A 55296-nucleotide genomic window follows, 5' to 3' on the forward strand; every position below is an offset into this window, starting at 1 on the left:
TGAACTGCGATCCGTCGTTGCTGTTGAACGTGTAGGACGTGGTCGACAGGTAGGATATGTCGAAAAGATAGAGGGTTTGCTGTGTCATCTTCCGCCGCGCCCGCCGAACGGGACGGAGGATCGCGCCTCAGGATTGCGGATCCGTTAACCGGCGCTGGCGAATGCGGGTCCAGGACAGGGAGACATGGGCGCGGTGCAGCAGGGCCGCGGCCTGCAGGTCGCCTGCCTCCAGAGCGGCGGTGACCTGGGCGACCTCGCGTGCGAAAAGCGTCATCTCCTCCGTCAGGTCCAGGGCAGAGGCCTGCAGCGAATGCAGCCAGATCCGCGCGGTCTGGAAATAGAGATGCGTGGCGAAATCCATCAGCGGCACATTGGCCGACAGCGCCTTCTGGGCCAGCACGAAATCCATGATCAGACGGGCAAAGGCACGCTGGCAGGCGGGATCGGGCGTCAGCGCGCCGGCCCGGGCGCCGATGTCACGGAAGCGCGCCAGAAGCGCCGCGTCGGGGGGGACCGGGTCCAGGGTCGCGGCCAGCTGCGCCAGCTCCAGGCGCAGCCGGTAGATCTGGTCCAGCTCCTCGTCGCGCAGGTCGGTGACGAAGGTGCCGACCCCATGGACCGACACCAGCAGACCCGCCGCCTCGAGCCGGGCCAGGACGCGGCGCAGCGGCGTGCGGGAGATGCCGAATTCCTCGGCCAGTTCGGTTTCGGCCAGTCGCATCCCCGGCGGATAGTCGAGCAGGCAGATGCGGTCGCGCAGCTCTTCCTCCAGCGCATCCGCGCGGTCGCGGGCACTGGGCGGGGCGTCTTCGGTCAGGGGCATGTCTCAGGTCCGGCCATGGGCATCGGCCAGCTTGTGCAGCAGCGCCAGCCCCTGTGCAAGCTGATCGAGAGAGATGTATTCATCTGGCTTGTGCGCCTGCTCGATGGAGCCCGGACCGCAGACGATGGCCTGCATCCCGAGCGCCTGGAACAGCCCCGCCTCGGTGCCGAAGGGCACGCAGGCGGCGGTATTGGCGCCGCTCAGCCGCATCACCAGGTCGCGGATGGCGTTTTCGGGCATCGGCTCCAGCCCAGCGACCTCTCCGATTACCGTGGTTTCGATGGCGGCCTGCGGCGCGACGGCCCGCATCCCGGGCAGCAGGTCCGCGACCAGCCGGGCGACCTCGGCCTTGACGTAGTGCTGGTCGGCGGCATTGACCGGGCGCATCTCCCACTCCAGCGTGGCGCGGCCGGGGATGACGTTGTGGGCGACACCGCCATGCAGGGCGCCGATGTTGATCGTCGTGTGCGGCGGATCGAAGGGGCTGTCGGCGGGGGCGCGGGTCTCCAGCTCCTGGCGCAGCTCCAGCAGGCGGGCGATGTAGCGCGCCGCCATCTCTACCGCGTTGACGCCGCGCCCGGGCGCGGATCCGTGCCCCTCGGCGCCGGTGAAGCGCACGGTGTATTCGCAGCAGCCCTTATGCCCCTCGATCACCTGCATCAGCGTGGGCTCTCCGATCAGCGCAAGCGCGGGCCGGATGTCGCGTTTCGCCAGTTCCTCGACCAGGGCGCGGGCGCCAAGGCAGCCGGTCTCCTCGTCATGGGTGAAGGCGAAATGCACGGGCACCTCGGTCGCGACCTCAGCCAGGCGCGGGGCCATGGCCAGGCAGATCGCGATGAACCCCTTCATGTCGCAGGTGCCGCGCCCGTAAAGCAGGCCCTCCGCCTCGATCATCTGGAAAGGGTCGGTGGCCCAGACCTGATCGGTCACCGGCACAACGTCGCTGTGCCCCGACAGCACCAGCCCGCCCGAGACCTCCGGACCCAGCGTCGCCCAGAGGTTGGCCTTGCGACCGCTGGAGTCGCGCAGGATCTCGACCCGGGCGCCGGCCTCTTCCAGAACCCCGGCGATGTAGCCGATGGCATCAAGGTTGCTTTCCGTCGACACGCTCGGGCAGGCGATCAGCTGCCCGAGATGCCGTTTCACCGTCTCCAGATCCACGCTTCAGTCCTTCACGAAAAGCTTTCGTTCCACGTTGCAAAGGGTTTCCGCAGCACCATTTTCCTTGATCAGGATGGTCTCGGTCGTCTCCAGCCCCCAGTCATCCATCCAGAGGCCCGGCATGAAGTGGAAGGTCATGCCCGGTTGCAGCACCGTCTCGTCCAGCGCCCGGATCGAGACGGTGTGTTCGCCCCAGTCCGGCGGATAGGACAGGCCCACCGCATAGCCCGCGCGGTTGGGCCGTTCGATCCCCACTTTCAGCAGCGCGGTGTCCAGAGCCCGGGCGATATCGCAGGCGCGGTTGCCGGCGCGCGCCACCTCGATGCCGTTGTTCAGACCTTCGGTCAGCGCCTCGGCGGCATCGGCCATGAACTGCGGCGGCTTGCCGAAGAAGATCGAACGGCACAGCGGCGCGTGGTAGCGCCGATAGCAGCCCGACTGTTCGATGAAGGTGCATTCGCCGCGCTTCAGCGCCTCTCCGTTCCAGGTCAGATGCGGGGCGCTCGCGTCCTCTCCCGAGGGCAGCAGCGGCACGATGGCGGGGTAGTCGCCCCAGCTGTCATCCTCGCCCTGGACCGAGGTCTTGAACAGCTCGCCCACCAGGTCGTGCTTGCGCATCCCCGGTTCCGCCAGCTCGATCGCGCGGTGGATCACCAGCTCCGAGATCCGCGCGGCGCGGCGCATGAAGGCCAGCTCCTCCTCGGACTTGATCAGGCGCTGCCAGTTCACCAGCGTCGAGGCGTCGCGGATCGTCGCATCGGGCAACCCGTCGACCAGCACCGCATGGGCCTTGGCGGTGTAGAAATAGGTCTCCATCTCGACCCCGATGCGGGCATTGCCATAGCCCATGATCCGCAGGTGGCTGGCCAGGTCCTCCATCGGGTGGTTGTCGGGGTTCTGGATGTAGCGGTCGGCGTAGAACAGGATCTTGTCGTGATCCATCCAGACCGTGCGCTTGGCGCCGTTGGCATCCTGAAGCCGGCCCCACCAGAAGGGCTCTCCGTCCATCGGCAGGATCACCCCCTGGTGGACATAGAAGGACCAGCCGTCATAGCCGGTCAGCCAGTACTGGTTCGACGGGTTGGTGACGAACAGGACGTCGATCCCGGCTTCGGCCATGGCCTGCCGGGTGATACGGATCCGCCGGTCATATTCGGCGGCAGAGAAGGGAGCCTTGCTGGCGGACATCCGGGAGGGCCTTTCCATATGTGTACATCATGAGCGGCGATGCATCCACCTGTCGTCGAAAACCCCCATATTCGATAAGATTGGCGGATTTCATTTTGTCAATTGCGACGACTCGGTGAACGTTGTGTACATCATTGAAGATCGTGCCCCCCAACCGTCAATCGGGATTCACAGGAGCCGCCATGGAATTTTCAGCCAGCCCCGTGCCGACCCTGGCCACCGCCCGCCCTTTGGGCAGGTGTGCCCGATGAGGGCGCCGGACCTGTCGGATGTCCTGGCGGCGGCCCGGGTGATCCGGGGCCAGGCCGATGCCACGCCGATGGTGCCCTCGGCGCTTTCGGCGCGGCTGGGCTGCGACCTGTGGCTGAAGCTTGAGACCTGCCAACCCACCGGAGCCTTCAAGCTGCGCGGGGCGCTGAATGCCGTGGCCGGGCTGGGCGCGGTGCCGGGGGTGATCTGCTGTTCCACCGGCAACCATGGCCGGGCGCTGGCCCATGCCGCCCGGGCGCGCGGGCTGCGGGCGGTGGTCTGCATGTCGTCGCTGGTGCCGCAGGCCAAGGTCGACGGCATCCGCGCGCTTGGCGCCGAGGTGGTGATCCACGGCCACAGCCAGGATGAGGCCCAGGCCGAAAGTGCCCGCCGTGCGCGCGTCGAGGGGCTGGTCGAGGTCCCGCCCTTCGACGATCCGCGGGTGATTGCCGGGCAGGGCACCATCGCCCTTGAAATGCTGGCACAGCAGCCCGACCTCGACACGCTTCTGGTGCCCTTGTCCGGGGGCGGACTGGCCGCCGGCATGGCTCTGGCTGCCCGGGCGATCCGCCCCGATATCCGGGTGATCGGGCTGACCATGGCACGCGGGGCGGCGATGCAGGCCTCTCTTGTGGCGGGCCATCCGGTCGAACTGCCGGAGGTGGAGAGCCTGGCGGACAGCCTGGGCGGCGGGATCGGCCTGGACAACCGGCTGACCCTGGCGCTGTGCCGGCGCCACCTGGACGAGGTGATCCTGCTGTCCGAGGAGGAGATCCGCGACGCCATGCAGGCACTGTTCCACGAGGACCGGCTGGTGGCCGAGGGCGCTTCGGTCGTGGGGATCGCGGCGCTGCTGTCGGGCAGGGTGCCGGCGCGCGGGCGCATCGGCACGGTGATCACCGGGCGCAATGTCGACATGGATCAGTTCCTGCGGGTGATCACCGGGCAGGATCTTCAGTTGGGAGAGGTGATCGTGAAGGGGAAACGCTATGGCGCATGACATCCGCATCCTGACCGAGTCCGAGCTGCGCGGTGCGGTGACGCTGGACCTGCCGCTGATCGACGCGATCGAGGCCGGGTTTGCCGCGCTTGCGGGCGGCGCGGTGGTGATGCCGCCGGTCCTGTCGATGGCCCTGCCGCAGGTCCATGGCGAGGTTGATGTGAAGACCGCCTACGTGCCGGGGCTGGAGGGCTTTGCCATAAAGGTCTCTCCGGGGTTTTTCGACAATCCGAAGCGGGGCCTGCCCAGCCTGAACGGCTTGATGGTGCTGCTTTCGGCGACCACGGGCCAGGTGCGGGCGGTGTTTCTGGACAATGGCTACCTGACCGACCTGCGCACCGCTGCCGCAGGGGCGGTTGCGGCCCGCCATCTTGCGCCTCCGGTGGTCGAGACGCTTGGCATCCTGGGGACGGGCGTGCAGGCCCGGCTGCAGGCCCGGGCGGCGCATCTGGTCCGACCATTTGCAAACTGTATCCTCTGGGGGCGTGACTTTGCAAAGGCGTCCCGCTGCGCGGAGGATATTGCAAAGAGCACAGGTGCAATTTGCAGAGTGGCTGCAAATCCAGCGGAGGTCCTGGCGGCCAGCCAGCTGGTTGTGACGACGACGCCGGCCACCGTTCCATTGATCACCCCGGAGATGCTGCACCCCGGGCTGCACATCACCGCCATGGGGTCGGATCAGGCCGGCAAGGCCGAGGTCGCGGGCGCCGCCTTCGCGGCCATGGATATGGCGGTCTGCGATGACGTGGCACAATGCGAGGCCTTCGGAGAGCTGCGCGGCGCCCGGGCGGCAGGCTATGCCGGTCAGCCCGCCAGTCTTGGGCAGGTGGTGACGGGCACGGCGCCGGGGCGGATCTCGGACGGCCAGGTGACGCTGTGCGACCTGACCGGCACCGGCGTCCAGGACACGGCCATCGCCAGTTTCGTCATCGGGTGCCTGGGTGATGCGGGCACGGTGATCCGCAACTAGGCCGGGCCCGGCACCCTCCGGAAAGGAAAACCCGCGTCCCTGACGGGCGCGGGTTCTTCGGATCCGGCGGTGCGGAACGGGCAGGGGCGATCCCCCGGCCTCAGGCGCCCCAGGTGCGGACGGGACCGCAGTCCATGTGCACGAAATCGGAGTGGGAGTAGCGCCCGACGCCCCCGGCATGGCAGCTGAGGGCCGCCTTGGCCATCTGGTTCACCGAGCGTGAGCCGAGACGCAGGTCGGCGGCCTGGGCCTGCATGTGCAGGGAGTGCTTGGCGACACCGCTGGAGCGCGAGCGCAGCATGGCGTTGGTCTTGGGCGTGCGGTAGCCCGACAGCAGCAGGTAGGGTTCGTTGACATCCAGCAGCTTGTGCGTGGCGGCGATGATGTCAATGGTGCGCGGATCGATCGACTTGGTCTCGTTCTGGCGCCAGTCGCGCATGAAGCCCGAGATCTCGGTCAGCGCGTCCTTGATGTACTGGCCCTCGACCCAGTAGATCATGTCGATCTTCTCACCGGTCCGGGCCGAGTACATCTTGACCCTGCGGATGTCGCCGCTACCGCGAAGAAAGCCTGCTGCGTTGGAATAGGTGGGGGTCGCGACCACAGCTGTTGCCATGAACGCACCCAGAAGCGAACGGCGCGAAATGCCCGCGATCTTCTGCTCTGCCATTGGTTGTCTGTCCCGTCGTGTCTGCCGTCAGTCTTTTTTTGTATGGAACTGCGCGGGGTCCGCGCACGTTCCTCTTCATCCCCAAGTGTGCGGGTTTTATGGCACAGGGGTAAATTTTCTCAAACCGTGCAAATTCCCGGCCCCTACGGAACCTCTGGATTTCGGCGGGATCTCGCGCAATTTGCACGCGGATGGGACCGTAAATCCGCTCATGACCGTTCAGACAGCAGCACTGTCGCAACGGGTTGACAGGAATATTGCCGCGCTAGCTTTTCACGGTGGACGCGGTTCGCGCCTTCCGGGAAACTGGCGAACGCGGCGCACCTCCCCGTCCCGAATGCGCCGAATCCCGTTTGGAAGGAGCCCCTTATGGATCTCTGGACCTCGTTGTCGTCCGTTTCTGCCGCCCTGCGGCCGGCCCGCGCCGGGCTGATTGCCGCCGCCCTGGGGCTGGCCGCACCCGGCCTGCCGGCCTTTGCACAGGAATCGACCTTGCCGCCACCCGCGGCCTCCGAGATGCAGGGCATGTCCTTCCGTCAGGGCGTCGCGATGGCGCTGGCCGATGTCGACAGCGGTATTGCCGATTACTACCGCTCGCGCGATTTCGCCCCGGTCTGGACCGGCGAGGGGCCGGCCTACGATGCCCGCCGCAGCGCGCTGCTGGAAGCCGTGCGCATGATGCCGGAGAACGGTCTGCCGGCCTCCCTCTACACGGTGGAGGGGCTGGTGTCGCAGATGCGCGCGGCGACCTCGGGCCAGGCGCGCGGGCGCCTCGACGTGGAGCTGAGCGCGACGTTCATCCGCATCGCCCGCGATCTGCAGACCGGCATCCTGACCCCGCACGACGTGGTGCCGGAAATCCTGCGCAAGGTGCCGCTGCGCGATTCCTCGCAGTATCTCGACCTGGTGCAGGGCAACGACCCGCTCGGCTATGTGCACAGCCTGCCGCCACAGACCGCGCAATATGCCTATCTGATGAAGGCCCGCTACCAGCTGCAGCAGGTGGTGGAGGCCGGCGGCTACGGCCCCGTCGTCAGCGCCGGCGTGCTTAAACCCGGCAATGCGGGGGCCGAGGTCGGCACGCTGCGCAACCGCCTGGCGGTGCTCGGCTACGACAGCGGATCGCTTTCGACCAGCTACGATGCCTCGCTGATTTCGGCCGTGAAGGCCTTCCAGAAGGATGCCGGCCTGACCGAAGACGGCGTGGCCGGCCCCGCGACCCTGTCACTGGTCAACCGCACCGCGACCGAGAACCTTGAGGCGGTGATCGTCGCGATGGAGCGGGAGCGCTGGATCAACCGCCCCCTGGGCGAGCGGCACATCTGGGTCAACCTGGCCGATTTCAGCGCCAAGATCGTCGATGACGGCGTCACCACGTTCCGCACCCGCGCGGTGATCGGCGCACGTCAGGAAAACCGCCAGAGCCCCGAATTCTCGGATGTGATGGAATACATGTCCATCAACCCGAGCTGGAACGTGCCGCGTTCCATCGTGGTGAACGAATACCTGCCGCAGATGCAGCAGGATCCGAGCGCCGCCAGCCAGCTTGAGCTGATCGACGCCCGCGGGCAGGTGGTGCCGCGCCAGGCGGTGGATTTCACCCAGTACACGGCCTCGAATTTCCCGTTCGACCTGCGCGAACCCCCGTCCGAGCGCAATGCGCTTGGCCTGGTGAAGTTCATGTTCCCGAACCCGAACAACATCTACCTGCATGACACTCCGTCGAAATACCTTTTCGCCAAGGACATGCGGGCCTATTCCCATGGCTGCATCCGGCTGGCCCAGCCCTTCGACTTCGCCTATGCGCTGCTGGCCCGCCAGGTGTCGGATCCCCAGCAGTACTTCCAGTCGAAGCTGGACACCGGCAAGCAGGTTCAGGTGAACCTCAAACAGCCGATCCAGGTGCATCTGGTCTACCGCACCGCCTTTGCCGATGGCTATGGACGCATCCATTACCGCAACGACATCTACAACCGCGATGCGCGGATCTGGCAGGCGCTCTCTGCGCAGGGGGTGGCCCTGACCCAGGTTCGGAGTTAAGACTTTCCCCGAACTGACATGGAACGGGGGCCGACATGGCACATGCAATCAGCGAGATCGCTCAGGCACTTGGCGCCGAGGTCCTGGGGGACGGCTCGATCCTGATCGAGAGCCTCAAGGAACCGGCGGATGCCGGGGAAAACGATCTGGCGCTGGCCATGAAGCCCGAATTCGCCGAGGCGCTGCCCAAGGGCGCGGCGCGTGCGGCAATGCTCTGGGAAGGGGCCGACTGGAAGGCGATGGGGCTGAAAGCAGCCATCGTCGCGCCCCGCCCGCGCATGGCGCTGGCCGGCCTGACCCGGATGTACGACAAGGGGCACGGCTATCCGACCGGGATCCACCCGACCGCCATCATCGACCCTACCGCCGAGATCGGCGAGGGCGTCTCGATCGGGCCCTTCAGCATCATTTCTGCCGGCGCGAAGATCGGTGCCGGTTCGCTTCTGGCGCCGCAGGTCTTTGTCGGCCCCGACAGCGTGATCGGTGAGGGGTCCTACCTGCATGTGGGCGCCCGGATCGGGCCACGCGTCACCATCGGTGCCCGCTTCATCGGCCACCAGAACTGCGTTGTCGGCAGCGACGGTTTCAGCTTCGTGACCCCCGAGGCCGGCAGCGTCGAACAGGCGCGCTCGACCCTGGGTGGCCAGGTGGAACTGCGGCCGCAGTCCTGGGTGCGCATCCAGTCCCTGGGCGCCGTGGTCATCGGCGATGACGTGGAGCTGGGCGCGCAGACCTGCGTCGATGCCGGCACCATCCGGCCCACCCGGATCGGCAACGGCACCAAGATCGACAACCTGGGCCATGTCGGCCACAACGTCGTGATCGGCCATGATTGCCTGTTCGCGGCCTTCGTCGGCATCGCGGGATCGACCACCATCGGTAACAACGTGGTGTTCGGCGGTCGCGTCGGGCTTTCGGACAACATCACCATCGGCGATGGCGTGGTCTGCGGCGGCGGCTCTGCGGTGCTGACTTCGGTGCCGGCGGGCCGTGTGATGCTGGGTTATCCGGCGGTGAAGATGGATACGCACCTCGAAACCTACAAGCTGTCGCGGCGTCTGCCCCGTCTGTTCAAGCAGGTTGCGGAGTTGCAGAAAGCGGTTTTCAAGTCGGAAAAGAACGACTAAATCGGCAGCAGTCCGGGGAAGCGGGCGCGTATCAGAAGGGGACGATGCATGTCTGAGGTCAAGGATAAGGTGATCGCGATCATCGCCGAACAGGCGGTGCTTGAGCCGACCGACGTGTCCATGGAAAGCACGCTGGAAGACCTGGGCATCGACAGCCTGGGCCTGGTGGAAAGCATTTTCGCGATCGAGGAAGCCTTTGACATCAACGTGCCCTTCAATGCCAACGAACCCGAGGCGAGCGATTTCGACATCACCGATGTGGCTTCGATCATCGCGGGGGTCGAGAAATTGGTCGCGGAACAGAATTCGTGAAGCGCGTCGTCATTACCGGGGCGGGCACGATCAACGCCCTGGGTCATAATGTCTCTGAAACCCTGGAAGCTTTCCGGGAGGGGCGCTGCGGCATCGACCAGCTGGATGTGCGCGATGCCGACCGCCTGTCGGTGACCATCGGTGCACAGGTCAAGAACTTCTCCTCCGAAGGGCTGTTCAACCGCCAGCAGATGGCGCTGTATGACCGCTTCACCCAGTTTGCCCTTGTTGCCGCCCGCGAGGCGATTGCCCAGTCCGGCCTGACCTTCGCCGGAGACCTGGCGAACCGCACCGGCGCGATCCTCGGGAATTCCGGTGGCGGCATGACCACCATCGACGACAATTACCGCTCGGTCTACGAGGAGGGGAAGAACCGTGTTCACCCCTTCGTCGTGCCCAAGCTGATGAACAACGCCGCCGCCAGCCATGTCTCGATGGAGTTCAACCTGAAGGGTCCGACCTTCACGGTGTCCTCGGCCTGTGCCAGTTCCAACCATGCGATGGCCCAGGCCTTCCAGATGGTGCATACCGGCATGGCACCGGCAATGGTCACGGGCGGATCGGAATCCATGCTCTGCTTTGGCGGCGTGAAGGCCTGGGAAGGTATGCGTGTGATGTCGAAATCCGCCTGCCGCCCGTTCAGCGCCAACCGCAACGGCATGGTCCAGGGCGAGGGCGCCGGCATCTTCGTCTTCGAGGAATACGAGCACGCGCGCGACCGTGGTGCGGAGATCCTGGCCGAGGTGGTGGGCTATGCGCTGACCTCGGATGCCTCGGACATCGTGATGCCCTCCAAGCAGGGGGCGGCGCGGGCGATTTCGGGGGCGATGCACTTTGCCGGGATCAATCCCGACCAGGTGGGCTATATCAATGCCCATGGCACCGGGACGGCGGCCAACGACAAGACCGAAAGCGCCGCAGTGGCGGATGTCTTCGGACCCCATGCGGATACGGTGATGATCTCTTCCACCAAGTCGATGCACGGCCACCTGATCGGTGCCACCGGCGCGGTTGAGCTGCTGGCCTGCATCATGGCGGTGCGCGACGGGATCATCGCGCCGACCATCGGCTACGAAGAGCCCGACCCGGAATGCGCCCTCGACGTGGTGCCCAATGCCGCGCGCGAGGCGAAGGTGGAATACGCCCTGTCGAACGCCTTTGCCTTCGGTGGGCTGAACGCGGTGCTGGCACTGCGCCGGATCTGATCTTCGGATCTGGGTTCCGGGCCGCTCCGTCCCATCGCAGCAGCTGAAACGAAAACGCCGCGCTCCGGAAGGGGCGCGGCGTTTCCTTTTGCGCGACGTTGCGGGCTCAGTTGCCGGCGGGTTCCACGGTGGTCTGGTCGAAGGCGGCGGTGAAGCCCGACAGCGACATCTTCAGCGGCACGGTGACATCGGGACGGCTGAAGGGACGGATCGTGACATTGGCCACCTTGCCCTTCTTCAGCGCGTTCAGATCGTCCTGTGCCAGACCCACGCGGGCCACGCAGCCGACCTGGGTGCAGGTGGCGAAGGGATATTTCTTGTCGGCCGAGCCATCGACATTCACCAGCACGCCGGCGGGCAGCAGGGTTTCCAGCGGCACGATGACATTGGCGCCGGCAATTGCGGGGCCGTTGCCGGCGGGCACGCGGAAGATGGTGATCTCGGCGACGGAATTGCCTTCCTCACCCTTGAGGACCTGCACCATGTGGCAGGGATCCTTTTCCTTGTCGGTCTTGACGCACTGGATGGTCCAGTCGCCTTCCTTGCCCTTGGTGTAGTTCTGGCCGACCTGGGGATCCTTGTTGGGGTCCTCTCCCATCGACAGCTCGCCGTTCTGGGCCGGGGCCTGGGTGCCTTCGGCCGCCGGGGCCTTGGACGCATCGCCGGACGCCGCGTCCTGCGCCGAGGCTGCCCCGGCCATCAGCGCGATCACGGCAAGAGCTGCGGAGGTTTTCAAGACAATAGACATGAACATTCCGTTTCTGGTTCGCTTGGCCCGGATTACCACGCGGGCGGGGCCCTGTCAGGCCAAAACCGGAGCCTAAGGCAAGTGGTCTCGGGGCTGTGAACGCGTTGATCGGCAAGGATTTGCCGGCGCCGGACACGCTTTGCAAGGTCTCTGGCGGGGCAGGCGGCAGCGACAGAAAAAGGGACCGGAACCGGCCCCTTTCCCCAATTCTTGCTCCCTGTCGGACTGGCCGACTTGTGTTTGATCGTGACGCTAAGATTTTTGTGACACTCCGTCAACAGGGAAAAGCCCGCCTGAGGCCGCGGGCTGAACAGCGATTGGGCAGTGCCGTATTTTCGGGCAGCCCCCGAAATGCGGGGCGGCAACACCCTTCAAAACAGGGGGCTGCGGCGGCAAAAGGCAAGGGGCCGGGGCGTGGAAAACACGGGAAAAGAGGCCCGAAACGGGCATCCGGTCCGGAAAAGCGCCGCGCCCCGAGGGACGCGGCCAGTCTGACAGGGAGGAAGTTGTCCGGCACCAAGCGCACCCTTCGCCGGACCTCCGAAGGCTCGCACGAAATGGTTAAGCAAGTGTTGGGTGCGTTGCCCGGCAAAATGGCAGCGCCCGGGCCTGCCCGCCTGCGCGGCGTGCGGCCCGGGAACGCTGGCATACGCTCAGAGCACCTCTCGGGTGCCCTGGCTGCCACGTTCGCGATAGGGGGTGGTCTGGTACTGCGCCCGGTAGCATTTCGAGAAATGCGACGGGCTGGCAAAGCCGCAGGACAGCGCCACGTTGATCACGCTCATGTCGGTCTGCATCAGTAGGTTGCGGGCCTTCTGCAGACGCAGCTCCATGTAATAGCGCTTGGGGCTGCGGTTCAAGTAGCGGCGGAACAGGCGCTCCAGCTGGCGGGTCGACATGCCGACATCGCGGGCCAGGATCGCCGGGCTGATCGGCTCCTCGATATTGGCCTCCATCATCTGGATGACCTGGCTCAGCTTGGGGTGGCGCACACCGATCCGGGTCGGGATCGACAGCCGCTGGGTGTCCTGGTCGGTGCGGATCGAGGAATAGATCAGCTGGTCGGCCACCGCATTGGCCAGGTCCTCGCCGTGGTGATCGGCGACCAGCTTCAGCAGCAGGTCGATGGAGGAGGTGCCCCCGGCGGTGGTCAGCCGGTTGCCATCGGCCACGAAGACCGACTTCGTTAGGCCCACTTCCTCGAATTCCTCGGCGAAACTGTCGTGGTTTTCCCAGTGGATGGTGGCGCGCTTTCCGTCCAGCAGCCCGGCCTTGGCCAGCACGTAGGCCCCGGTGCACAGGCCGCCCATGGCGATTCCCTTGCGGGCCTCACGGCGCAGCCAGTTCAGCAGCCGCCGCGTGGTTTCGGCCTGCACGTCCAGGCCGCCGCAGACCAGGACGATGTCGTCGCGCGACAGGTCCTCAAGCTCTCCATCGGTGGCGAAGGCCGCCTTGGCCGAGCATTGCACCAGCCCACCTTCCTCGCTGCGCAGCTCCCAGGAATAGAGTTTCTGGCCCGACATGCGGTTGGCGATCCGCAGGCATTCCAGCGCGCTGGAGAAGGAGAGAAGGGAAAAATTGTTGAGAAGCACGAAGATAAAGCGTCGTGTCCGCGCGGGGGCGACGGAGACCGTCTGCACCGAATGAGAGCTATCCGGCATTTCAGAGCCTGTGGCAGGAGGGATATGCGACGGCGGGCCGTCCGATTCATCGCCGCATGTGGGCATTGCACGACAGCGACGTCAAGTGTCGCAAAAGAACTGTGGTTCCAAAGATCAACTTTCGGTATAGGCTTGACGCCTCAATAAGCGATTGTCCCAGTGGAGGAAGAGATGGGTGCATGGCAGAAATCCGATTGGCGCAACAAGCCGCGGGTGCAGATGCCTGACTATCAGGATCACGAAGCGCTTGCGGCCGCCGAGGCGCAGCTTTCGAAGTATCCGCCACTGGTCTTTGCGGGCGAAGCCCGGCGCCTGAAACAGGCCCTGGCTGCCGCGGGCCGTGGCGAGGCATTCCTGCTGCAGGGCGGCGATTGTGCCGAGAGCTTCGAACAGTTCAGCGCCGACGGCATCCGCGACACCTTCAAGGTGATGCTGCAGATGGCGATGGTGCTGACCTTCGGCGCCAAGGTCCCGGTGGTGAAGGTGGGGCGCATGGCCGGCCAGTTCGCCAAGCCGCGCTCGGCCCCGACCGAGGTGGTGAATGGCGTCGAGCTGCCCAGCTACCGCGGCGACATCATCAATGACCTGGCCTTCACGCCGGAGGCGCGGATTCCCAATCCCGCCAAGATGCTGCAGGCCTATACCCAGGCCGCTGCCACGCTGAACCTGTTGCGCGCCTTCTCGACCGGGGGCTATGCCGACGTGAACCAGGTGCACCGCTGGACCCTGGGTTTCACCGCCGGCGACAAGGCCGAACGGTTCCGCGACATGGCAAACCGGATCTCGGATACGCTGGACTTCATGAAGGCCGCCGGCATCGATTCCGCCTCGACCCAGACGCTGAAGACGGTGGACTTCTACGTCAGCCACGAGGCGCTGCTGCTGGAATACGAAGAGGCGCTGTGCCGCAACGACTCGACCTCGGGCAAGTGGCTGGCGGGTTCGGGTCACATGATCTGGATCGGCGACCGGACCCGGCAGCCGGACGGTGCCCATGTGGAGTTCTGCAAGGGCGTGCTGAACCCGATCGGCCTGAAATGCGGCCCCTCGATGACGCCCGAGGATCTGAAGGTCCTGATGGCTCAGCTCAATCCGAACAACGAGGAAGGGCGCTTGACCCTGATCGCGCGTTTCGGTGCCGGCAAGGTGGCCGAGCATCTGCCGCGCCTGATCGACACGGTGCGCAAGGAGGGCGCCAACGTGGTCTGGGTCTGCGACGCCATGCACGGCAACACGATCAAGTCTTCGACCGGCTACAAGACCCGGCCTTTCGACAACGTGCTGCGCGAGGTGCAGGACTTCTTCCGCGTGCACCGCAGCGAGGGCACGGTGCCCGCCGGCGTGCATTTCGAGATGACCGGCCTGGACGTGACCGAATGCACCGGTGGCGTGCAACCGGTGACCGAGGAGGACCTCTCGGATCGCTACCACACGGCCTGCGATCCCCGCCTGAACGCCTCGCAATCGCTGGAGCTGGCCTTCCTCGTCGCCGAGGAGCTGACGGCGCTGCGCGAAGAGCGGATGGCCGAAGCCGGCTGATCCCGTCGCAATCCGCACAACAGGAAAGGGCCGTCCCGGTGGGGCGGCCCTTTTCCTGTCGCGGCGGCGGTGGCGTCACTCGGCGCCGGTATCCACCACCTGCAGGTAGGGGCGCGGGCCCGGGCGCAGCCGGATCCCGTCATCGGCGGGGCGCAGCGTCGAAGGCACCGGGGCGACGAAGGGCGTGCGGGGCTCTTCCGGGGCCGGGGCAGGCCGGGCCTCGGGCTCCGGGCGCGGCTCTGCGGGCTTCAGGAAATCGCCCAGAAGCGGGGTGACATGGCTGTCGGTGATTTCGAACCGGCGCGGCGTGCGCCCGATCTCTCCGGTGGTGACGAAGCAGCCCAGCATCCGGGTGATATCGCCCAGGTCGCTTTTCATCGGCAGCATGATCATGCGGGCCTCGATATGGGGCTTGCCGATCGCGCGTTCGGACTCGAGTTCGACCACCGCCTTGGCGGGGCTGTCGAAGACCTCTTCCAGGATCTCTCCCAGAAGGTTGCGCGAGGTGGCGGTCATGAAGGCCGAAAGCGGCATCCCGCGCACCTCCATCCCCATCAGGTCCGACAGGTGGGACCCGGCGATGCGCATCCGCGCGATGCCGGGGGCGACACGCTCCAGGATGAAGGCATATTCCAGCGCGCGTTCGATCCCGCGCGGGTCGATATCCGAGCGGCGCGGCACAAGGCGCCCGGCCCGGATCGCTTCCCAGTAGGCCTCGACCTCGCTGATCGCGCCGAACCGCGCCGCGCTCACGAAGCTGGACATGTCGATGACGGTCTTGCCGTCGCGACCATCCTGTCGCATCTCATCTCTCCTGCTGTGATCATGCTGGCCCCTGCGCTATGGTCACGTTGGCACCGGCTTCGCGGCGGCGCACAAGGTTAATGGTAGCTTCACAGAGGTTACCGGACTTTTAATATCACAGGGTTTAGGCAAATTTCGCTCAAATTCCCGTCCAATGGTTAACGCCAGCGCGACGGGCCGGGGGAAATGAGGCCGGGAAGGCAGGAAATGACGCAATCCATGACCGCGTTCGCGGCCGGGCAGGGCAGCGGGGAAGGCTATGGCTGGACCTGGGAGCTGCGCTCGGTCAACGGCAAGGGGCTGGACCTGAGGCTGCGGGTGCCCGACTGGGTGCCGGGGCTGGAGGCAGCGCTGCGCGCCCGGCTGACCGAGGCGATGGCGCGCGGCAATGTCACCCTGTCGCTGCGTCTGAGCCGGGACGAGGGCATCACCAGCCTGCGCGTCAACGAGGGTCAGCTGGCGGCGGTGCTGGCGGCGCTGGTGCGGGTCGAGCAGGCGGCGGCGCGGTCCGGCGTGCCGCTGGCGCCTTCGCGCGCGGCCGATCTGCTGGGCCAGCGCGGGGTGCTTGAGATGGCGGCGGCGGACGAGGACGCCTCGGGGCTGAAGCCGGAGCTGCTGGCGGATCTGGAGCCGGTGCTGGCGCAGTTCCTGGCGATGCGCGCGGCCGAGGGCGCGGCCCTGCGCGCCGTCATGACCGAGCAGTTGGCGCAGATCGAAGCGCTGGTGACGCGCGCCGATGCCGCCGCGGAGGCCCGCCTGCCGCGCCAGCGCGCCGCGATGGAGGCCGCCCTGACCCGCGTTCTGTCGGAGGCCGCCGGAACCGATCCGCAGCGCCTGACGCAGGAGCTGGCGCTGATCGCCATCAAGGCCGATGTGACCGAGGAGCTGGACCGGCTGCGCGCCCATGTCGGCGCCGCGCGGGATCTTCTGGCCCAGGCCCAGCCGGTGGGCCGGCGGCTCGACTTCCTGATGCAGGAGTTCAACCGCGAGGCCAACACCCTGTGTTCCAAGGCCCAGGACCCCGATCTGACTGCCGTGGGGCTGGAATTGAAGACCATCATCGACCAGCTGCGCGAGCAGGTGCAGAACGTCGAATAGCCACGCTTATTGCCCCGGCCCGGAAAACCTGCATAACCGGCCAAAATTTCGCTTTTCACGGAGGCAGCCAATGGGCCAGCGGCGCGGGCTTCTGATCATCATCTCTTCTCCCTCGGGTGCGGGCAAGTCGACGCTGTCGAAACGGCTGCTGGCCTGGGATCCGGATATCCGCTTCTCGGTCTCGGCGACGACGCGCGCGCCGCGTCCCGGAGAGGACCACGGGGTGCACTACTTCTTCCACGACCACGCGGATTTCGACCGCATGGTGCAGCAGGGCCAGATGCTGGAATATGCCACCGTCTTCGGCAACAGCTACGGCAGCCCGCGCGCGCCGGTCGAGGCCGCGATCAATGCCGGCAAGGACCTGCTGTTCGACGTGGACTGGCAGGGCGGCCAGCAGATCCGGGCCTCTGCCCTTGGCAAGCACGCGCTGTCGATCTTCATCCTGCCGCCTTCGATGAAGGAGCTGGAGCGCCGCCTGGTCAGCCGTGATCAGGATTCCGCCGAGGTGATCGCCGGGCGGATGGAAAAATCCCGTGACGAGATCAGCCACTGGTCCGAATATGACTACGTGCTGGTGAACGACGATCTGGAAGAGACCGAAGAGCGGCTGCGGACGATTATTTCCGCAGAGCGCATGAGATTGTCACAACAGCCCGATATCATGGACCATGTCCGGACCCTCAACCGCGAATATGAAGAGAGCAGATGACCCTTTACAGCCTTGACGGCCTTGCGCCGAGCCTGCCCGAAGACGAAGATTTCTGGATTGCCCCCGATGCCGCCGTGATCGGCAAGGTGGTGCTGGAAACCGCCACTTCGGTCTGGTTCGGCGCGGTGCTGCGGGGCGACAATGAGGTCATCCATGTCGGGGCAGGCACGAATATCCAGGAAAACAGCGTGCTGCACACCGACATGGGCTATCCGCTTACCATCGGACAGAACGTGACGGTGGGCCACAAGGCGATGCTGCACGGCTGCACCATCGGCAACAACTCCCTGATCGGCATGGGGGCCACGGTGCTGAACGGCGCGGTGATCGGCAACAACTGCCTGATCGGCGCCGGCGCGCTGGTGACCGAGGGCAAGGTGATCCCCGACAACTCCATGGTGCTGGGCAGCCCCGGCAAGGTGGTGAAGCAGCTGGGCGCGGACTGGGTTGCCAAGCTCGAGGCCTCGGCGCTGAACTATCAGGCCAACATGCGCCGTTTCCGGGACAGCCTGAAGGCCCTGTGACCGAAAATGCCCGACAGCCTGACCGCGTTTCTTGACGCCATTCCCCTGCCGGCGCTGATGGTGGCGCCCTCCGAACGCGTGATCGCCGCCAATGACCTGGCCCAGGCGATGTTCGGCGGCCAGATCACCGAGCGCCACTTCATCACCGTGATCCGCCAGCCCGCCGTGCTGGACGCGGTAGAGGCCTGCCTGGCCGATCACCAGCGCCACCACACCCGCTATCTGGCCACCCGCCGCGGCCAGGAGACCAACCACGAGGTCACCTGCGCCTATGTGGACACCTCGCTGGGGCGGGGGGTGATCGTGACGTTGCAGGACACCACCCAGCTTGAGAAGGCCGAGCGGATGCGCCGCGATTTCGTGGCCAATGTCAGCCACGAGCTGCGCACGCCGCTGACCGCGCTGATCGGCTTCATCGAGACGCTGCGCGGCCCGGCCCGCAACGACACTGCCGCGCGCGAACGCTTCCTCGAGATCATGGCGCGCGAGGCCGGACGGATGGAGCGGCTGGTGAAGGATCTGCTTTCGCTCTCCCAGGTGGAGGGGGCCGCGCGGGTCCGGCCGACCCAGCGGGTCGAGCTGCACGCGCTGATGACCTCGGTCCAGCATGCGCTGGCGCCGCTGGCCGAGGGGGCCGGGGTCGCGATCCTGGTCGACAGCGCCCTGCCGGAGGTTTTCGTGCAGGGCGATGAGGACCAGCTGCGCCAGGTGCTGACCAACCTGACGGAGAACGCCATCAAGTACGGCCGGTCCGGCAAGGAGGTGCGCCTGGCGCTCTCCGAACCCGCCGAGATGCGCGAGCTTCAGGGCAGGGGCGTCGTGCTGAGCGTGACCGACAAGGGCCCCGGCATTCCCGAAATCCACCTGCCGCGCCTGACCGAGCGATTCTACCGGGTCGATTCGCATCGCTCGCGCGAAATGGGGGGAACCGGCCTGGGGCTGGCCATCGTGAAGCATATCGTGAACCGACACCGGGGCAGGATGCGGATTTCCTCCGTGGTGGGCGAGGGGACCTCGATCCGGGTGATTTTGCCGCTCTCCTAGGGGCCGGGGCGCCCTGGATCAACAAATCAAGGGACTTGTCGAAGGGGCCGCTCCGGAGAGCGGCCCTTTTTCCTTTTGGTTTGTGACGCTGACGTGGGGTAAGAGGGGGCCGTGTCATGATACTGTTACATGAGCGTCACAAAAGGCTCATCGTGCGGGCCTAGCAGGGGGCTCAAGGCCGTCGGGGATGGCGGCCATGATTAGAGAAACAGGAGCACTCCATGTCCTTCATGAAACTGACCGCCTCCGCCATCGCGGTTGCCGCCGTTTCCGCCACCGCTGCCGCGGCGCGCGACCAGGTTCAGATCGCCGGGTCCTCGACCGTTCTGCCCTATGCCTCGATCGTTGCCGAGGCCTTCGGCGAGAACTTCGACTTCCCCGCGCCGGTCGTGCAGTCGGGCGGCTCCTCTGCCGGTCTGAAGCAGTTCTGCGAAGGCGTGGGCGAGAACACCATCGACATCGCGAACGCCTCGCGTCCGATCAAGGACTCCGAGATCAAGACCTGTGCCGAGAACGGCGTGACCGATATCATCCAGGTCCGCATCGGCTATGACGGCATCGTCTTCGCCAGCCAGATCGACGGCCCGGCCTACACCGCCTTCGAACCCGCCGACATCTACAACGCCCTGGCCGCCAAGGTCGTGGTCGACGGCAAGCTGGTCGACAACAGCTATGCCAAGTGGAACGAATTCAACGCCGACCTGCCGGATGCCGACATCCTGGCCTTCATCCCCGGCACCAAGCACGGCACCCGTGAAGTCTTCGAAGAGAAGGTCATGGAAGCCGGCTGCGAAGCCTCGGGCGCCAAGGCCGCCTTCGAAGCGTCGGGCATGGATGCCAAGGCTGCCGGCAAGGCCTGCCTGGCGATCCGCACCGACGGCAAGTCGGTCGACATCGACGGCGACTACACCGAGACCCTGGCGCGCATCTCGTCCAACCCGAACGCCATCGGCGTCTTCGGCCTGGCCTTCTACGAGAACAACACCGACAAGCTGAAGGTCGCGACCATGTCCGGCATCGAGCCGAAGACCGAGACCATCGCCTCGGGCGACTACCCGGTCTCGCGTCCGCTGTACTTCTACATCAAGAAGGCCCACATCGGCGTGATCCCCGGCCTGAAGGAATATGCAGAGTTCTTCGTCTCTGACGACATGGACGGCCCGGACGGCCCGCTGGCCGAATACGGCCTGGTTTCGGACCCCGAGCTGGCCAAGACCCAGGAACTGGTCGCCAACGAAGAGACCATGAAGTCCTCCATGTAATCCGCCCGGCGGCGCCCTTCGGGGCGTCGCCTTCACCGCTTCGGGCCCCGTCCGGAGCGGTTTTCTTCTTCGACCTTCCAGCGAGTATTCAATGCCGGCATCCTGGATTTTCCTGATCGTGGTGGTTCTAGCCGCCATCGGATACGTGCTGGCCCGGGGCAGGGCGCTTGCCTCGGCCCAGGGCGACAGTCGCCATCTTCATTCCCTCCCGTCCTATTACGGCATGAACGCCGCGCTGCTGACGGCGATCCCCGCGCTGATCCTGCTGGGTCTGTGGCTGATCGCCCAGCCGGTCTTCGTCGAAAAGCGCGCCGAGGCCTTCATTCCCGCCGACGCCTACGAGAGCGCCGGCCAGCTGAGCCTGATGATGTCGGATGTGCACCGCATCGCCGCCGGGCTTGACGCCGCCGTCGCCCAGGGCGTGCTGACCGAAGCCGCCGTCACCCGGCTGAGCGCCGCCGACGATGTGCGCGGGCAGCTGGGCAAGGTCGGTGTCGCGCTTGGCTCCGATGTCGATGCGGCCGAGCTTGAGGCGGCGCGCAGCTTCCGCAGCCTCAGCCATACCGGCGACCTGATCCGCGACGGGCTGGTGGTGCTGCTGGCGCTGGCGGGCTTTGGCTGGGCGCTGAAGCAGACCAACAAGGATTTCCGGGCCCGCAACGCGGTCGAGAAGGTGATCAAAGGGCTGCTGGTGCTGGCCGCCTCCCTGGCCATCCTGACCACCGTCGGCATCGTGCTGTCGCTGCTGTTCAACACGGTTGAGTTCTTCAAGCTTTATCCCGCGAAGGACTTCTTCTTCGGCCTCACCTGGTCGCCCAGCTTCGGCGGCGGCAGTGAACTGGGCATCCTGCCGCTGCTCTGGGGTACGCTCTATATCTCTCTGATCGCGCTGCTGGTGGCGGTGCCGCTGGGCCTGTTCGCGGCGATCTACCTGTCGGAATACGCCAGCCCGGCAATCCGGGGCATCGCCAAGCCGCTGATCGAGGTGCTGGCGGGCATTCCGACCATCGTCTACGGCCTTTTCGCGCTGGTCACTATCGGCCCGCTGCTGATGAAGGCCTTCGGAGAGCAGGGCGGCCTGGGCTGGATGGCGGGCGGCACTGCCGTCATGACCGCGGGCCTGGCCATGGGCATCATGCTGATCCCCTTCGTCAGCTCGCTGTCCGATGACATCATCAACGCCGTGCCGCAAAGCCTGCGCGACGGCTCCCTCGGCCTTGGCGCCACGAAGTCCGAGACCATCAAGCAGGTGGTCCTGCCGGCGGCGCTGCCCGGGATCGTCGGCGCCGTGCTGCTGGCGGCCTCGCGCGCCATCGGCGAGACGATGATCGTGGTCATGGGGGCAGGGGCCGCGGCCAAGCTGTCGCTGAACCCCTTCGACGCCATGACCACCGTCACCGCCAAGATCGTCAGCCAGCTGACCGGGGATGCCGATTTCGCCTCTCCGGAGGCGCTGGTGGCCTTCTCTCTGGGGATGAGCCTTTTCGTGATCACCCTCGCGCTCAACATCTTCGCGCTCTGGATCGTGCGCAAATACCGGGAGCAATACGAATGACCGACGCGACGCAATTCGGCGCCGAGGCTCCGAAGCCCAAGACCTCGATCCTGGAACTGGACAAGCGCACCCGCAAGCGCAACGCCGCCGAGACGCGCTTTCGCTACTACGGCATGGCCGCTGTGGCGGTTGGGGTGATCTTCCTGGTGGTGCTGCTGGGCACGATCGTGCGCAACGGTATCCCGGCCTTCACCCAGACCTACATCACGCTGAACGTGGAGCTTCCGGCCGCGAAGCTGGACAAGAAGGGCAACCGCGACCCGGCCGAGATCGCCAAGGTCACCACCTTCGGCTACAACGGCATCATCAGCGACGCCCTCGTGACGGCGCTGAAGGACAACGGCGTGCAGAGCGACATGAAGGATGCCGACCTGCGCAAGATGCTGTCGTCCTCTGCGGCCGCGCAAATCCGCGATGCGGTGCTGGCCGATCCCTCGATCATCGGCACCACGCAAAGCTTCCGCCTGCTGGCGTCCTCGCGGGTGGATGGCTACCTGAAGGGCCGGGTGACCCGCGAAAGCCTGGCGCGCGACAAGAACCTCGACGCCGCGCATCTGGACATCGTCGATCAGCTTCAGAAGGCCGGCGTGGTGTCGCGCAGCTTCAACTGGAGCTTCATCTTCGGCGCCGATGCCTCTGAAAGCCGGCCCGAACAGGCGGGGATCGGGGTCTCGATGCTGGGCTCCCTGTTCATGATGCTGGTGGTGCTGTGCCTGTCGCTGCCCATCGGCGTCGCGGCTTCCATCTACCTTGAGGAATTCGCGCCGAAGAACCGCTTCACCGACCTGATCGAGGTGAACATCTCGAACCTCGCGGCCGTGCCGTCGATCGTCTTCGGGATCCTGGGCCTGGCGGTCTTCATCCAGTTCGTCCACCTGCCGCAATCGGCGCCGCTGGTGGGCGGTCTGGTGCTGACCCTGATGACGCTGCCGACGATCATCATCTCGACCCGCGCGGCGCTGAAGGCGGTGCCGCCCTCGATCCGCGATGCCGCCCTTGGCGTCGGCGCCTCGAAGATGCAGGCGGTCTTCCACCACGTGCTGCCGCTGGCAATGCCCGGCATCCTGACCGGGACGATCATCGGCCTGGCGCAGGCGCTTGGGGAAACCGCGCCGCTGCTGCTGATCGGCATGATCGGCTACATCGCCTCGACGCCGCCGGATGGCATCATCTCGGGCTTCCTGTCGCCGAACTCGGCCATGCCCGCGCAGATCTACGAATGGGCCAAGCGGGCCGATCCGGCCTATTACGAACGTGCATGGGGGGGTATCATCATCCTGCTGATCTTCCTCATGACGATGAACATCATCGCCATCATCCTGCGCCGCCGCTTTGAGCGCCGCTGGTAAGCCAGAGGAGGGGACCCATGTACGACCAGCCGGCCCTGGAGAAGAAATTGGACAACGATACCATCAAGATCGCCGCGAGCGGCGTGCAGGTCTACTACGGTGAGGCGCACGCCATCAAGGACGTCAACGTCCAGATCCAGGACAAGACCGTCACCGCCTTCATCGGCCCGTCGGGCTGCGGGAAGTCGACCTTCCTGCGCACGCTGAACCGGATGAACGACACCATCGACATCTGCCGCGTCGAGGGCAAGATCCTGCTGGACGGAGAGGACATCTACGATCCCCGCGTCGACCCGGTGCAGCTGCGCGCCAAGGTCGGCATGGTGTTCCAGAAGCCGAACCCGTTCCCGAAGTCGATCTACGACAACGTGGCCTACGGGCCGCGCATCCACGGCCTGGCCAAGAACAAGGCCGACCTGGACGAGATCGTCGAGAAGGCCCTGCGCCGCGGCGCCATCTGGAACGAGGTCAAGGACCGGCTTCATGCGCCGGGCACCGGCCTTTCGGGCGGCCAGCAGCAGCGTCTGTGCATCGCGCGCGCCGTGGCCACCGAACCCGAGGTGCTGCTGATGGACGAGCCGTGCTCGGCTCTCGATCCCATCGCCACCAGCCAGGTGGAAGAGCTGATCGACGAGCTGCGCACCAACTATTCCGTGGTCATCGTCACGCACTCCATGCAGCAGGCGGCACGGGTCAGCCAGAAGACCGCCTTCTTCCACCTCGGCAACCTCGTCGAATTCGGTGACACCAGCCAGATCTTCACCAATCCGAAGGATCCGCGCACCGAAAGCTACATCACCGGGCGGATCGGCTGAGCCTCGGCCCCGACAGGATACAGACATGGTTCAACATATCGCAAAAAGCTTTGACCGCGACCTGGAGGCTGTCCAGGCGCGGATCATGAAGATGGGCGGCCTGGTGGAACAGGCGATCTTCGATGCCTCCCAGGCGCTGGAGGCCCGGGACGAGGAACTGGCCGAACAGGTGCGTCGCGGCGACAAGGCCATCGACGAGCTGGAAGAGCTGATCCAGGAAGAGACCGCGCGCATCATCGCGCTGCGCGCGCCCACGGCCTCGGACCTGCGCATCGTGCTGTCGATCATGAAGATCGCCGGCAATCTGGAACGCATCGGCGATTACGCCAAGAACATGGCCAAGCGCACCACGGTCCTGAACCAGATGGCGCCGATCCAGGGCGCGAACTCTGCGCTGCGGCGGATGGCCCGGGAAGTGGAGGCGATGCTGCGCGATGCGCTTGACGCCTATATCCAGCGCGATCTGGCCCTGGCCGAGGACGTGATCGCCCGCGACCGCGACGTCGATCAGATGTACAACGCGCTGTTCCGCGAATTCCTGACCTTCATGATGGAAGACCCGCGCAACATCACGCCCTGCATGCATCTGCATTTCATGGCCAAGAACACCGAGCGCATGGGGGACCACGTGACCTCGATCGCGGAACAAGTGGTCTATCTGGTTACCGGCAGCACCCCGGAAGAGGCGCGCCAGAAGGGCGACAAGACCTCGACCGATCCGTCCGTCGCGCCGCAGGCGCCGCTCGGAGACGGCTGAGATGGCGCAGGATCAGCAACCCACCGTCCTGGTGGTGGAGGATGAACCGGCGCAGCGCGAAGTGCTGGCCTACAACCTCGAGGCCGAGGGCTTCAAGGTCAGCCGTGCCGAGAATGGCGAAGAGGCGATCCTGCTGGTGGATGAGGTCGCGCCCGACATCATCGTGCTGGACTGGATGCTGCCGAACCTTTCCGGGATCGAGGTCTGCCGCCAGCTGAAGATGCGGACCGAGACGCGGGGCGTGCCGATCATCATGCTTTCCGCGCGGTCCGAGGATGTGGACCGGGTGCGCGGCCTTGAAACCGGGGCGGATGACTACGTGGTCAAACCGTATTCCGTGATCGAGCTGATGGCGCGGGTGCGCGCCCAGCTGCGCCGCACGCGGCCTGCCGCGATGGGCGAACGGCTGGAGTATCAGGACATCGTTCTGGACGCGGAAACCCACCGGGTGAAGCGCAACGGCCAGGAACTGAAGCTGGGGCCGACGGAATTCCGGCTGCTCTCGACCTTCATGGAGAAGCCCGGTCGCGTCTGGTCGCGCGAACAGCTTCTGGACCGGGTCTGGGGGCGCGACATCTACGTCGATACGCGCACCGTCGACGTGCATATCGGGCGGCTGCGCAAGGCGCTGTGTCTGCATGGCGGTGACGATCCGCTGCGCACCGTGCGCGGCGCGGGCTATGCGCTCGGCTGAACGGCTTAATTCCCTGTAAATAAACGATAAGCGCCGCAGGAGAGATCCCGCGGCGCTTATCCGCTCCGAAGGCATAACCTTAAGAGTGCCTGCTAAGTTGTTAACATATTAGTGATTTTCCAGACACCGGAGGGGTATCTTCGATACCCCTCCGGTGTCTGGATAATCGGTATTATGTAATGTAAAGATATGGTAGGCGTGGAGGGCAGCCTGATTGCGTCGATAAAACGCCCTCTGCACACGTGCCCGTGATCTTGCATGTCGGCTGCAACGCGACCATCTGAGTAAGTTCAAGGACTTGTCCCACCTTAAGGAATTTCATGGAAAAGATCTCTCTTCCCGAACGCGCGGACTGGCGCGACAAGGCGCGGGAGCTGGGCTTCACCTTTGCCGACATGCATGGCAAGCCGTACTGGGACGAAACCTCGGCCTACCGCTTCACGCTGCGCGAGATCGAGGACGACATCGAAGACCCCTCGACCGAGCTGCACGCCATGTGCCGCGAGGCCGCCGCGCGCATCATCGCCTCCGAAGAGCTGACGACCAAGCTCGCCATCCCCGAAGCCTTCCGCGATCTGGTGGCCAACAGCTGGCGCGACCAGCAGCCCGAGCTCTACGGCCGCTTCGACCTGGCCTATGACGGTCACGGGCCCGCGAAGCTTCTCGAATACAATGCCGACACGCCGACCTCTCTCTATGAAAGCGCCTCGTTCCAGTGGAGCTGGCTGGAGGATCAGATTGCCGCCGGCGTGCTCTCCGAGGGTGATGACCAGTTCAACGGCATCCACGAGGCCATGGTGGCCCGCTTCCAGGAGCTGTTCGACCCCGGCACCGACATCCACTTCACCGCCGTCGCCGGCAACGAAGAGGATTACGGCACCGTCGAATGCATGGCCTGGGCCGCACGCGATGCCGACATGGGCGCCCATTTCGTCGAGTTGGAACAGATCGGCCTGTCGACCGACGGCCAGTTCCTCGACGAGGAAGACCGCGTCATGGGCGTGCTCTTCAAGCTCTATCCCTGGGAAGACCTGCTGAAGGAGGATTACGCCCGCTCCATCGCCGACAGCCGCTGCCTGTTCCTGGAACCGGCGTGGAAATCGGTTCTGTCGAACAAGGGCCTGCTGCCGGTGCTGTGGGAGATGTTCGAGGGGCATCCGAACCTCCTGCCCGCCTATTTCGCCGACGATCTGGAACGTTCCGATGTTTCTTCCATTTTCCCAAATGGTTACGTGTCGAAGCCGCTGTTCTCGCGCGAAGGCGCCTCGGTGCGGATCTTCGAGGGCGGCCGCAAGGTTGAGGCCTCGGACGATGCGGGATATGGCTCTTACCCGAGGATCCTGCAGGCCTATGCGCCGCTGCCGGTCTTCGACGGGTTCCGCCCCGTGATCGGATCCTGGATCGTGGGCGGTGCCTGTGCCGGCATCGGCCTGCGCGAGGACCGCGGGCGCATCACCCAGGACCTGTCGCGGTTCAAGCCGCATTTCATTCGCGACTGACGCGGGAACGAGGAAGGAACAGATGAGAAAACGCTCGAGGAAAGTTGCCCTGGCGATCGTGGGGGCCGCATCCTTCGCGGCGCTGGCGGGCTGCCGGGAGGACCAGGTCGACGCCCAGGCCTTCCCGGACCTGCAAAGCTGCAAGGCGGCCTCCAACAACAGCGGCCTGTTTTCGGTCCAGGAATGCGAGACGGCCTTTGCCGATGCCCAGCAGCTGAACGTGGAAACCGCGCCGCGCTACGACAGCAAGGCCACCTGCGAGCAGGAACATGGTGAAGGCAACTGCGAGAGCGAGGCCCAGGCCATGGGCAACGAGGGCGGCGGCATGGGCAGCATCTTCCTGCCGCTGATGGCCGGCTACCTGATCGGCAACATGATGGGCGGTCGCACCGGCATGGCCGCCGCGCAGCCGCTCTACAAGACCGCCAATGGCAAGTTCACCAATGCTGCCGGGACCGCCGCCTATTCCTCGAACTCGGGCAAGGCCAAGCTGAACTCGTCGCTGTTCAAGAAACCCCAGACCACGCTGGGCAAGGCGCCGATGACCAAGGCCACGCTGTCCTCGCGCGGCGGCTTCGGTTCGACCGGCGGATCGTCCTATCGCTCCAGCCTTGGCGGCTGAGGCATCCGGCAGGGGGTGTCGCCACCCCCTGCCCGTTTCTCACTTCGCCGGCGTCCAGGGCTTCAGCGCGTCCTTCTTCATCTGACGGCGCTCATCGGGCGATTTCGACCAGTCCCCGCCGAAGGCCGCAGATTCCCAGGAGCCGTATTCCGGGTTCGGCATCATGATCCAGTCCTTGCCCCAGTGGTCCTGGCTGGCCTTGAAGAACTCGTCACGATCTTCCAGCGAACCGCCGGCGGCATCCGAGAAATCACCCAGGTTGTCGCCCATCAGCAGCGCCACGCGGTATTTCTGCGCCACGAAGGCGATGCGGCTTTCCTTGTCGGACCCCCAGCCTTCCTGGTCGCCCTTCAGCAGCACCGTGTCGACGCCCTCGGTCATCGGGAAGCCCAGCTTCTTGAGGTTGGCGATGGTGCCGTCCTTCTCGATCGACTTGCGGTTCGAGACGTAGAAGATCGTCACGCCCTTGGAGGCCGCGTATTTCAGGAAGGCCAGCGCGCCCGGAACCGCTTCGGAGGTCTGGGAATTGACGTAATCGGTCCATTCCTTGGAGCTGTAGGAAGTGCCGCGGGTGATCAGCGAGGCTTCGTAATTGCCGTTGTCCAGCAGCGTTTCATCCAGGTCCGAGACGATGGCGACGGGCAGATCCTCGTAGCCGGCGGGTTCCTTGTCGGCGACCGCGGTCCAGCTCTTGTCGGCCAGCGCCTTGTCCAGCTGGGTCTGCGCCTGCTTGAACAGCTGGGTGACGGTGGCCTTGTATTCCACCGAGGTCTCCATCCAGACCGTGGCGTTCAGCAGGTCGTCCTGCGGCACCTTGGCCGCGTCCTGGGCGGCAACGGGGCCGGCCAGGCTGAGGGTCGTGGCGGCGGCCACGGCCAGGGCCGAGACGGTCAGGCAGAAACGCGAAGAGCTCAGACGCATGATGAATTCCTTGTACGTGCAGATATTCCGGAAGCCTGCGCGCGGCGTCACAAAACTGTCAAATTCATTGCGCACGGGTCGTTGCGGCAGGTGTTCACAATCTCGTCAGCTTGGGGTTGCAAAGCGCCCTGCCCGCCCAGGGTTTCAGCGTCGGCCTCCGGGACTTTGCACGTTGGCGTGAACCCGCCGGTCGCGCTCCGGACCCGGTCTTGACCTGCCGCGTCGTTGTGCCTGCATCGAGCCTGCGCAGCCCGCTTCCCTTTTCGCGGGCCGCAAACTAGCCTCGCCCCAGAACGCGAGTTCCAACACGGGAGTATCTCAATGAAAAAGCTTCTTCTGGCCACGGCGGCCATGGCGCTGTGCGCCTCTGCGGCCTCTGCCGAGGACGTCAAGATGGGCGTCCTGCTGGGCTTTACCGGCCCGCTTGAATCGCTGGCCCCGGCGATGGCTGCCGGCGCCGAGATGGCAATGAAGGAAGTGTCCGACAGCGGCAAGCTGCTGGATGGCGACACCGTGACGCCCGTGCGCGGCGACAGCACCTGCGTCGATGCCGCCGCCGCCACCGCCGCCGGCGAAACCCTGGTCACCTCGGATGGCGTGAAGGGCATCCTGGGCGCCATGTGCTCGGGCGCGACCACCGCCGTCCTTCAGAACGTCGCCCTGCCCAACGGCATGGTGATGATCTCGCCCTCGGCGACCTCTCCGGCGCTTTCGACGGTCGAGGACAACGGCCTGTTCTTCCGCACCGCCCCCTCGGACGCCCGCCAGGGCGAGGTCATGGCCGACGAGATCCTGGAAAAGGGTCTGAAATCCGTCGCCGTCACCTATACCAACAACGATTACGGCAAGGGCCTCGCGGACAGCTTCCAGAAGGCCTACGAGGCCAAGGGCGGCAAGGTCACGATCTCTGCCGCGCATGAGGACGGCAAGGGCGATTATTCCGCCGAAGTCGGCGCGCTGGCCTCTGCGGGCGGTGATGCGCTGGTGATCGCGGGCTATATCGACCAGGGCGGCTCGGGCATCCTGCGCGGCGCGCTTGATACCGGCGCCTTCGACACCTTCGTCTTCCCCGATGGCATGGTCTCCCAGACGCTGCAGGACAACTTCGGCTCCGAGATCAACGGCTCCTTCGGTCAGCTGCCCGACAGCGAGGGCCAGGGCATGGACACCTACCTGACCATGGCCAAGGACGCGGGCTTTGACGGCACCTCGGCCTATTCCGGCGCCTCCTATGACGGGGCCGCGCTGATGCTGCTGGCGATGCAGGCGGCGGGCTCCACCGATCCCAATGTCTACAAGGACAAGATCATGGAGATCGCCAACGGTCCCGGCGAAAAGATCTATCCCGGTGATCTGGCCAAGGGTCTGGAACTGCTGAAGGAAGGCAAGCCCATCGACTACGAGGGCGCGACGGCGGTGAACCTGGTCGGCAGCGGCGAAGCCGCCGGCACCTTCCGCGAGATCGAGATCAAGGACGACAAGATCGAGACCGTGAAATACCGCTGACGGCGGCATGATCGCGGAACAGCCCGGGATGACCGGGCTGTTTCACTTTTATAACAACATCTTGCGGCGCGTTCTTCGCGTAACGCCAGAGATCAGGGGCGCCCATGATAAGGGTCGATAATCTCGTCAAATCCTTTGGCGGCTTCCGGGCCGTCGACAATGCCAGCCTGGAGATCGCCACCGGTTCGATCACCGGGCTGATCGGTCCCAACGGGGCCGGAAAATCCACGCTTTTCAACGTTATTGCCGGGGTCCATGCACCGACCTCCGGTCGTGTCACCATGGACGGAGAGGACATCACCGGGCTCTCTCCGCACCAGCTGTTCCACAAGGGGCTGCTGCGTACCTTCCAGATCGCCCATGAATTCCCCTCGCTCAGCGTGCGTGAGAACCTGATGATGGTGCCCGCCGGCCAGACCGGCGAAACCCTCTGGAACAGCTGGTTCCAGCGCGCCCGGATCCGGGAAGAAGAAGCGGCGCTGCTGAAAAAGGCGGATGAAGTCCTCGACTTCCTGACCATCTCTCATCTGAAGGACGAGAAGGCCGGGAACCTGTCCGGCGGTCAGAAGAAGCTGCTTGAACTCGGTCGCACCATGATGGTCGAGGCCAAGATCGTCTTCCTGGACGAGGTCGGCGCCGGGGTGAACCGCACCCTGCTGAACACCATCGGCGACGCCATTGTCCGGCTCAACAAGGAGCGCGGCTATACCTTCTGCGTGATCGAGCACGACATGGATTTCATCGGCCGCCTCTGCGACCCGGTGATCGTCATGGCCGAGGGCAAGGTGCTGGCCGAAGGATCGGCCGCCCATATCATGGAGAACGAGGCCGTGATCGAGGCCTATCTGGGCACCGGCCTGAAGAACAAGGTGAAGTCCGACGAGCAAGCCGAAGTCATGGCAGATGAATCCCACGGCGCGCAGCCGGGTCTGGGCGACGAAGCGGGCACGGGAGAGGCGTCATGAGCTTTCTGAACGCCGCCGACATGACCGGCGGATACGGCAAGGCCGACATCCTGCACGGCTGCACGCTGAGCGTCGAAAAGGGCGAGATCGCGGTGATCGTCGGCCCCAACGGCGCGGGCAAGTCCACCGCCATGAAGGCCGTCTTCGGGATGCTGCCGCTGCGCGGCGGCTCCGTCACCTTCGACGGAGAGGACATCACCGCCCTGACCCCGCAACAGCGCGTGCGCAAGGGCATGGGCTTTGTGCCGCAGGTCAACAACGTCTTCCCCACCATGACGGTGGAGGAAAACCTGGAAATGGGCGCCTTCATCCGCACCGATGACTTCAGCCATACCATCGCCCAGGTCTATGACCTGTTCCCGATCCTGAAGGAAAAGCGCCGTCAGAACGCCGGAGAGCTGTCCGGCGGGCAGCGTCAGCAGGTGGCCGTGGGCCGCGCGCTGATGACCCGGCCCAGTCTTCTGATGCTGGACGAACCCACCGCGGGCGTCAGCCCCATCGTCATGGACGAGCTGTTCGACCGCATCATCGAGGTGGCGCGGGCCGGGATCTCCATCCTGATGGTGGAACAGAACGCCCGCCAGGCGCTTGAGATCGCCGACAAGGGCTATGTCCTGGTGCAGGGCGCCAACCGCTACACCGACACCGGAGAGGCGCTTCTGGCCGATCCGGAGGTCCGCCGCACCTTCCTGGGGGGCTGAGAGATGGATGTCATCAACGCGCTGGTCGCGATCACCAACTACGTCATCATCCCCGCCACCGCCTATGGCGCGCAGCTGGCGCTTGGCGCGCTTGGCGTCACGCTGGTCTATTCGATCCTGCGCTTCTCGAATTTCGCGCAGGGCGACACCATGGCCTTCGGCACCGGGGTCGTGATCCTGATCACCTGGGGCTTCCAGGCCATGGGGATCAGCTTCGGCCCGCTGCCGACGGCGCTGCTGGCCCTGCCCTTCGGCATCGTCATCACCGCCGCGCTGCTTCTGGGTACGGACCGCGTGGTCTATCGCTACTACCGGGTCACACGCGCCTCGCCGGTGGTGATGGTCATGGTTTCGGTCGGGGTGATGTTCGTGATGAATGCGCTCACCCGATTCCTGATCGGGGTCGACCAGATCAATTTCGACGACGGCGCCCGCTTTGTCATCAACGCCCGCCAGTGGCGCGAGATGACGGGCCTGTCGGAGCCGCTGACCCTGCGTTCGACCCAGCTGATCACCGTGATCACGGCGCTGATCGTCATGGTGGCGCTGTTCTGGTTCCTGAACCGCACCCGCACCGGCAAGTCGATGCGGGCGTTTTCCGATAACGAGGATCTGGCGCTGCTCTCGGGCATCGACCCGCAGCGTGTCGTCACCGTCACATGGATCATCACCGGGGCGCTGGCGACCATCGCGGGGACGCTCTACGGGCTCGACAAGTCCTTCAAGGCCTTCACCTATTTCCAGATCCTGCTGCCCATCTTCGCTTCGGCGGTGGTCGGCGGCATCGGCAGCCCGGTGGGCGCCGTCGTCGGCGGCTTCATCATCTCCTTCTCGGAGGTCGGGCTGACCTATGCCTGGAAGAAGGTCGCCACCTATCTGATCCCCGGATGGGAGCCCGAGGGCCTCGTCCAGCTTCTGTCCACCGATTACAAGTACGCGGTCAGTTTCACGATCCTGATCCTCGTGCTGATCTTCCGGCCGACCGGCCTTTTCAGGGGGAAAGTCGTATGAGCGCCTCGCGTCAACCGGGCGAAACCTCGGCGCTGCGCGCGCCGCTGTTCTTCGCCGTCCTTGCCCTGCTGCTGGTGATCGAGGGGGTGACCTCGGGGTGGAACTCCGCGCTCGGGATCCTTAACATGGGGCTTTTGTCGGCCATCATGGCGCTTGGGGTGAACCTGCAATGGGGCTATGCGGGGCTGTTCAACGCCGGCGCCATGGGTTTCCTCGCGCTTGGCGGCATCGCGCCCGTGCTGATCTCCATGCCGCCGACGCCCGGGGCCTTCCGGGCCGGGGGCATGGGGCTGATCGCGGCCTTTGCCGTGGCCATCATCGCGCTGATCCTGGCGGCGCAGGTCTGGCGCAAGCTGCGCATCCGGGGGCGCGGGCTGCTGGTCACGCTGATCCTGATCGTCGGCTTCTTCGCCTATCGCGGGCTGTTCGATCCGGCGGTCGCCGCGATCGAGGCGATCAACCCTTCCGCTGCCGGGAACCTGGGCGGGCTGGGCCTGCCGACGCTGGTCTCCTGGCCGGTGGGGGCGCTGATGGCCGCCGGGGCTGCCTGGCTGGTCGGCAAGACCGCCCTTGGCCTACGCTCCGACTACCTGGCCATCGCGACCCTCGGCATTGCCGAGATCCTAGTCGCGATCCTGAAGAACGAGCAATGGCTGGACCGCGGCGTGCTGAACGTCAACGGCATTCCCCGGCCCTGGCCCGTCCCCTACGAGATCGACCTGCAGAATTCGGCCAGCTTCGTGAAGATGGCGCAGGGCTGGGGGATGGATCCGGTGCTGGCCTCGACCCTGTTGGTGAAGCTGGCCTTCCTGGTGCTGTTCCTGATCGTCGTGCTGCTGCTGATCTGGGCCTCGCAGATGGCGCTGAAATCGCCCTGGGGGCGGATGATGCGCGCGATCCGCGACAACGAGGTCTCGGCCGCCGCCATGGGCAAGAACGTCACCCGGCGCCACCTTCAGATCTTCGTGCTGGGCTCGGCGGTGATCGGGCTGGCGGGGGCGATGATGATCTCTCTCGACGGGCAGATGACGCCCTCCAGCTACAACCCGCTGCGCTATACCTTCCTGATCCTGGTGATGGTGATCATCGGCGGCTCGGGCAACAACTGGGGTGCGGCGCTTGGCGGCGTGCTGATCTGGTATCTCTGGGTCAAGGCGGGCGACTGGGGCCCCGACATCATGACGATGATCGCCGCGCCCTTCCCCGATGGCGGGCTGAAGGAGCATCTGGTGGATTCGGCGGCGCATATGCGGATGCTGGTCATGGGGGTGCTGCTGCTGCTGGTTCTGCGCTTCAGCCCAAGGGGGCTTTTGCCCGAGAAATGAATGAGATGGGGGGCGCTGCGGCGCCCCTCAGCCTTTCGGGCGGGCGCGCCAGGCGCGCGGCGTGCAGCCCATCAGCCGGCGGAACATCGTGGTGAAGGCGGCGGGGCTTTCATAGCCCAGATCAAGGGCGATGCGGGTCACCGGTTCTCCGGCGGAAAGCCTTGGCAGCGCCGAGATCACGCTGGCCTGCTGACGCCAGCGGTCCGGCGACAGGCCCGTCTGTTCGCGAAAGCGCCGGGTGAAGTTGCGCCGGCTCATCGCCGCCTCGGCGGCCCATTCGTCCAGCGCGCGCTCTCCGGGGGTTTGCAGGAACCGCTGGCAAAGCGCGAACAGACGCGCCTCGTTGGGCAGCGGCAGGGCCAGGGGCTGATCCTCGAGGCGGGCGATCTCTTCGATCAGCAGCTCCATCAGCAGGGTGTCGCGATGCGAGGGATTGTCGATGTCCGCGATCTGGCCCACCGCCAGGATCAGGGCCCGGGCCAGATCGTTCATCGCCAGAACCCGGGGCCCCGCCGATCCCGCATCCCCCGCCGAAGGCCGCAGGTAGGTCGAACGCATCTGCACCGCGCCGAACATGTCCACCGAATGCACGCAGCCCGCCGGGATCCACAGTGCGCTGTCGGGCGGCACCATCCAGCTGCCCTGCCCCGTGCGCACATGCACCACGCCGCTCAGCGCATGCATCAGCTGGTGGCGCGGGTGGCTGTGGGCATGGACCTGCGTGCCCTGCGGATAGTCCGAGGCCAGGCTGACCAGACGGCTTTCGGCCTGCTCGATCCGGGCAATGCGGCTGAACAGGTCGGAGGGCGCGGAAATCGACTGAGACATCACTTTGGCCCGATCTGAAAGAAACATGACCAAACCACGAAAGATCGGCCATGGCAACCTGCGCTAGGAGGAGGAAAAACAGGAGCCTCCCATGACGGATGCCACGATCGGCCTCTCGCCCTCCCGCGATACCGCCCGCACCAGCTTCGCGATCCTCGGCGCGATTGCCAGCTGCCATCTGATGAACGACCTCATGCAGTCGCTGCTCTCGGCGCTGTATCCGATGATCAAGTCCGAGTTTGCCCTGGCCTTCTGGCAGATCGGCCTGCTGACCTTCTGCTTCCAGGTCACCGCCTCTCTGCTGCAGCCGGTGGTGGGCATGGTCACCGACAAGAAGCCCTTCCCCTGGACGCTGCCGCTCGGCATGGCCTCGACCATGGTGGGTCTGGTGACGCTGGCCTTCGCGCCCAGCTACGGGCTGCTGATCTGCGGCGCCGGGCTGATCGGCATCGGCTCCTCGATCTTCCACCCCGAGGCCAGCCGCGTCACCCGCGCCGCCGCCGGCACCCGCTTTGGTCTGGCGCAGTCGGTCTTCCAGGTGGGCGGCAATTTCGGCACGGCCGTCGGGCCGCTGCTGGCCGCCTTCATCGTGGTGCCGCTGGGCCGCCATTCCGTGGCCGCCTTCGCGCTGGTGGCGCTGGTGGGGATGATCGTGCTGACCGGCGTCAGCCGCTGGCACGTCCGCGAACGGGTCGCTGCCGCGCGCCGCAAGGCCAAGCCCCGGCAGAACGTGCTGGCGCCGCGCCGCGTCGCGCTTTCGGTCACCATCCTGCTGGTGTTGGTCTTCTCCAAGCAGGTCTACATGGCCTCCATGACGAACTACTTCACCTTCTTCCTGATCGACCGCTTCGACCTGTCGACGACCGGCGCGCAACGGATGCTGTTCCTGTTCCTGGCGGCGGTGGCTGCGGGCACGATCATCGGCGGCCCGGTGGGCGACCGGATCGGTCGGCGCACGGTGATCTGGGTGTCGATCCTGGGCGTGCTGCCCTTCACGCTGCTGCTGCCCTACGCGAACCTGTTCTGGACCGGCGTGCTCAGCATGGTGATCGGGGTGATCCTGGCCTCCGCGCTGCCGGCGATCATGGTCTTCGCGCAGGACCTGATGCCGGGCAAGGTGGGCACCGTTGCGGGGCTTTTCTTCGGGGCGGCCTTCGGCATCGCCGGGATCGCGGCGGCGGGCATCGGCGCGCTGGCGGACGTCACCAGCATTCGCTTCGTTTTCGAACTCTGCTCGGCCCTCCCGGTCTTCGGCCTGCTGACCATCTTCCTGCCGAAACGCCAGGAGCTGATCTAGCGCGCAACCACGCCCGCGCCCTTGCATCAGGGCGCGGGTCCGGGCACTGGGGCGCCACCTAACAGGAGCCCCCTCATGTCCGCATCCAAGACCCTTCTCTTCGACCTTGACGGCACGCTGGTGGATCCCGGGATCGGCATCATCGGCTCTTTCCGGGGCGCCCTGGAAGAACTGGGCGTCAGCGCCCCCCCGCATGAGGACCTGGGCTGGATCATCGGCCCGCCGCTGCGCAAGAGCTTTGCCGCCTTCCTGCCGGAAACCCGCGTCGAGGACGGCATCGCCGGATACCGCAGCCGCTACAACGACCAAGGCGGCATGTTCAACGCCACCCCCTACGAGGGCATCCATGCCGCGCTGGAGGGCTTCCGCGCCAAAGGTTTCCGGATCTTCGTCTGCACCGCCAAGCCCGCGCCCTTCGCCCGCAAGATCATCCCGCATTTCGACTTTGCGCCCTATTTCGACGGCATCTACGGCGCCGAGCTGGACGGCCGCTTTGACGACAAGGGCGCGCTGATCGCCCATATGCTGACGGTCGAGGGCTTCGCCCCCGAAACCGCCATAATGATCGGCGACCGGGCCAATGACACCGGCGCGGCCTCGCGCAACGGGCTGCGCTCGGTCGGGGTGACCTGGGGCTATGGCAGCGCAGAGGAGCTGACCGAGGGCGGTGCCACCGTGCTTTGCGAGGCGCCCCGCGACCTGCCGCAGGTGATCTCCGCCCTGCTCTGAGGCGCGCTGCCGCATTGCCCGCCTGCCCCTTCGCCGCCATTCTTGACCCAGCGGCAGGCGGGAGGGGCGCGGATGAAGACGGCAATCACGGCGGCGCAGGCAGCCGCGCTCGTGCCGGATGGGGCGGTGGTGCTGATCGGCGGCTTCATGGCCGTGGGCTCTCCGCACCGGCTGATCGACGCGCTGGTGGCGCGCGGCGCCCGCGACCTGACGATCATCGCCAATGACACCGCCATGCCCGGCAAGGGCATCGGCAAGCTGATCACCGCACGGGCGGCGCGGCGCGTCATCGCCTCCCATATCGGGCTGAACCCCGAGACCCAGGCCCAGATGATCGCCGGAGCGCTGGAGGTCGAGCTGGTGCCCCAGGGCACGCTGGTCGAACGTATCCGTGCCGCCGGCGTGGGCCTTGGTGGCGTGCTGACCCCGACGGGCGTCGGCACGCTGGTCGCCGAAGGCAAGCAGGTCCTGACGCTGGAGGGGCGCGATTACCTGCTGGAGATGCCGCTGAAGGCCGATGTGGCGCTGATCGCCGCGCATGAGGCCGATTACCTCGGAAATCTGAACTATTCCCTGACCGCGCATAACTTCAACCCGGTGATGGCGCTGGCCGCCACCACCACCATCGCCGAGCCCGGCCAGATCGTGCCAGTGGGGGTGATCCCGCCCGATGCGGTGAAGACCCCGGGCGTGCTGGTCGATCACATTCTGGAAAGGCCGCACTGATGGACGCAAAGGAGATCATTGCCCGCCGCGTCGCGCAGGAGATCGCGCCGGGAAGCCTGGTGAACCTCGGGATCGGGCTGCCCTCGCTGGTCGCCAGCTTCGTGCCGGTCGAGCGCGGAGTGTTCTTCCAGGCCGAGAACGGCGTCATTGGCCTGGGCGCCCGCCCGCCCGAGGGGATGGAGGATCCGGACCTGACCGATGCGGGTGGCGGCTTCGTGACCGCGGTGCCCGGCGCGGCCTCGATCGACAGCGTGATGAGCTTTGGACTGATCCGTGGCGGGCATCTGGACGTGACGGTGCTGGGCGGGCTTCAGGTCGATGCGCGGGGGCTGCTGGCGAACTGGATGGTGCCCGGCCACATGGTGCCCGGCATGGGCGGCGCGATGGATCTGGTGGCGGGCGCCCGGCGGGTCATCGTGGCGATGCAGCACACGGCCCGGGGCAAGCCCAAGATCGTCGCGCGCTGTACCCTGCCGCTGACCGCCCTGCGTCCGGTCAGCCTGATCGTGACGGAACTGGCGGTGATCCGGCCCGAGGCGGATGGGCTGCACCTGCTGGAATGCGGCCCCGGCGTGACGCCGGAGGCCGTTCAAGCGGCCACCGAAGCGCCGCTGATCCTGTCTGGGGGAATCAGGGAAATGACGCTTTGACAGTTTGTTATGGGGTGAAGCTCAAGTATTTCCTCAGCCCAGGATGTTGAAGCCGCCGTCGATGTAATGCACCCCCCCGGTGACATTGGCGGCCTCCCGGCTGGCCAGAAAGGCGGCATAGGCGCCGCAATCCTCGATGGTGGCCAGCTGATGGGTCGGGGCGCGCGCCGCCGCGGCGTCCAGCATGGCATCGAAATGCGCGATGCCACTGGCCGCGCGGGTCTTCAGCGGCCCGGGCGACAGCGCATGGACGCGGATCCCCTTCGGCCCCAGCTCGGCCGCCATGTAGCGCGTGACGCTCTCCAGCGCGGATTTCACCGGCCCCATGATGTTGTAATTCTCCACCACCTTCTCGGCGCCATAGAAGCTGACGGTCATGCAGGTTCCCCCGTCCGCCATCAGCGGCTCGGAGAGACGCACCAGCTCCATGAAACTGCCGACGGAAATATCCATGGCCTGCTGGAACCCCAAACGCGAACAATCGGTGACGCGCCCGTGCAGATCCTCCTTCGGACAGAAGGCGATGGAATGCAGCAGCGTATCCAGCCGGCCCCATTGCGTGCCGATCTGCGCGAACAGCGCTTCGATCTGCGCGGGATCGGCCACGTCGAGCGGCGCGATGATCGAGGCGCCAAGGGCCTCGGCCAGCGGTCGGACATGGGGCTCGGCCCTCTCGTTCAGGTAGGTGATCGCCAGATCTGCCCCCTGCGCCTTCAGCGCCCGGGCACAGCCGTAGGCGATGGAATTCTCATTGGCGATCCCGACGATCAGCGCCTTCTGTCCGTCCAGTGAAAACATGCGATCTCCTTTCCGGGCGGTGCCCGAGCAGGCTGTCCCGGATCGCCGCGGCGTGCAGCCATGCATCGTGTCGCCGCGACATTACGCGCGGTCCCCCGCGCATGCCTGCCGCATTTTTGCGCAGGCCCCGCGCCCCGGTCGGGAGTTTTCTTGGAACAACCCCGGAACCGGGCCGTTCGGTTCTGAGACAGCAGAATTGAGACAGGGAGACTGCCACATGCATTCACTGGCGAAGCGGCTGGGACTGCGCACCGATCCAACCATCTTTTTCGTCTCAGCCGGGTTGACGATCCTCTTCGTCCTGGCGCTGGTGGTCGCCCCCGGCCCCATCGGCGCGGCTTTCAAGGCGGGACGGGCCTGGATCGTCACCAACCTGGGCTGGTTCTTCATCCTGGGCGTGAATGTCTGGCTGGGCTTCCTGATCTGGGCGGCGATGTCGCGGCACGGCCATATCCGTCTTGGCCCCAAGGGGAGCCGGCCGGAATATACCAACCTGTCGTGGTTCACGATGCTCTTTGCCGGCGGTATCGGGACGGTGCTGATGTTCTGGGGCGTCGCCGAACCCATGAGCCATTTCGCCAAGCCACCGCTGCCCGGGGTCGAGCCGTTTTCCGATCAGGCCGCCAAGGATGCCATGTCCATCGCCATCTATCACCTGGGGCTGCACACCTGGACGATCTTCACCCTGCCGGGGCTGGGCTTTGCCTATTTCATCAACCGCTACGAGCTGCCGGTCAGGGTTAGCTCTGTCTTCTATCCGCTTCTGAAGGAAGGGATTCACGGTCCCGTCGGCAAGGCCATCGACATTGCCTCGATCCTGGGGACGCTGTTCGGGGTCGCGGTGTCGCTGGGGCTGGGCTCCAGCCAGATCGCCGCCGGTCTGGATGCGCTCTACGGCACCGGGACTGGGCCGGTGGTGCAGATCGCCATCCTGGCCGTACTGACGCTGGTCGCCATCACCTCGATCGTCGCGGGGCTCGACAAGGGGGTGAAGCTGCTGTCGAACATCAACATCGGCATGGCCGTCGCGCTGATGGTCTTCGTGCTGGTCTTCGGCTCTACCCTGTTCCTGCTGCGCGGCATCGTGCAGACCTTCGGCCTCTACTTCGACAACCTGTTCCATCTGGCGTTCTGGAACGACATGCTGGCGGACGAGAACCCCGATACCCCCGGTTGGGGCTGGCAGGGCAGCTGGACCGTGTTCTACTGGGCCTGGACGGTGACCTGGTCGCCCTTCATCGGCCTGTTCGTCGCGCGGATCTCGCGCGGGCGCACGGTGCGGGAATTCGTGGCGGGCGTGCTGCTGGCCCCCTCGCTCTTCACGCTGATCTGGTTCGCGATCTTCGGCTGGCAGGCGATGGAATTCGACGGCATCGGCGCCGCCGCCCGTGCCGCCATAGGCGACCAGGCCGGCCAGCTCAGCCAGGCGGTGAGCGACAGCGTGCCGCTGGCGATGTTCGCCTTCTTTGAGCATTTCCCGGCCACCCAGCTGATCCAGGGCCTGGCGGTGGTGATCGTGGCGATCTTCTTCGCCACCTCCTCGGACTCCGCCTCCCTGGTGGTGGACATGCTCTGCACCGGCACGCCGACGCCGGGCCCGGTGCATCAGCGCGTCTTCTGGGGCGCCGCCGAGGGGCTGGTGGCCGCCATGCTGATCGTGCTGGCGGGCGATGCCGGGCTGGATGCGCTGCAACAGGTGATCACCGTCGTCGGCCTGCCGATCTTCGTGCTGGTCTGCATGATGATCCCGGCCATCATCAAGGGCTTCGCTCTGGAAGAGATAGACCATGTCTCGATCGGCAAGCGGCCCGAGCTGGAGGAATTCTGACCGCCCGCGACGCACCGTGTCACCTTGACGTGAGCCATGTCAGGGTTCAGTAGCAGGCATATCCGTCCCCCGGCCGGCAGCGCGCCCGGTCCGGGGGATGACCGCCGCCCGCCCTGTTACACCAGTACATTAACGGATTGTTCCATGTCTTTGAAAACCATCGGCCTTTCCCTTGGCCTCCTGGTCGCCTCGCTGACCCATGCCTCGGCGCAAACCCTGTATTTCTCGGCCATCCCCGATGAGGACGAGACCAAACTGGTCGCGCGGTTCTCGAAAGTGGCCGATTATCTTTCGACGACGCTGGGTGTCGACGTGAAGTTCGTGCCGGTGAAAAGCTACGCCGCATCGGTCACCGCCTTCCGCAACAACCAGATCCAGCTGGCCTGGTTCGGCGGCCTGACCTCGGTGCAGGCACGTCTGGCGGTGCCGGGCGCCCAGACCATCGCGCAGGGCAAGGAAGACCCGACCTTCATCTCCTACTTCATCGCCAATACCGCGACGGGGCTTGAGAAAAGCGACGATTTCCCCGAAGCCGCCAAGGGGCTGAGCTTTACCTTCGGCGCCAAGACCTCGACCTCGGGGCGGCTGATGCCGGAATACTGGATCCGCAAAGACACCGGCGAGGCGCCGGAGGATTTCTTCTCCAAGGTCGGTTTCTCGGGGGATCATTCGCAGACCCTGCGCCTTGTCGCCTCGGGCGCCTATGACATCGGCGCGCTGAACTATGCCGTCTACGACAAGGCCCTGGCCGAGCATGACCCGGATACCGAAAAGGCCAAGGTGATCTGGCAGACGCCGCCCTACCCGGATTACAACTGGACGATCCGCGGCGACGTGGACGCGACCTTCGGCGAGGGCTTCATCCAGAAGGTCCAGGACGCGCTGGTCAACCTGCACGACCCCGAGATCCTGAACGCCTTCCCGCGCGAGGCCTTCATTCCCGCGAAGAACGCCGATTTCGACCCGGTCGAGGAAACCGGCAAGACGCTGGGCCTCATCGAATGAGCCTTGCGCGGCTTGACGGGGAAACCCTGGGCTACGGTCAGCGGCCGGTGCTGCGCGAGGTGCAGTTTGCCCTTTCGCGCGGAGAGCACGTTGTGCTGCTGGGCCGGTCCGGCGCCGGGAAATCCACCCTGCTGAGCCGCGTCTACACCCAGACCAGCGCCACCGACCGGGTGGCGCTGGTGCCGCAGGATCACGCGCTGGTGCCGCAGCTTTCGGTGGCGCGCAACGTGCTGATGGGGCGGCTGGATGATCACGCCGCATGGCACAACCTGCGCACGCTGGTCTGGCTTTCGGGCCCCGAACGCGAGGGGATCCGGGCCTATCTTGATCTGGTGGGCCTGTCGGACCTGGCGCCGCGCAAGGTCGAGGCACTCTCGGGCGGGCAGAAACAGCGCGTGGCGCTGGCGCGCGCGCTCTGTCGCGGCGGCGCGCTGCTGGTGGGCGATGAGCCCGTCTCGGCGGTGGATGAAACCCAGGGCGCCGCGCTGATCGAACAGCTTCAGGCGCGTTTCGACACCACGCTGACGGCCTTGCACGACGTGGGTCTGGCCCGCCGCTATGCCACGCGCCTGGTCGGCATCGGCCGTGGCGCGATCCTGTTCGATGCCCCCCCTTCGGAGGTGAGCGATGCCCAGCTTGCAGACCTTTACGCGGCCTGAGCGGCCCCGGCTGAAGGTCGTCCTGCTGTTCGCCGTCCTGGCGCTGCTGGCACTGCCCTTTGCCGATCTGGGGATGGCCGATCACAATCCCTGGCCGGTGGTGGGTCGGATGGCGCTTGGCTTCCTGCAGCCCGATTTCAGCGCCGTCGATGCCATCGGCACCGCGATCTGGCTGACCATCTGCTTTGCCGTCGCGGGCGTCGCGCTTGGGGGCGCCGTGGGCCTGTGCCTCGCGCCCTTCTACCACCTGCGTCCCGTCCGCTGGCTCTGCATCGCCCTGCGCTCCGTGCACGAGCTGTTCTGGGCGCTGATGCTGATGCAGATCCTCGGCATCGCGCCCGCGACGGGGGTGCTGGCCATTGCCCTGCCCTACATGGGCATTTTCGCCAAGGTCTTTTCGGAGCTGCTGGAAGAGGCCGATCAGCGCCCCTCGGAGGCGCTGGCGCCGAAGGTCGATGCGCTGTCGCGCTTCCTCTTTGCGCGTGCGCCCCTCGCGCTTTCTGCCATGACCAGCTACACGCTCTACCGTCTGGAATGCGCGCTGCGCTCCTCAGCGGTGCTGGGTTTCATCGGGCTGCCGACGCTGGGGTTCCAGCTCGACAGTTTCTTCCAGGTGGGTGACTACGGCGCGGCAAGCGCGATCATGATCTGCTACGTGGCGCTGATCGCCTCCATGCGGATCTGGATGCGGGTCCGGCTGGCGCCGCTCTGGCTGTTGGCGGCCATCGTGACACTGGCGCGCTACGACAGCCTGCCGATGGGACCGGGCGCGCTGATGCGCTTTCTGACCCAGGACATCGTGCCGGCGCCGCTGCGTCACGGCTGGGATTTCGCCGCGCTGCTGGACTGGCTGCGCCCGCTGGTCTTCGATCAGGCGGTGCCGGGCCTCTGGGCCACGCTGCTGGTCGCGCAGATCGCGCTGGCGCTGACCGGGATCCTGGCCTTCGGCGCCTTCGGATCGCTGGTGCCGCGGGTCACGCCGCGCCCGCTGCGCTGGCTGGGCCATATCGTGCTGGTGATCCTGCGCAGCTTCCCGGAATACATGCTGGCCTACCTGTTCCTTCAGGTTTTCGGCCCTTCCATGCTGCCGGCGGTGCTGGCGCTGGCGCTGCACAACGGGGCAATCATCGCCCATCTGCTGGGCCGTCAGGGCGAAACCATGGTGCCGGGCCTGCGGGCGGATGCGCCAAGCGGCCTCAGCCTCTGGGGGTTCGAGATCGCGCCAAGGCTTTCGGGCAGCTTCCTTGCCCTCTGCCTCTACCGGTGGGAGATCATCCTGCGGGAAACCGCCGTGATGGGCCTGCTGGGCGTCGCCACACTGGGCTTTTTCATCGACAGTGCCGTGCAGGAGCTGCGGCTGGACCGCGCCCTGATCCTGCTGATCGCCACCGGGCTGATGACGGCCGGGATCGACAGCCTGTCGCGCGTCCTGCGCCGCCGCATCGGCGGGCCCAACAGCAGCCGGCACCGCGCCGACTGCTGCTGAAACGAAAGCGCGCCCCGCAATGCAGGGCGCGTTTCCTCAGGTCTGGCGCGAAGGGATCAGTCCTTGGCGCGTTCCACATAGGTCAGGTCGGCGGTGTTGATCACCACGCGGGTACCGACGGCGATATGCGGCGGGACCATGATGCGGACACCGACATTGGTGATCGCGGGCTTGTAGGACGACGACGCGGTCTGGCCCTTCAGGACCGGCTCGGTCTCGGCGATCTCGACGGTGACGCGCTGCGGCAGTTCGATCGAGATCGGGTTGCCTTCGAAGGTCTGCAGGAAGACGCGCATCCCCGGCTCGAGGAAGGCGGCGCTGTCGCCCACGACATCGGGAGACGCGGTGACCTGCTCGAAGCTCTCGGGCTCCATGAAGTGGTAGCCTTCGCCGTCGTCATAGAGGAAATCGTATTCGCGTTCGTCCACCAGGGCCTTTTCCACCTGCTCGGTGGTCTTCCAGCGCATGGTGACCTTCACGCCGTCCTGAATGCCGCGCATGTCGACAGAGGTAGTGGGCGTGCCCTTGCCGGGGTGGAAGTTCTCGGCCTTGAGGACGACGAACAGTTTGCCGTCCTGCTCGACGACGTTCCCCTTGCGGAGCGAGGAAGCGATGACTCTCATCGGGTGTTGTTCCTTGTGGGTGGCTGCGGCGCAGGGTATGCGCCCGATCGTGCCCGGCCCTAGCCGATGATTACAGGAAAATCCAGACTTCAGGTGCATTTCATGTCCCAATCCCCGTGGTGGAGCCCCTCCCGACACGCAGACCGCCGCCCGGCGCTGCTGGCGCGCAACCGTGCGCAGGCGGCCATCCGGGGCTTCCTTGCGGCGCAGGACTTTGTCGAGGTCGATCCGAACGCCCTTGTCCCCAGCCCCGGGAACGAGACGCATCTTCATGCCTTTTCCACCGCGATGATCGGCAACGATGGTGCGGCGCGGACCATGTACCTGCACACCTCGCCTGAATTCGCCATGAAGAAGCTGCTGGCAGCGGGCGAGCCGCGCATTGCCGCCTTCACCCATGTCTGGCGCAACCGCGAACGCGGCCAGAGGCACAGCCCCGAATTCACCATGCTGGAATGGTATCGCACCGGCGAGGATTACGCCGTGCTGATGCAGGACGTGGCCGAGATGGCGCGCCTGGCCTGCAAGGCCGCCGGTAGCCCCCTGCTGCGCCACAGGGGGCTGTCCTGCGATCCCTTCGTGCCGTTTCAGCGGATCTCGGTCGCGCAGGCGTTTCGCGACCATGCCGGGATCGACCTTCTGGCGACGCTCTTGCCCGATGGCCGCACGGATCGCGATGCGCTGGCCGCGGGCGCGCAGGCTGCCGGTGTCCTGCTGGCCGGGGATGACACCTGGTCCGACATCTTCTCGCGCCTCCTGTCCGAGAAAGTGGAGCCGCATCTGGGCCATGACCGGCTGACCGTGCTGGATCGCTATCCGGTGGCCGAGGCCGCGCTGGCGCGCACCTGCGCCGATGACCCGCGCGAGGCCGAGCGCTTCGAGGTCTATGCCTGCGGGGTGGAGCTGGCCAATGGTTTCGGAGAGCTGACGGACCCGAAGGAACAGCGCCGCCGGTTCGAGGCGGAAATGAACGAAAAGGAGCGGATCTACGGCGAACGTTATCCTTTGGATGAAGAGTTCCTGGCGGCACTTTCCCTGATGCCCGAGGCCGCGGGCATTGCCATGGGCTTTGACCGGCTGGCGATGCTGGCAACCGCCGCCCCCTCGGTCGATGACGTGATCTGGACGCCGATTTCCGGCTAGCGCTCTCCCCGCCGGTAGGGCTGCATCAGCGCCTGGGGCACCCGGGCGCGCCGTGCCATGACGATCAGCGCCAGGATCGACAGCACATAGGGCAGCATCAGGAAAAGCTGGTAGGGCACGCCGTCCACCACGGTTTGCAAACGCAGCTGGAAGGCATCGCAAAAGGCAAAGAGGCCCGCGCCCAGCAAGGCGCGGCCCGGCCTCCAGACGGCGAAGACGACAAGCGCGACGCAGATCCAGCCGCGCCCCTGCACCATGGTCGGGAAGAAGCTGTTGAAGGCCGCCAGCGTCAGAAAGGCGCCGCCCATCCCCATCAGCGCCGATCCCGCCATCACTGCGCCGATCCTCAGGCGGATAGGGTCGATGCCCTGGGCGTCCAGCGCATGGGGGTTCTCTCCGGCCATGCGGATGGCAAGGCCGAGCGGCGTGCGGAACAGGACCCAGCCCAGCACCGCGACCAGCACAAGCGCCAGATAGGTCGGCGGCGTCTGGTCGAACAGCACCGGCCCCAGGAAGGGAATCTGCGACAGGCCCGGCACCGGCCAGGGCGCGAAGGGCGTGACCGTCGGCGGGCTGGACGAGGTCGGCACCGCCAGGCGGAAGACGTAATAGGCAAAGCTTGAGGCGAAAAGCGTGATGCCCAGCCCGGTGACGTGCTGCGACAGGCCCAGCACGACCGTCATCAGCCCGTGCAGCAGACCGAACAGCGCCCCTCCGGCAGCAGCGGCCAGCATCCCCAGCCACAGATCGCCCCCGCCATGGACGGTCAGCCAGCCCAGCATGGCACCGAAGGTCATGATCCCCTCGATCCCGAGGTTCAGCACCCCTGCCCGTTCGCACAGCAGCACGCCCAGCGTGCCGAAGACCAGCGGTGTCGCAATGCGCAGCACCGCCTCCCACAGCCCGACCGAGCCGAGAATATCCAGAAGAATGCTCATCTGCGGATCCTGTACTGGGTGAGGAACAGTGCCACCAGCATGCACAGCAGCGACAGCGCCACGGTGACATCGGCGATGTAGGACGGGATGCCCATGGCGCGCGACATGCTGTCGGCGCCCACGAACATGACGGCGGAAAACAGCGCCGCGCCGATCACGCCCAGCGGGTTCAGGTTTGCCAGCATCGCGATGACGATCCCCGAATAGCCGTAGCTGGGGGACAGGTCGGTGGTGACATAGCCCTTCACCCCCATGACCTCGATCGCGCCGGCAAGGCCCGCAAGGCCCCCCGACAGGCAGGCGATGCCGATCAGCGTGCGCCCGAGGGATACGCCCGCGAAGGCTGCCGCCCGGGGGCTGAGGCCCGCCGCCCGCGCCCGCAGCCCGAAGACCGTGCGCGCCTGCACCCACCAGATCACCAGCGCGGCGGCCAGCGCGATCAGCAGCCCCGCATGAAGGCGCGAGCGCGACAGCAGCTTGGGCAGCACCGCATTGTCGGGCACCGGCACCGATTGCGGCCAGCCGAAGGCCAGCGGGTCCTTCATCGCCCCGTCGATCATCATCGACACGAACAGCACCGCGACGAAGTTCAGCAGCAGGCTGGTCACCACCTCGTCGACGCCGAATTTCAGCCGCAGTCCCAGCGGCACCAGCAACAGGATCATCCCCGCCACGGCCCCCGCGATCAGGGACAGCAGGATCGCAACCGGCGCGGGCAGGCTCGCCACGGCAGGGATCATCCCGAAGGCCGCCACCGCCAGTGCGCCCATGTAGAATTGCCCCTCGGCCCCGATGTTCCAGAGCCGCGCGCGGAAGGCCACCGCCGCCGCGAGCCCGGTCAGGATCAGCGGTGTCGCCCGCGTCAGCGTCTCGGAAATGCCAAGCCGCGAGCCAAGCGCGCCCTTCAGGATCAGGCCGTAGGCGCGCAGCAGGTCTCCTCCCGCAAGCATGATCAGCAGGCCCATCAGCAGCAGTGCCGCCAGGATCGCGCCCAGAGGCGCCAGTAGGGTCAGCGCGGCGGCGGGGCTGTCGCGGCGTTCAAGGCGCATCGGGCGTCTCCCCGCTTTCGATGGCGGCGGCGGCGTCCCAGTCGCCCGCCATCATCAGTCCCAGCAGCCGGGCATCGGCGCGCGCCACCGGGATCGCGGGCGACAGCCGCCCGTCGACGATGGCACGGATACGGTCGGAAAGCGCCAGCACCTCCTCCAGATCCTCCGAGATCAGCAGTACCCCGGCGCCGCGCGCACGGGCTTCCAGCAGCCGGGCATGGACCCCGGCAATCGCACCTTCGTCCAGCCCGCGCGAGGGCTGGGCCGCGACCAGAATATCGGGCCCGGCCTCCAGCACCCGGCCCAGGATCAGCTTCTGCATGTTGCCCCCCGACAAGAGCCGGATGCGCCCGTCCACCCGGGCACCGCGCACGTCGTAATCCTTCAGGATCTTCTCGGTCGCGGCACGGGCGGCAGCGCGCTTCACCCGGCCATGGGCCGAGAATTCCGGCGCCCAGATCCGCTCCAGCACGGCGTTTTCCCACAGAGTCATGTCGCCGATCGTGCCCTCGGCATGGCGGTCCTCGGGGATGCGGCCGATCCCGGCGGCAATGGCGTGGGGCACGTCGTGGCGCGCCGGACGCTGCCCGCGGATCAGCAGATCGCCCCTTGCCGGGGCCAGCAGGCCAGAAACCAGCCCGGCCAGCGCCGTCTGGCCATTGCCGGAGACGCCGATGATCCCCAGCGTCTCCCCCCCATGCAGCCGGAAGCTGAGGTCTTTCAGGCCCTTGGCCTGCACCCCGACCGCCTCCAGCAGCACCGCGCCGGGACGCGCGGGACGCCGTTCGGGGCGGGCAACGGCGCGGCCCACCATCAGCTCGGCCAGTTCCTCCTTCGAGGTGTCGGCGGTGCGCCGTTCCGCCACCACCCGGCCCCGGCGCAGCACCACCACCCGGTCCGAGGCCGACATGACCTCGTGCAGCTTGTGGCTGATGAAGATCAGCGACAGGCCCTGGGATGCCATCTCCCGCAGGGTGGCAAACAGGCCCTCGGCCTCCTGCGCGGTCAGCACGGCGGTGGGCTCGTCCAGGATCAGCACCCGCGCCTCATTATGCAGCGCCTTCAGGATCTCGACCCGCTGGCATTCGCCGACCGAAAGGTCGGAGACGCGGGCCTCGGGATCGACCTTCAGCCCGAAGCGCTGCGACAGCGCCAGCAGCCGCGCCCGCCCCCCGGCGCGGTCCGAACGCAGCCGCCACAGGGGCTCGGTCCCGGCCATGACGTTTTCCAGCACGGTCAGGTTGGGCGCGAGGGCGAAATGCTGATGCACCATGCCGACCCCGGCACGGATCGCCGCACGCGCCCGCCCGGGCGGCAGCAGCGCACCGTTCACCCGCACCTTACCCGCATCGGCGGTGTAATGGCCGAAGAGGATCGACATCAGCGTGGTCTTCCCGGCGCCGTTCTCGCCCAGAAGGGCGATGATTTCACCCTGATCCAGATGCAGGGAGACATCCTCGTTCGCGGTGACGGCGCCGAAGCGCTTGGTGATGCCCGACAGTTCCAGGACAGGGGTCATGCGCAGCCTCCGAACAGCGGGATGGGATGGGTCCAGAGCGCCTCCAGCGGGGCGGCTAGGGACAGCAGGCGCAGGTCGCCGCCAATGGGGGTGATCAGCTGCACCGGCAGCGGCAGGCCGGCGGCATCGGCCCCGACCGGCAGGGTCAGCGCCGGAGCGCCGGTGATATTGGCCAGCGCCGCATAGGGCGCATAGGTGTCCATCCGGTGCAGCTGTGCCTCCGGATCCGCGTGATCGGTGGGGAAAGCGCCCAGCGGCAGCGGTGCGCAGGAGAGCATCGGTGTGAGCAGCACGTCGACCTCTTCGAAGAGATGCCACAGGGCATGGGCCGCCGTGGTCCCGGCCTCAAGCGCGGACCAGAGATCCTTTGCGCTCAGGGTCTTGCCCCGGTTTGCAAAGCTCTGGGTCAGCGGTTCGCAAAGCGACAGATCCAGCCCCGCATCGCCAAGGGCCGCCAGGTTGGCCGAGATGATCCGGTCAAACCCCCGGGCGCTGACCCGCCGGATGCGGTCCAGCCGGGCGGCGGGGATCACCCTCAGCGCATGGCCCGCGGCCTCCAGCACGCGGGCGGCGGTTTCCACGGCGGCCTGACGTTCGGGTGCGATGCCGGGGGTGTCGAGGACGATGCCCAGGGTAAAGCGCCCCTCCTCGGGCAATTGCGCAAGATCCGGATAGGGTCCGCGCACCCGTCCCGTCAGGCAGGGCCAGAGCGCCCTTGCATCGCGCAGGCTGCGCGTCAGCGCAAATTCGCTGGCGATCCCGCCCAGATGGTTGCCAAAGCCCGGCCCCCCCGGGATCGCCCCGCGCGAGGGTTTCAGCCCGATCAGCCCGCAGGACGCCGCCGGCACCCGGATGGAGCCCCCGGCATCGGTGGCATGGGCCAGCGGCACGATCCCCGCCGCAACCGCCGCCGCACTGCCGCCCGAGGATCCCCCGGCGCCAAGCCGGGGATCCAGCGGATTGCGGCAGAGCGGCCCGACCTGCGGCTCGGAAGACAGCGACAGGCCGAACTCCGGAACGGTGGTCGCACCGAAGGGCCGGAACCCCGCCGCCCGGAAGCGCGCCGCCAGATCGCTGTCGGCGGCGCCCTTCCTGCCCTGCAACGCGGCAGATCCCGCGCGCATCGGGATGCCCGCGAAAGGTCCGCCCAGATCCTTGACCAGCAGCGGCACGCCGGCGAAGGGACCGGCCTGCCCCTCGGGCACATCCTCGTCGCAAAGCCAGCTGAGCGCCCCCAGATCCGCGACCTCGGCCGCGCGCCCCCGCGCCAGCGCCATGGCCCCGGCGGGGGAAATCCCCCCACCGGAAATCGCCTGCGCGAGGTCCAGGGCATCGGAAAAGGTCGTCACGGGTCGGGTCGTCAGGCCGGGGCCTCGAAGTTGCGCGGCACCTCGAATTCCCCGGCCATGATGGCGGCGCGGGTCTCCAGCATCTTCTTCACGGCGGCCTCGGGGGCCACGCCCTCCACGTATTTGATATCGCTGCCGCCGTCCTTCATCAGGCTGAGGGGCGTGTAGTTCTTGCCCACCGGATTGCCGGCGCCCACATCGGCCAGCGCCGCGTCCAGCAGCGGGCGGAAGGACCACATGGCATTGGCAAAGACCGTGTCCGGGTAGCGCGGCGTGTAGTCGATCATGGAGCCGATGGCCTTGATCCCGCGCTCTTTCGCGGCATCTGCGGTGCCGATGCGTTCGCCGAACAGGATGTCGGCGCCGCTGTCGATCTGCGCCAGACCGGCCTCGCGCGCTTTGGGCGGATCGAAGAAGGTGCCGATGAAGGAGACGACGTGTTTCGCTTCCGGGTTCACCGCCTTCACGCCGTCGCCAAAGCCGTTGATCAGCATGTTGACCTCGGGGATCGGCATGGCGCCGACACTGCCCACGGTGCCGCTTTGGGTCATCGCCCCGGCCAGCATCCCGCAGAGATAGGCGGCCTCCCAGTTCCAGGTGCCGTAGACGCCGAAATTATCGCCCGAGGCCTCCCCGGAAGAGCCCATCAGGAAGGCGGTGTCGGGATAGTCCTTGGCGACGCTGCGGGCCTCGCGCTCGACCGCGTAGGCCTCGCCCACGATCAGGGCATTGCCGGCTTCGGCATATTCGCGCATGGCGCGCGGGTAATCGGTGCCGGACACCCCTTCGGAGAAGGTGTAGTCGATCACGCCCTCCTGGTCGGCCGCCAGCATCGCGGCGTGCAGGACGGAATTCCAGGCGTTCTCGACCGGCGAGGCATGGATGCCCGCGACCTTCACGGGGGTGCCCTGGGCGCGCAGCGCAGGCGCGAACAGCGTCGCGGCGCCAAGGGCTGCCCCGGTGCCCAGAAGCCGGCGGCGGTTGATCAGGATGCGTGTCATGGTGGTCTCCCTCTGCGGTCCGCTCTGACGGCGGACATTCTGCTGGCCGCCTGACGCGGCGGCAGGACCATGGGGGCGCGGGGCCGCCGCCCTGTCAAGCGGCGCCCCCTTTGAGGCAGAGCCAAGTGCAGGAAATGCCCGGCAAACGGGCAATTCCTGACCAGATGATCAAGAGGCGTGGCGCGGGGCGTAGTCCGCCGGATCGACCTGCTCCGGGCGCCCGGAGAGCGTCAGCCGCGTGACCTCGGGCGCGGTTTCCGCGATGACCTTGCCGCGGCGGATCACCTTCAGGCGGTTCGGCCGCAGGCGGATCGCCTCGCCCGGATCGCGGGCCTGCAGAAGCACCATGTCGGCATGGCAGCCGACCTCAAGGCCATAGCCTTCAAGCCCCATGATTTTCGCGGAATTGACCGTCACCGCATCGAACAGCGCGCGCTTGTCGGCACCCGATCCCATCTGGGTCGCGTGCAGCGCCATATGGGCCACGTCTAGCAGGTCTCCGCTGCCCATGGAGTACCAGGGATCCAGCACGCAGTCCTGGCCGAAGCCCACCGTCAGTCCCGCCGCCATCAGCTCGGGGATGCGGGTGTGGCCACGGCGCTTGGGATAGGTGTCATGGCGGCCCTGGAGCATGATGTTGATCAGCGGATTTGGGATCGCGTGCAGCTGCGCCTCGGCCATCAGCGGGATCAGCTTGGAGACATAGTAATTGTCCATCGAATGCATCGAGGTCAGGTGGCTGCCGGCGACGCGCCCCTGAAGACCGAAGCGGATGGTCTCGGCGGCCAGGGTTTCGACGTGGCGCGACAGGGGATCGTCGGTCTCGTCGCAATGCATGTCGACCCGCAGGCCGCGGTCCGCCGCGATCCGGCACAGCGCCGCGATCGAGGCCGCGCCATCCGCCATGGTGCGTTCGAAATGCGGGATGCCGCCGACGATATCGACCCCCATGTCGAGCGCGCGGCTCAGCGCTGCCTCGGCCTCGGGGCAGCGGTAGTAGCCATCCTGCGGGAAGGCGACCAGTTGCAGGTCGATATAGGGCGCCACGATCTCTCGGACTTCCAGCAGCGCCTCGGCGGTGACCAGCCGGGGATCGGAGACATCGACATGGCTGCGGATCGCCAGCAGCCCCTTGGAAACGGCCAGATCGCAGTAGCGCACCGCGCGTTCGATCAGCGCTTCCCGGGTCAGGGTCGGGCGCAGCTCTCCCCAGAGGGCGATGCCTTCCAGCAGCGTGCCCGAGACGTTCATGCGCGGCAGGCCCAGCGACAGGGTCGCGTCCATGTGGAAATGCGGATCGACGAAGGGCGGGCTGACCAGCAGTCCCTGCGCATCGATGACCTCTGCGGCCTCGGCGGCTATGCCGGTGTCCAGCGCCGCGATGCGTCCGTCCCGCACAGCGATGTCGATCCCGCTGCGCCCATCGGGCAGCGTGGCGTTGCGGATGAGAAGATCGAACATCGTCGGGTCCTTTCGGGGTCGTTCCGGTTGCGGGCGCGGCGGCCCGTCCCCGACTGTGCCGGGGCGCGGGAAACTGCAAAGCCAATCCCGCACCGGGCCGCGCCGGGGGCAGGAAAAACGCCGCCCCGTGCAGGGTTTGCGCTGTTTTTGGGCGCCCGTCGAGGGGGGCTGCTCCGGGGCTGACGCGAAAGTGGCTTTCCGAAGCCCCGGGACACGCTACAAGGTAGGGAACGACGCCTTGGGCCACCAGAAGGACCTTTCCCGGACCGCATGACGACAGTTGTTTTCCTTGCCGGCCTGATCGTGGCGCTGATCCTGGGGCTGCGCCTGCGCTACCCCCTGCCCGCCAATGCCGTGCGCCGGGGATCGCGGCGGATGCCGATTTCGGGGCGGACGGCGCTTGGGGCGCGGGTTCTGGCGCTGATGCATCACCATCCCCGCCGCAGCGGCGTGCATCCCCTGGGCGACGGGCGCGAGGCGCTGGCGGCCCGGGTCCGGCTGGCGCGCGCCGCCGAGGAAAGCCTGGACCTGCAATATTACATCTGGAAGGCCGACACGACCGGCTGGCTGCTGCTGGACGAGCTGCGCGCCGCAGCCGCGCGCGGGGTGCGGGTGCGGCTGCTGCTGGACGACAACGGGGTGCGCGGGCTGGATGATGTGATGTCGGCGCTCGACGGGCTGGAGAATGTCGAGGTGCGGCTGTTCAACCCCTATGTGCTGCGCCGGCCCCGGCCGCTGAACTACCTGTTCGACTTCCTGCGGCTGAACCGGCGGATGCACAACAAGGCGATGACCGCCGATGGGGCGGTGACCATCCTGGGCGGGCGCAATATCGGGGACGGCTACTTTGCCTACGGGCCGGGCGTGCACATCTTCGATTTCGACGTGCTGGCCGCCGGCCCCGCCGCCGAGGAGGCCGCCTGCACCTTCGATCACTACTGGGCCAGTGCCTCGGCCTATCCGGTGGCGCGGATCCTGAAGGCGGGCCATCCCTCGGGGCTGGACCGGCTGCACGCCGCCGCCGAGACCGCGCGCGAGACGTTGCAGGGCCAGGACTATGTCGAGGCGATCCGGGCCTCGGCGGTGGTGGCCGACCTCTGGGAGGAGGAGCCGGCGCTGGAATGGACGCGGGTCACGCTTTATAGCGACGACCCGGCCAAGGGCACCGGGGTGCTGGCGGATGAGAAGCTGCTGATCACCACGCTGAGCGCCCTGCTGGAGCGCGCCCGGCATTCGGTGGACGTGACCTCGGCCTATTTCGTGCCGGGGCCGCTGGGATCGCGGCGGCTGCGCGGGCTGGCCGAGCGCGGGGTGCGGACCCGGGTGCTGACGAATTCGCTGGAATCGACCAATGTCGTCTCGGTTCACAGCGCCTACATGGGCTATCGCACGGCGCTGTTGAGCGCGGGCGTGTCGCTTTACGAGCTGCGCGCCCATCCGGTCTTTCCCCATGAACGGCTGATGCGCCATGCCCTGGCGGGCTCGACGGCGAGCCTTCATGCCAAGACCTTCGTGATGGATGGCGAGCGGGTCTTCATCGGCAGTTTCAACTTCGATCCGCGTTCGGCGCGGCTGAACACCGAGATGGGGTTCCTGATCGAGAGCCCGCGCCTGGCCGGGTTGCTGAGCCGCACGCTGGACCTGCCGGCGACCACCTATGCGCTGAGCCAGAGCCGCCCGGGGCGGCTGACCTGGCGGACCCGCGACGGCGACGGCAACGAGGTGCTCTGGCATCACGAGCCGAACACCCGGCTGATCAACCGGCTGCGCACCAGGGTGCTGCGGCTGCTGCCGATGGAATGGATGCTCTAGGGCGCCGGGGCCGCCTTTTTTCGGGGCCTCCCCTTTAGGGGGCAGCGACGGCGGCACCGGGGGCTGGGGGCTCTGCCCCCGTCTCCAGCGGAGACTCCCCCGGGATATTTCCGGCCAGATGAGAAAGAGCCTCTCAGGCGGCGGCGAATTCGTCGTAGCAGGCCAGGGCCCTGGCGCCGTACATCAGCCCCGGACCGCCCGACATCTGGATGCCCATGGCAATCACGTCCGAGAGTTCCTCGCGGGTGACGCCGAGCTTCACCAGCGCTTCCACATGGCTGATGATGCAGGGTTCGCAGCGCATCACCAGGGCCATGCCGGTGGCGATCAGCTCCTTTTGCCGTTCCTCCAGCACGCCGGCCTCCTTCACGGCCTTCGACAGGGTGCCGAAGCCGCGGGTCGCTTCGGGGGCGCTCTTGTAGAGGGTGCGCAGGTTGGCGCGCATCTCCTCGGCCTTTTCCTTGTAGCTCATCTCGGGGTCCCTCACATGAAAAAGCCGGGCCCCTTGCGGGGCCCGGCGGCTGGATCAGGGCGGCTA

Annotated in this window: 54 protein-coding genes (2 of these 54 running past the window's edge); 34 read left to right on the top strand and 20 right to left on the bottom strand. The window is 66.5% G+C overall.

The annotated features are described in order from the left end of the window. The 4 genes in view from KM176_RS07905 to KM176_RS07920 are tightly spaced (at most 39 nt apart) and all read right to left on the bottom strand, a layout consistent with a single transcriptional unit that may run on beyond the window. A protein-coding gene (locus KM176_RS07905; RefSeq protein ID WP_160893139.1) for a Hint domain-containing protein crosses the window boundary here: on the bottom strand, window positions 1–88 show its start. It extends 938 nt beyond the left edge of the window; 88 of the gene's 1026 nt are visible here — the first part of the coding sequence; its start codon is at window positions 86–88; its stop codon lies beyond the left edge, outside the window. A 39-nt stretch (window positions 89–127) separates the two neighbouring features. Further along, complete coding sequence (locus tag KM176_RS07910) at window positions 128–823, bottom strand: GntR family transcriptional regulator (RefSeq protein WP_160893141.1); 696 nt, start codon at window positions 821–823, stop codon at window positions 128–130. Between the two features lie 3 nt (window positions 824–826). Continuing rightward, window positions 827–1984: an acetylornithine deacetylase gene (gene argE, locus KM176_RS07915; RefSeq protein WP_311136144.1), complete on the bottom strand. Its 1158-nt coding sequence runs from the start codon at window positions 1982–1984 to the stop codon at window positions 827–829. 3 nt (window positions 1985–1987) lie between these two features. Next, the gene (locus KM176_RS07920) at window positions 1988–3172 is read right to left on the bottom strand and encodes a M24 family metallopeptidase (protein ID WP_160893143.1); all 1185 of its coding nucleotides are present in this window, start codon (window positions 3170–3172) and stop codon (window positions 1988–1990) included. A 247-nt stretch (window positions 3173–3419) separates the two neighbouring features. Here KM176_RS07920 and eutB point away from each other — a divergent pair, with 247 nt between their 5' ends. Together eutB and KM176_RS07930 are read left to right on the top strand one after the other, a co-directional pair. Further along, window positions 3420–4421 carry a hydroxyectoine utilization dehydratase EutB gene (gene eutB / locus KM176_RS07925; protein WP_160893145.1) on the top strand — a complete coding sequence of 334 codons (1002 nt, stop codon included), beginning with the start codon at window positions 3420–3422 and terminating at the stop codon, window positions 4419–4421. After that, window positions 4411–5391 carry a cyclodeaminase gene (locus KM176_RS07930; RefSeq protein WP_160893147.1) on the top strand — a complete coding sequence of 327 codons (981 nt, stop codon included), beginning with the start codon at window positions 4411–4413 and terminating at the stop codon, window positions 5389–5391. Before eutB ends, KM176_RS07930 begins: the two co-directional genes overlap by 11 nt. A gap of 100 nt (window positions 5392–5491) precedes the next feature. Here KM176_RS07930 and KM176_RS07935 read toward each other — a convergent pair whose 3' ends face one another. Further along, entirely contained in the window at window positions 5492–6061 is a 570-nt protein-coding gene (locus tag KM176_RS07935) for a YcbK family protein (RefSeq protein WP_160893149.1), read from the bottom strand. Between the two features lie 369 nt (window positions 6062–6430). Here KM176_RS07935 and KM176_RS07940 point away from each other — a divergent pair, with 369 nt between their 5' ends. Genes KM176_RS07940 through KM176_RS07955 form a run of 4 tightly spaced genes read left to right on the top strand, consistent with a single transcriptional unit; the run spans window position 6431 to window position 10745 of the window. Further along, window positions 6431–8101 carry a L,D-transpeptidase family protein gene (locus KM176_RS07940; RefSeq protein ID WP_236045217.1) on the top strand — a complete coding sequence of 557 codons (1671 nt, stop codon included), beginning with the start codon at window positions 6431–6433 and terminating at the stop codon, window positions 8099–8101. A gap of 35 nt (window positions 8102–8136) precedes the next feature. Further along, window positions 8137–9228: a UDP-3-O-(3-hydroxymyristoyl)glucosamine N-acyltransferase gene (gene lpxD, locus KM176_RS07945; protein WP_160893151.1), complete on the top strand. Its 1092-nt coding sequence runs from the start codon at window positions 8137–8139 to the stop codon at window positions 9226–9228. A 48-nt stretch (window positions 9229–9276) separates the two neighbouring features. Further along, window positions 9277–9540 (top strand): acyl carrier protein, encoded by a 264-nt coding sequence (locus tag KM176_RS07950; RefSeq protein WP_160893153.1) that lies wholly within the window; start codon window positions 9277–9279, stop codon window positions 9538–9540. Beyond that, window positions 9537–10745, top strand: a complete 1209-nt coding sequence (locus KM176_RS07955) for a beta-ketoacyl-[acyl-carrier-protein] synthase family protein (protein WP_160893155.1) — start codon at window positions 9537–9539, stop codon at window positions 10743–10745. Before KM176_RS07950 ends, KM176_RS07955 begins: the two co-directional genes overlap by 4 nt. Window positions 10746–10851: 106 nt before the next feature. Here KM176_RS07955 and KM176_RS07960 read toward each other — a convergent pair whose 3' ends face one another. Continuing rightward, window positions 10852–11493: an invasion associated locus B family protein gene (locus tag KM176_RS07960; RefSeq protein ID WP_236045218.1), complete on the bottom strand. Its 642-nt coding sequence runs from the start codon at window positions 11491–11493 to the stop codon at window positions 10852–10854. Window positions 11494–12146: 653 nt separating this feature from the next. Then, the gene (locus KM176_RS07965; protein ID WP_202397774.1) at window positions 12147–13154 is read right to left on the bottom strand and encodes a GlxA family transcriptional regulator; all 1008 of its coding nucleotides are present in this window, start codon (window positions 13152–13154) and stop codon (window positions 12147–12149) included. A 171-nt stretch (window positions 13155–13325) separates the two neighbouring features. On the opposite strand from KM176_RS07965, the gene KM176_RS07970 reads away from it, so the two are divergent. Continuing rightward, a complete protein-coding gene (locus KM176_RS07970; protein ID WP_160893159.1) occupies window positions 13326–14693 on the top strand; it encodes a class II 3-deoxy-7-phosphoheptulonate synthase in 1368 nt (455 codons plus the stop codon). 75 nt (window positions 14694–14768) lie between these two features. On the opposite strand, the gene KM176_RS07975 is transcribed toward KM176_RS07970, so the two are convergent. Further along, window positions 14769–15497 carry a PAS domain-containing protein gene (locus tag KM176_RS07975; RefSeq protein WP_236045219.1) on the bottom strand — a complete coding sequence of 243 codons (729 nt, stop codon included), beginning with the start codon at window positions 15495–15497 and terminating at the stop codon, window positions 14769–14771. Window positions 15498–15716: 219 nt separating this feature from the next. Between KM176_RS07975 and KM176_RS07980 the strand changes: the two genes are divergently transcribed. From KM176_RS07980 to KM176_RS08035, 12 genes are all read left to right on the top strand, one after another. Further along, window positions 15717–16595, top strand: coding sequence for a YicC/YloC family endoribonuclease (locus tag KM176_RS07980; protein WP_236045220.1), 879 nt, complete (start codon window positions 15717–15719; stop codon window positions 16593–16595). 70 nt (window positions 16596–16665) lie between these two features. Further along, window positions 16666–17307, top strand: a complete 642-nt coding sequence (gmk, locus tag KM176_RS07985; RefSeq protein WP_160893163.1) for a guanylate kinase — start codon at window positions 16666–16668, stop codon at window positions 17305–17307. Continuing rightward, the gene (locus tag KM176_RS07990) at window positions 17304–17831 is read left to right on the top strand and encodes a gamma carbonic anhydrase family protein (protein ID WP_160893165.1); all 528 of its coding nucleotides are present in this window, start codon (window positions 17304–17306) and stop codon (window positions 17829–17831) included. Before gmk ends, KM176_RS07990 begins: the two co-directional genes overlap by 4 nt. 6 nt (window positions 17832–17837) lie before the next feature. Continuing rightward, entirely contained in the window at window positions 17838–18875 is a 1038-nt protein-coding gene (locus KM176_RS07995) for a sensor histidine kinase (protein WP_160893166.1), read from the top strand. 221 nt (window positions 18876–19096) lie between these two features. Then, the gene (locus KM176_RS08000) at window positions 19097–20137 is read left to right on the top strand and encodes a PstS family phosphate ABC transporter substrate-binding protein (protein WP_160893168.1); all 1041 of its coding nucleotides are present in this window, start codon (window positions 19097–19099) and stop codon (window positions 20135–20137) included. A 91-nt stretch (window positions 20138–20228) separates the two neighbouring features. Further along, window positions 20229–21692 (top strand): phosphate ABC transporter permease subunit PstC, encoded by a 1464-nt coding sequence (pstC, locus tag KM176_RS08005; protein ID WP_160893170.1) that lies wholly within the window; start codon window positions 20229–20231, stop codon window positions 21690–21692. Beyond that, window positions 21689–23041: a phosphate ABC transporter permease PstA gene (pstA, locus tag KM176_RS08010; protein ID WP_160893172.1), complete on the top strand. Its 1353-nt coding sequence runs from the start codon at window positions 21689–21691 to the stop codon at window positions 23039–23041. The genes pstC and pstA overlap by 4 nt, the downstream gene beginning before the upstream one ends. Before the next feature lie 17 nt (window positions 23042–23058). Beyond that, a complete protein-coding gene (gene pstB, locus KM176_RS08015) occupies window positions 23059–23856 on the top strand; it encodes a phosphate ABC transporter ATP-binding protein PstB (protein ID WP_160893174.1) in 798 nt (265 codons plus the stop codon). Window positions 23857–23881: 25 nt separating this feature from the next. Then, complete coding sequence (phoU, locus tag KM176_RS08020) at window positions 23882–24613, top strand: phosphate signaling complex protein PhoU (RefSeq protein ID WP_160893176.1); 732 nt, start codon at window positions 23882–23884, stop codon at window positions 24611–24613. A 1-nt stretch (window position 24614) separates the two neighbouring features. Beyond that, window positions 24615–25307, top strand: a complete 693-nt coding sequence (phoB, locus tag KM176_RS08025) for a phosphate regulon transcriptional regulator PhoB (protein WP_160893178.1) — start codon at window positions 24615–24617, stop codon at window positions 25305–25307. Window positions 25308–25627: 320 nt separating this feature from the next. Then, a complete protein-coding gene (locus KM176_RS08030; RefSeq protein WP_160893180.1) occupies window positions 25628–26806 on the top strand; it encodes a glutathionylspermidine synthase family protein in 1179 nt (392 codons plus the stop codon). 22 nt (window positions 26807–26828) lie between these two features. Beyond that, on the top strand, window positions 26829–27428 hold the full coding sequence (locus tag KM176_RS08035; RefSeq protein WP_160893182.1) for a DUF1190 domain-containing protein: 600 nt from the start codon (window positions 26829–26831) through the stop codon (window positions 27426–27428). Window positions 27429–27467: 39 nt separating this feature from the next. Here KM176_RS08035 and KM176_RS08040 read toward each other — a convergent pair whose 3' ends face one another. Continuing rightward, the gene (locus KM176_RS08040) at window positions 27468–28349 is read right to left on the bottom strand and encodes a 5'-nucleotidase, lipoprotein e(P4) family (RefSeq protein WP_160893184.1); all 882 of its coding nucleotides are present in this window, start codon (window positions 28347–28349) and stop codon (window positions 27468–27470) included. 321 nt (window positions 28350–28670) lie between these two features. Between KM176_RS08040 and KM176_RS08045 the strand changes: the two genes are divergently transcribed. The 5 genes from KM176_RS08045 (at window position 28671) to KM176_RS08065 (ending at window position 33857) form a co-directional block, all read left to right on the top strand. Continuing rightward, complete coding sequence (locus KM176_RS08045; protein WP_160893186.1) at window positions 28671–29855, top strand: ABC transporter substrate-binding protein; 1185 nt, start codon at window positions 28671–28673, stop codon at window positions 29853–29855. Between the two features lie 104 nt (window positions 29856–29959). Continuing rightward, a complete protein-coding gene (locus KM176_RS08050) occupies window positions 29960–30820 on the top strand; it encodes an ABC transporter ATP-binding protein (protein WP_160893188.1) in 861 nt (286 codons plus the stop codon). After that, a complete protein-coding gene (locus KM176_RS08055) occupies window positions 30817–31521 on the top strand; it encodes an ABC transporter ATP-binding protein (protein ID WP_160893190.1) in 705 nt (234 codons plus the stop codon). The genes KM176_RS08050 and KM176_RS08055 overlap by 4 nt, the downstream gene beginning before the upstream one ends. Before the next feature lie 3 nt (window positions 31522–31524). Further along, window positions 31525–32532 carry a branched-chain amino acid ABC transporter permease gene (locus KM176_RS08060; RefSeq protein ID WP_160893192.1) on the top strand — a complete coding sequence of 336 codons (1008 nt, stop codon included), beginning with the start codon at window positions 31525–31527 and terminating at the stop codon, window positions 32530–32532. Beyond that, window positions 32529–33857 (top strand): branched-chain amino acid ABC transporter permease, encoded by a 1329-nt coding sequence (locus tag KM176_RS08065; protein WP_160893194.1) that lies wholly within the window; start codon window positions 32529–32531, stop codon window positions 33855–33857. Before KM176_RS08060 ends, KM176_RS08065 begins: the two co-directional genes overlap by 4 nt. Before the next feature lie 27 nt (window positions 33858–33884). On the opposite strand, the gene KM176_RS08070 is transcribed toward KM176_RS08065, so the two are convergent. Beyond that, window positions 33885–34685: an AraC family transcriptional regulator gene (locus KM176_RS08070; protein WP_160893196.1), complete on the bottom strand. Its 801-nt coding sequence runs from the start codon at window positions 34683–34685 to the stop codon at window positions 33885–33887. A gap of 91 nt (window positions 34686–34776) precedes the next feature. Between KM176_RS08070 and KM176_RS08075 the strand changes: the two genes are divergently transcribed. The 4 genes from KM176_RS08075 to KM176_RS08090 all read left to right on the top strand — a co-directional run bounded on the left by KM176_RS08075 (window position 34777) and on the right by KM176_RS08090 (window position 38087). Next, a complete protein-coding gene (locus tag KM176_RS08075; RefSeq protein WP_160893198.1) occupies window positions 34777–35982 on the top strand; it encodes an MFS transporter in 1206 nt (401 codons plus the stop codon). Window positions 35983–36057: 75 nt separating this feature from the next. Beyond that, window positions 36058–36711, top strand: a complete 654-nt coding sequence (locus KM176_RS08080) for an HAD hydrolase-like protein (RefSeq protein WP_160893200.1) — start codon at window positions 36058–36060, stop codon at window positions 36709–36711. Window positions 36712–36783: 72 nt separating this feature from the next. Next, entirely contained in the window at window positions 36784–37437 is a 654-nt protein-coding gene (locus KM176_RS08085) for a 3-oxoacid CoA-transferase subunit A (RefSeq protein WP_160893202.1), read from the top strand. Then, window positions 37437–38087, top strand: coding sequence for a 3-oxoacid CoA-transferase subunit B (locus KM176_RS08090; RefSeq protein ID WP_160893204.1), 651 nt, complete (start codon window positions 37437–37439; stop codon window positions 38085–38087). Before KM176_RS08085 ends, KM176_RS08090 begins: the two co-directional genes overlap by 1 nt. A 33-nt stretch (window positions 38088–38120) precedes the next feature. On the opposite strand, the gene fabI is transcribed toward KM176_RS08090, so the two are convergent. Continuing rightward, the gene (gene fabI / locus KM176_RS08095) at window positions 38121–38885 is read right to left on the bottom strand and encodes an enoyl-ACP reductase FabI (protein ID WP_160893206.1); all 765 of its coding nucleotides are present in this window, start codon (window positions 38883–38885) and stop codon (window positions 38121–38123) included. 217 nt (window positions 38886–39102) lie between these two features. Here fabI and KM176_RS08100 point away from each other — a divergent pair, with 217 nt between their 5' ends. The 4 genes from KM176_RS08100 to KM176_RS08115 all read left to right on the top strand — a co-directional run bounded on the left by KM176_RS08100 (window position 39103) and on the right by KM176_RS08115 (window position 43863). Then, window positions 39103–40713 (top strand): BCCT family transporter, encoded by a 1611-nt coding sequence (locus tag KM176_RS08100; protein ID WP_160893208.1) that lies wholly within the window; start codon window positions 39103–39105, stop codon window positions 40711–40713. 144 nt (window positions 40714–40857) lie between these two features. Next, the gene (locus tag KM176_RS08105; protein WP_160893210.1) at window positions 40858–41718 is read left to right on the top strand and encodes a putative selenate ABC transporter substrate-binding protein; all 861 of its coding nucleotides are present in this window, start codon (window positions 40858–40860) and stop codon (window positions 41716–41718) included. Beyond that, window positions 41715–42377, top strand: a complete 663-nt coding sequence (locus tag KM176_RS08110) for an ATP-binding cassette domain-containing protein (RefSeq protein ID WP_160893212.1) — start codon at window positions 41715–41717, stop codon at window positions 42375–42377. Before KM176_RS08105 ends, KM176_RS08110 begins: the two co-directional genes overlap by 4 nt. After that, window positions 42346–43863, top strand: a complete 1518-nt coding sequence (locus tag KM176_RS08115) for a PhnE/PtxC family ABC transporter permease (RefSeq protein WP_160893214.1) — start codon at window positions 42346–42348, stop codon at window positions 43861–43863. Before KM176_RS08110 ends, KM176_RS08115 begins: the two co-directional genes overlap by 32 nt. Window positions 43864–43919: 56 nt before the next feature. Here KM176_RS08115 and efp read toward each other — a convergent pair whose 3' ends face one another. Next, a complete protein-coding gene (gene efp, locus KM176_RS08120; RefSeq protein WP_160893216.1) occupies window positions 43920–44486 on the bottom strand; it encodes an elongation factor P in 567 nt (188 codons plus the stop codon). A 102-nt stretch (window positions 44487–44588) separates the two neighbouring features. Here efp and epmA point away from each other — a divergent pair, with 102 nt between their 5' ends. Next, window positions 44589–45629: an EF-P lysine aminoacylase EpmA gene (epmA, locus tag KM176_RS08125; protein WP_160893218.1), complete on the top strand. Its 1041-nt coding sequence runs from the start codon at window positions 44589–44591 to the stop codon at window positions 45627–45629. Here the strand turns inward: epmA and KM176_RS08130 are convergent. The 6 genes from KM176_RS08130 to KM176_RS08155 all read right to left on the bottom strand — a co-directional run bounded on the left by KM176_RS08130 (window position 45626) and on the right by KM176_RS08155 (window position 52946). Next, a complete protein-coding gene (locus KM176_RS08130; RefSeq protein ID WP_160893221.1) occupies window positions 45626–46567 on the bottom strand; it encodes an ABC transporter permease in 942 nt (313 codons plus the stop codon). The two genes, epmA and KM176_RS08130, sit on opposite strands and share 4 nt — an antisense overlap. Further along, window positions 46564–47616: an ABC transporter permease gene (locus KM176_RS08135; protein ID WP_160893223.1), complete on the bottom strand. Its 1053-nt coding sequence runs from the start codon at window positions 47614–47616 to the stop codon at window positions 46564–46566. Before KM176_RS08135 ends, KM176_RS08130 begins: the two co-directional genes overlap by 4 nt. Further along, a complete protein-coding gene (locus KM176_RS08140; RefSeq protein ID WP_160893225.1) occupies window positions 47606–49135 on the bottom strand; it encodes an ABC transporter ATP-binding protein in 1530 nt (509 codons plus the stop codon). Before KM176_RS08140 ends, KM176_RS08135 begins: the two co-directional genes overlap by 11 nt. Further along, window positions 49132–50484: an amidase gene (locus tag KM176_RS08145; protein WP_311136145.1), complete on the bottom strand. Its 1353-nt coding sequence runs from the start codon at window positions 50482–50484 to the stop codon at window positions 49132–49134. Before KM176_RS08145 ends, KM176_RS08140 begins: the two co-directional genes overlap by 4 nt. A gap of 11 nt (window positions 50485–50495) precedes the next feature. Beyond that, window positions 50496–51485 (bottom strand): BMP family protein, encoded by a 990-nt coding sequence (locus tag KM176_RS08150; RefSeq protein ID WP_160893227.1) that lies wholly within the window; start codon window positions 51483–51485, stop codon window positions 50496–50498. A gap of 168 nt (window positions 51486–51653) precedes the next feature. Then, complete coding sequence (locus KM176_RS08155) at window positions 51654–52946, bottom strand: amidohydrolase family protein (RefSeq protein ID WP_160893229.1); 1293 nt, start codon at window positions 52944–52946, stop codon at window positions 51654–51656. A 270-nt stretch (window positions 52947–53216) separates the two neighbouring features. Between KM176_RS08155 and KM176_RS08160 the strand changes: the two genes are divergently transcribed. Beyond that, window positions 53217–54758 carry a phospholipase D family protein gene (locus KM176_RS08160; protein WP_160893231.1) on the top strand — a complete coding sequence of 514 codons (1542 nt, stop codon included), beginning with the start codon at window positions 53217–53219 and terminating at the stop codon, window positions 54756–54758. 133 nt (window positions 54759–54891) lie between these two features. Here KM176_RS08160 and KM176_RS08165 read toward each other — a convergent pair whose 3' ends face one another. Then, window positions 54892–55230, bottom strand: a complete 339-nt coding sequence (locus tag KM176_RS08165) for a carboxymuconolactone decarboxylase family protein (protein ID WP_160893233.1) — start codon at window positions 55228–55230, stop codon at window positions 54892–54894. Window positions 55231–55293: 63 nt separating this feature from the next. Further along, window positions 55294–55296, bottom strand: partial view of a cytochrome bd-I oxidase subunit CydX gene (gene cydX, locus KM176_RS08170; protein ID WP_160893235.1) — the 3' portion only. The gene runs 114 nt beyond the window's last position; the window shows 3 of its 117 coding nt (coding positions 115–117); its start codon lies off the right edge, out of view; its stop codon occupies window positions 55294–55296.

The organism is Pseudooceanicola endophyticus (assembly GCF_018760365.1).
Taxonomy (GTDB): Bacteria; Pseudomonadota; Alphaproteobacteria; order Rhodobacterales; family Rhodobacteraceae; genus Pseudooceanicola; species Pseudooceanicola endophyticus.

Excerpts from the sequence above, each read along its gene's own strand:
- KM176_RS07910 (WP_160893141.1), bottom strand. The coding sequence starts at position 823 with ATGCCCCTGACCGAAGACGCCCCGCCCAGTGCCCGCGACCGCGCGGAT.
- KM176_RS07920 (WP_160893143.1), bottom strand. The coding sequence starts at position 3,172 with ATGTCCGCCAGCAAGGCTCCCTTCTCTGCCGCCGAATATGACCGGCGG.
- eutB (WP_160893145.1), top strand. The coding sequence starts at position 3,420 with ATGAGGGCGCCGGACCTGTCGGATGTCCTGGCGGCGGCCCGGGTGATC.
- KM176_RS07930 (WP_160893147.1), top strand. The coding sequence starts at position 4,411 with ATGGCGCATGACATCCGCATCCTGACCGAGTCCGAGCTGCGCGGTGCG.
- KM176_RS07935 (WP_160893149.1), bottom strand. The coding sequence starts at position 6,061 with ATGGCAGAGCAGAAGATCGCGGGCATTTCGCGCCGTTCGCTTCTGGGT.
- KM176_RS07940 (WP_236045217.1), top strand. The coding sequence starts at position 6,431 with ATGGATCTCTGGACCTCGTTGTCGTCCGTTTCTGCCGCCCTGCGGCCG.
- lpxD (WP_160893151.1), top strand. The coding sequence starts at position 8,137 with ATGGCACATGCAATCAGCGAGATCGCTCAGGCACTTGGCGCCGAGGTC.
- KM176_RS07950 (WP_160893153.1), top strand. The coding sequence starts at position 9,277 with ATGTCTGAGGTCAAGGATAAGGTGATCGCGATCATCGCCGAACAGGCG.
- KM176_RS07960 (WP_236045218.1), bottom strand. The coding sequence starts at position 11,493 with ATGTCTATTGTCTTGAAAACCTCCGCAGCTCTTGCCGTGATCGCGCTG.
- KM176_RS07965 (WP_202397774.1), bottom strand. The coding sequence starts at position 13,154 with ATGCCGGATAGCTCTCATTCGGTGCAGACGGTCTCCGTCGCCCCCGCG.
- KM176_RS07970 (WP_160893159.1), top strand. The coding sequence starts at position 13,326 with ATGGGTGCATGGCAGAAATCCGATTGGCGCAACAAGCCGCGGGTGCAG.
- KM176_RS07975 (WP_236045219.1), bottom strand. The coding sequence starts at position 15,497 with ATGCGACAGGATGGTCGCGACGGCAAGACCGTCATCGACATGTCCAGC.
- KM176_RS07980 (WP_236045220.1), top strand. The coding sequence starts at position 15,717 with ATGACCGCGTTCGCGGCCGGGCAGGGCAGCGGGGAAGGCTATGGCTGG.
- gmk (WP_160893163.1), top strand. The coding sequence starts at position 16,666 with ATGGGCCAGCGGCGCGGGCTTCTGATCATCATCTCTTCTCCCTCGGGT.
- KM176_RS07990 (WP_160893165.1), top strand. The coding sequence starts at position 17,304 with ATGACCCTTTACAGCCTTGACGGCCTTGCGCCGAGCCTGCCCGAAGAC.
- KM176_RS07995 (WP_160893166.1), top strand. The coding sequence starts at position 17,838 with ATGCCCGACAGCCTGACCGCGTTTCTTGACGCCATTCCCCTGCCGGCG.
- KM176_RS08000 (WP_160893168.1), top strand. The coding sequence starts at position 19,097 with ATGTCCTTCATGAAACTGACCGCCTCCGCCATCGCGGTTGCCGCCGTT.
- pstC (WP_160893170.1), top strand. The coding sequence starts at position 20,229 with ATGCCGGCATCCTGGATTTTCCTGATCGTGGTGGTTCTAGCCGCCATC.
- pstA (WP_160893172.1), top strand. The coding sequence starts at position 21,689 with ATGACCGACGCGACGCAATTCGGCGCCGAGGCTCCGAAGCCCAAGACC.
- pstB (WP_160893174.1), top strand. The coding sequence starts at position 23,059 with ATGTACGACCAGCCGGCCCTGGAGAAGAAATTGGACAACGATACCATC.
- phoU (WP_160893176.1), top strand. The coding sequence starts at position 23,882 with ATGGTTCAACATATCGCAAAAAGCTTTGACCGCGACCTGGAGGCTGTC.
- phoB (WP_160893178.1), top strand. The coding sequence starts at position 24,615 with ATGGCGCAGGATCAGCAACCCACCGTCCTGGTGGTGGAGGATGAACCG.
- KM176_RS08030 (WP_160893180.1), top strand. The coding sequence starts at position 25,628 with ATGGAAAAGATCTCTCTTCCCGAACGCGCGGACTGGCGCGACAAGGCG.
- KM176_RS08035 (WP_160893182.1), top strand. The coding sequence starts at position 26,829 with ATGAGAAAACGCTCGAGGAAAGTTGCCCTGGCGATCGTGGGGGCCGCA.
- KM176_RS08040 (WP_160893184.1), bottom strand. The coding sequence starts at position 28,349 with ATGCGTCTGAGCTCTTCGCGTTTCTGCCTGACCGTCTCGGCCCTGGCC.
- KM176_RS08045 (WP_160893186.1), top strand. The coding sequence starts at position 28,671 with ATGAAAAAGCTTCTTCTGGCCACGGCGGCCATGGCGCTGTGCGCCTCT.
- KM176_RS08050 (WP_160893188.1), top strand. The coding sequence starts at position 29,960 with ATGATAAGGGTCGATAATCTCGTCAAATCCTTTGGCGGCTTCCGGGCC.
- KM176_RS08055 (WP_160893190.1), top strand. The coding sequence starts at position 30,817 with ATGAGCTTTCTGAACGCCGCCGACATGACCGGCGGATACGGCAAGGCC.
- KM176_RS08060 (WP_160893192.1), top strand. The coding sequence starts at position 31,525 with ATGGATGTCATCAACGCGCTGGTCGCGATCACCAACTACGTCATCATC.
- KM176_RS08065 (WP_160893194.1), top strand. The coding sequence starts at position 32,529 with ATGAGCGCCTCGCGTCAACCGGGCGAAACCTCGGCGCTGCGCGCGCCG.
- KM176_RS08070 (WP_160893196.1), bottom strand. The coding sequence starts at position 34,685 with ATGTCTCAGTCGATTTCCGCGCCCTCCGACCTGTTCAGCCGCATTGCC.
- KM176_RS08075 (WP_160893198.1), top strand. The coding sequence starts at position 34,777 with ATGACGGATGCCACGATCGGCCTCTCGCCCTCCCGCGATACCGCCCGC.
- KM176_RS08080 (WP_160893200.1), top strand. The coding sequence starts at position 36,058 with ATGTCCGCATCCAAGACCCTTCTCTTCGACCTTGACGGCACGCTGGTG.
- KM176_RS08085 (WP_160893202.1), top strand. The coding sequence starts at position 36,784 with ATGAAGACGGCAATCACGGCGGCGCAGGCAGCCGCGCTCGTGCCGGAT.
- KM176_RS08090 (WP_160893204.1), top strand. The coding sequence starts at position 37,437 with ATGGACGCAAAGGAGATCATTGCCCGCCGCGTCGCGCAGGAGATCGCG.
- fabI (WP_160893206.1), bottom strand. The coding sequence starts at position 38,885 with ATGTTTTCACTGGACGGACAGAAGGCGCTGATCGTCGGGATCGCCAAT.
- KM176_RS08100 (WP_160893208.1), top strand. The coding sequence starts at position 39,103 with ATGCATTCACTGGCGAAGCGGCTGGGACTGCGCACCGATCCAACCATC.
- KM176_RS08105 (WP_160893210.1), top strand. The coding sequence starts at position 40,858 with ATGTCTTTGAAAACCATCGGCCTTTCCCTTGGCCTCCTGGTCGCCTCG.
- KM176_RS08110 (WP_160893212.1), top strand. The coding sequence starts at position 41,715 with ATGAGCCTTGCGCGGCTTGACGGGGAAACCCTGGGCTACGGTCAGCGG.
- KM176_RS08115 (WP_160893214.1), top strand. The coding sequence starts at position 42,346 with ATGCCCAGCTTGCAGACCTTTACGCGGCCTGAGCGGCCCCGGCTGAAG.
- efp (WP_160893216.1), bottom strand. The coding sequence starts at position 44,486 with ATGAGAGTCATCGCTTCCTCGCTCCGCAAGGGGAACGTCGTCGAGCAG.
- epmA (WP_160893218.1), top strand. The coding sequence starts at position 44,589 with ATGTCCCAATCCCCGTGGTGGAGCCCCTCCCGACACGCAGACCGCCGC.
- KM176_RS08130 (WP_160893221.1), bottom strand. The coding sequence starts at position 46,567 with ATGAGCATTCTTCTGGATATTCTCGGCTCGGTCGGGCTGTGGGAGGCG.
- KM176_RS08135 (WP_160893223.1), bottom strand. The coding sequence starts at position 47,616 with ATGCGCCTTGAACGCCGCGACAGCCCCGCCGCCGCGCTGACCCTACTG.
- KM176_RS08140 (WP_160893225.1), bottom strand. The coding sequence starts at position 49,135 with ATGACCCCTGTCCTGGAACTGTCGGGCATCACCAAGCGCTTCGGCGCC.
- KM176_RS08150 (WP_160893227.1), bottom strand. The coding sequence starts at position 51,485 with ATGACACGCATCCTGATCAACCGCCGCCGGCTTCTGGGCACCGGGGCA.
- KM176_RS08155 (WP_160893229.1), bottom strand. The coding sequence starts at position 52,946 with ATGTTCGATCTTCTCATCCGCAACGCCACGCTGCCCGATGGGCGCAGC.
- KM176_RS08160 (WP_160893231.1), top strand. The coding sequence starts at position 53,217 with ATGACGACAGTTGTTTTCCTTGCCGGCCTGATCGTGGCGCTGATCCTG.
- KM176_RS08165 (WP_160893233.1), bottom strand. The coding sequence starts at position 55,230 with ATGAGCTACAAGGAAAAGGCCGAGGAGATGCGCGCCAACCTGCGCACC.